This window comes from Sphaerisporangium sp. NPDC049003, assembly GCF_043197795.1.
Classification (GTDB): domain Bacteria; phylum Actinomycetota; class Actinomycetes; order Streptosporangiales; family Streptosporangiaceae; genus Sphaerisporangium.
On the sequence record NZ_JBICTU010000023.1, the window covers coordinates 114,631 to 171,216 of the forward strand.

General features: G+C 66.1%; 53 protein-coding genes, 1 tRNA gene and 1 pseudogene (2 of these 55 cut by a window edge). 20 read left to right on the plus strand and 35 right to left on the minus strand.

The features are described 5' to 3' along the window. The 3 genes from ACGFIV_RS24945 to ACGFIV_RS24955 all read left to right on the plus strand — a co-directional run. On the plus strand, positions 1–34 hold the final stretch of the coding sequence (locus tag ACGFIV_RS24945) for an LLM class F420-dependent oxidoreductase (RefSeq protein WP_358550313.1). It extends 986 nt beyond the left edge of the window; 34 of the gene's 1,020 nt are visible here — the last part of the coding sequence; the start codon falls outside the window, past its left edge; its stop codon occupies positions 32–34. 181 nt (positions 35–215) lie between these two features. Then, on the plus strand, positions 216–452 hold the full coding sequence (locus tag ACGFIV_RS24950) for a hypothetical protein (protein WP_358550312.1): 237 nt from the start codon (positions 216–218) through the stop codon (positions 450–452). A 109-nt stretch (positions 453–561) separates the two neighbouring features. Beyond that, a complete protein-coding gene (locus ACGFIV_RS24955; protein WP_358550311.1) occupies positions 562–966 on the plus strand; it encodes a YchJ family metal-binding protein in 405 nt (134 codons plus the stop codon). Between the two features lie 41 nt (positions 967–1,007). Here ACGFIV_RS24955 and ACGFIV_RS24960 read toward each other — a convergent pair whose 3' ends face one another. The 4 genes from ACGFIV_RS24960 to ACGFIV_RS24975 form a co-directional block, all read right to left on the minus strand. Further along, complete coding sequence (locus ACGFIV_RS24960; protein WP_358550310.1) at positions 1,008–1,997, minus strand: ABC transporter substrate-binding protein; 990 nt, start codon at positions 1,995–1,997, stop codon at positions 1,008–1,010. Positions 1,998–2,223: 226 nt separating this feature from the next. Then, a complete protein-coding gene (locus ACGFIV_RS24965; RefSeq protein ID WP_392837934.1) occupies positions 2,224–3,258 on the minus strand; it encodes an ABC transporter substrate-binding protein in 1,035 nt (344 codons plus the stop codon). Next, on the minus strand, positions 3,200–3,391 hold the full coding sequence (locus ACGFIV_RS24970) for a putative leader peptide (RefSeq protein WP_358551979.1): 192 nt from the start codon (positions 3,389–3,391) through the stop codon (positions 3,200–3,202). The genes ACGFIV_RS24965 and ACGFIV_RS24970 overlap by 59 nt, the downstream gene beginning before the upstream one ends. Positions 3,392–3,483: 92 nt before the next feature. Then, positions 3,484–3,606 (minus strand): hypothetical protein, encoded by a 123-nt coding sequence (locus ACGFIV_RS24975; protein WP_392837937.1) that lies wholly within the window; start codon positions 3,604–3,606, stop codon positions 3,484–3,486. Between ACGFIV_RS24975 and ACGFIV_RS24980 the strand changes: the two genes are divergently transcribed. From ACGFIV_RS24980 to ACGFIV_RS24990, 3 genes are all read left to right on the plus strand, one after another. Continuing rightward, positions 3,587–4,516 carry an MvdC/MvdD family ATP grasp protein gene (locus ACGFIV_RS24980; RefSeq protein WP_358551981.1) on the plus strand — a complete coding sequence of 310 codons (930 nt, stop codon included), beginning with the start codon at positions 3,587–3,589 and terminating at the stop codon, positions 4,514–4,516. The genes ACGFIV_RS24975 and ACGFIV_RS24980 overlap by 20 nt on opposite strands. A 71-nt stretch (positions 4,517–4,587) precedes the next feature. Then, on the plus strand, positions 4,588–5,232 hold the full coding sequence (locus ACGFIV_RS24985; protein WP_358551983.1) for a response regulator transcription factor: 645 nt from the start codon (positions 4,588–4,590) through the stop codon (positions 5,230–5,232). A gap of 260 nt (positions 5,233–5,492) precedes the next feature. After that, positions 5,493–6,170 carry a DUF4328 domain-containing protein gene (locus ACGFIV_RS24990; protein WP_392837940.1) on the plus strand — a complete coding sequence of 226 codons (678 nt, stop codon included), beginning with the start codon at positions 5,493–5,495 and terminating at the stop codon, positions 6,168–6,170. Here ACGFIV_RS24990 and ACGFIV_RS24995 read toward each other — a convergent pair. After that, a complete protein-coding gene (locus ACGFIV_RS24995) occupies positions 6,064–9,756 on the minus strand; it encodes a DNA polymerase III subunit alpha (protein WP_358552046.1) in 3,693 nt (1,230 codons plus the stop codon). The genes ACGFIV_RS24990 and ACGFIV_RS24995 overlap by 107 nt on opposite strands. Continuing rightward, positions 9,756–10,022, minus strand: a complete 267-nt coding sequence (locus ACGFIV_RS25000; RefSeq protein WP_358551986.1) for a DUF6504 family protein — start codon at positions 10,020–10,022, stop codon at positions 9,756–9,758. The genes ACGFIV_RS24995 and ACGFIV_RS25000 overlap by 1 nt, the downstream gene beginning before the upstream one ends. Positions 10,023–10,313: 291 nt before the next feature. Between ACGFIV_RS25000 and ACGFIV_RS25005 the strand changes: the two genes are divergently transcribed. The 5 genes from ACGFIV_RS25005 (at position 10,314) to ACGFIV_RS25025 (ending at position 16,271) form a co-directional block, all read left to right on the plus strand. Next, positions 10,314–11,477 carry an extracellular solute-binding protein gene (locus ACGFIV_RS25005; RefSeq protein ID WP_358551988.1) on the plus strand — a complete coding sequence of 388 codons (1,164 nt, stop codon included), beginning with the start codon at positions 10,314–10,316 and terminating at the stop codon, positions 11,475–11,477. An 11-nt stretch (positions 11,478–11,488) separates the two neighbouring features. Further along, on the plus strand, positions 11,489–12,382 hold the full coding sequence (locus tag ACGFIV_RS25010; protein WP_392837943.1) for an ABC transporter permease: 894 nt from the start codon (positions 11,489–11,491) through the stop codon (positions 12,380–12,382). 28 nt (positions 12,383–12,410) lie between these two features. Then, positions 12,411–13,280: an ABC transporter permease subunit gene (locus ACGFIV_RS25015; RefSeq protein ID WP_358551992.1), complete on the plus strand. Its 870-nt coding sequence runs from the start codon at positions 12,411–12,413 to the stop codon at positions 13,278–13,280. Then, positions 13,277–14,392: an ABC transporter ATP-binding protein gene (locus ACGFIV_RS25020; RefSeq protein ID WP_392837945.1), complete on the plus strand. Its 1,116-nt coding sequence runs from the start codon at positions 13,277–13,279 to the stop codon at positions 14,390–14,392. Before ACGFIV_RS25015 ends, ACGFIV_RS25020 begins: the two co-directional genes overlap by 4 nt. Positions 14,393–14,462: 70 nt before the next feature. Beyond that, a complete protein-coding gene (locus ACGFIV_RS25025; protein WP_358551996.1) occupies positions 14,463–16,271 on the plus strand; it encodes a protein kinase in 1,809 nt (602 codons plus the stop codon). A 44-nt stretch (positions 16,272–16,315) separates the two neighbouring features. On the opposite strand, the gene ACGFIV_RS25030 is transcribed toward ACGFIV_RS25025, so the two are convergent. From ACGFIV_RS25030 to ACGFIV_RS25055, 6 genes are all read right to left on the minus strand, one after another. Then, positions 16,316–17,638, minus strand: coding sequence for an MFS transporter (locus ACGFIV_RS25030; protein WP_358551998.1), 1,323 nt, complete (start codon positions 17,636–17,638; stop codon positions 16,316–16,318). A 350-nt stretch (positions 17,639–17,988) separates the two neighbouring features. After that, entirely contained in the window at positions 17,989–18,723 is a 735-nt protein-coding gene (locus tag ACGFIV_RS25035) for a Mut7-C RNAse domain-containing protein (protein ID WP_392837948.1), read from the minus strand. 81 nt (positions 18,724–18,804) lie between these two features. Beyond that, positions 18,805–19,095 (minus strand): hypothetical protein, encoded by a 291-nt coding sequence (locus ACGFIV_RS25040; RefSeq protein WP_358552002.1) that lies wholly within the window; start codon positions 19,093–19,095, stop codon positions 18,805–18,807. A 172-nt stretch (positions 19,096–19,267) separates the two neighbouring features. Next, positions 19,268–20,110, minus strand: coding sequence for a hypothetical protein (locus ACGFIV_RS25045; RefSeq protein ID WP_392837949.1), 843 nt, complete (start codon positions 20,108–20,110; stop codon positions 19,268–19,270). 286 nt (positions 20,111–20,396) lie between these two features. Beyond that, on the minus strand, positions 20,397–20,621 hold the full coding sequence (locus ACGFIV_RS25050; RefSeq protein ID WP_358552006.1) for a DUF397 domain-containing protein: 225 nt from the start codon (positions 20,619–20,621) through the stop codon (positions 20,397–20,399). After that, positions 20,618–21,502: a helix-turn-helix transcriptional regulator gene (locus ACGFIV_RS25055; RefSeq protein ID WP_358552010.1), complete on the minus strand. Its 885-nt coding sequence runs from the start codon at positions 21,500–21,502 to the stop codon at positions 20,618–20,620. Before ACGFIV_RS25055 ends, ACGFIV_RS25050 begins: the two co-directional genes overlap by 4 nt. A gap of 290 nt (positions 21,503–21,792) precedes the next feature. Here ACGFIV_RS25055 and ACGFIV_RS25060 point away from each other — a divergent pair, with 290 nt between their 5' ends. Next, the gene (locus tag ACGFIV_RS25060) at positions 21,793–22,221 is read left to right on the plus strand and encodes an ATP-binding protein (protein WP_392837950.1); all 429 of its coding nucleotides are present in this window, start codon (positions 21,793–21,795) and stop codon (positions 22,219–22,221) included. A 168-nt stretch (positions 22,222–22,389) separates the two neighbouring features. Here the strand turns inward: ACGFIV_RS25060 and ACGFIV_RS25065 are convergent, their stop codons facing one another. Continuing rightward, positions 22,390–24,864 carry a GH1 family beta-glucosidase gene (locus ACGFIV_RS25065; RefSeq protein ID WP_358552014.1) on the minus strand — a complete coding sequence of 825 codons (2,475 nt, stop codon included), beginning with the start codon at positions 24,862–24,864 and terminating at the stop codon, positions 22,390–22,392. A 223-nt stretch (positions 24,865–25,087) separates the two neighbouring features. Between ACGFIV_RS25065 and ACGFIV_RS25070 the strand changes: the two genes are divergently transcribed. Further along, positions 25,088–26,050 (plus strand): quinone oxidoreductase, encoded by a 963-nt coding sequence (locus ACGFIV_RS25070; protein WP_358552018.1) that lies wholly within the window; start codon positions 25,088–25,090, stop codon positions 26,048–26,050. Between the two features lie 218 nt (positions 26,051–26,268). Here ACGFIV_RS25070 and ACGFIV_RS25075 read toward each other — a convergent pair whose 3' ends face one another. The 8 genes from ACGFIV_RS25075 to ACGFIV_RS25110 all read right to left on the minus strand — a co-directional run bounded on the left by ACGFIV_RS25075 (position 26,269) and on the right by ACGFIV_RS25110 (position 34,159). Next, positions 26,269–27,039: an SHOCT domain-containing protein gene (locus tag ACGFIV_RS25075; RefSeq protein ID WP_392837951.1), complete on the minus strand. Its 771-nt coding sequence runs from the start codon at positions 27,037–27,039 to the stop codon at positions 26,269–26,271. A 149-nt stretch (positions 27,040–27,188) separates the two neighbouring features. Further along, a complete protein-coding gene (locus ACGFIV_RS25080) occupies positions 27,189–28,259 on the minus strand; it encodes a helix-turn-helix domain-containing protein (protein WP_358552022.1) in 1,071 nt (356 codons plus the stop codon). Continuing rightward, a complete protein-coding gene (locus ACGFIV_RS25085; RefSeq protein ID WP_358552024.1) occupies positions 28,259–29,059 on the minus strand; it encodes an ABC transporter permease subunit in 801 nt (266 codons plus the stop codon). Before ACGFIV_RS25085 ends, ACGFIV_RS25080 begins: the two co-directional genes overlap by 1 nt. After that, entirely contained in the window at positions 29,040–29,945 is a 906-nt protein-coding gene (locus tag ACGFIV_RS25090; RefSeq protein WP_392837952.1) for an ABC transporter ATP-binding protein, read from the minus strand. Before ACGFIV_RS25090 ends, ACGFIV_RS25085 begins: the two co-directional genes overlap by 20 nt. 131 nt (positions 29,946–30,076) lie before the next feature. Next, positions 30,077–30,460 carry a thiol-disulfide oxidoreductase DCC family protein gene (locus ACGFIV_RS25095; protein ID WP_392837953.1) on the minus strand — a complete coding sequence of 128 codons (384 nt, stop codon included), beginning with the start codon at positions 30,458–30,460 and terminating at the stop codon, positions 30,077–30,079. Positions 30,461–30,503: 43 nt separating this feature from the next. Next, complete coding sequence (locus ACGFIV_RS25100) at positions 30,504–32,087, minus strand: cobyric acid synthase (RefSeq protein ID WP_392837954.1); 1,584 nt, start codon at positions 32,085–32,087, stop codon at positions 30,504–30,506. 272 nt (positions 32,088–32,359) lie between these two features. Continuing rightward, the gene (locus ACGFIV_RS25105; RefSeq protein ID WP_392837980.1) at positions 32,360–33,352 is read right to left on the minus strand and encodes a cobalamin biosynthesis protein; all 993 of its coding nucleotides are present in this window, start codon (positions 33,350–33,352) and stop codon (positions 32,360–32,362) included. Positions 33,353–33,451: 99 nt separating this feature from the next. Further along, entirely contained in the window at positions 33,452–34,159 is a 708-nt protein-coding gene (locus ACGFIV_RS25110; RefSeq protein WP_392837955.1) for a phosphotransferase, read from the minus strand. A 498-nt stretch (positions 34,160–34,657) separates the two neighbouring features. Here ACGFIV_RS25110 and ACGFIV_RS25115 point away from each other — a divergent pair, with 498 nt between their 5' ends. The 3 genes from ACGFIV_RS25115 to ACGFIV_RS25125 all read left to right on the plus strand — a co-directional run bounded on the left by ACGFIV_RS25115 (position 34,658) and on the right by ACGFIV_RS25125 (position 36,583). Further along, positions 34,658–35,641, plus strand: a complete 984-nt coding sequence (locus tag ACGFIV_RS25115) for a Gfo/Idh/MocA family oxidoreductase (RefSeq protein WP_358552034.1) — start codon at positions 34,658–34,660, stop codon at positions 35,639–35,641. Positions 35,642–35,691: 50 nt separating this feature from the next. After that, entirely contained in the window at positions 35,692–36,435 is a 744-nt protein-coding gene (locus ACGFIV_RS25120) for a ZIP family metal transporter (RefSeq protein WP_358552036.1), read from the plus strand. Positions 36,436–36,509: 74 nt separating this feature from the next. Further along, positions 36,510–36,583 (plus strand) — tRNA-Arg (locus ACGFIV_RS25125). Positions 36,584–36,790: 207 nt separating this feature from the next. On the opposite strand, the gene ACGFIV_RS25130 is transcribed toward ACGFIV_RS25125, so the two are convergent. The 5 genes and pseudogenes from ACGFIV_RS25130 to ACGFIV_RS25150 all read right to left on the minus strand — a co-directional run. Continuing rightward, complete coding sequence (locus ACGFIV_RS25130) at positions 36,791–36,979, minus strand: hypothetical protein (protein ID WP_392837956.1); 189 nt, start codon at positions 36,977–36,979, stop codon at positions 36,791–36,793. Positions 36,980–37,002: 23 nt separating this feature from the next. Further along, positions 37,003–38,151: a site-specific integrase gene (locus ACGFIV_RS25135; protein ID WP_392837957.1), complete on the minus strand. Its 1,149-nt coding sequence runs from the start codon at positions 38,149–38,151 to the stop codon at positions 37,003–37,005. Beyond that, positions 38,148–38,360 carry a helix-turn-helix transcriptional regulator gene (locus ACGFIV_RS25140; RefSeq protein ID WP_392837958.1) on the minus strand — a complete coding sequence of 71 codons (213 nt, stop codon included), beginning with the start codon at positions 38,358–38,360 and terminating at the stop codon, positions 38,148–38,150. The genes ACGFIV_RS25135 and ACGFIV_RS25140 overlap by 4 nt, the downstream gene beginning before the upstream one ends. Beyond that, on the minus strand, positions 38,357–38,998 hold the full coding sequence (locus ACGFIV_RS25145; RefSeq protein WP_392837981.1) for a replication initiator: 642 nt from the start codon (positions 38,996–38,998) through the stop codon (positions 38,357–38,359). The genes ACGFIV_RS25140 and ACGFIV_RS25145 overlap by 4 nt, the downstream gene beginning before the upstream one ends. A 24-nt stretch (positions 38,999–39,022) precedes the next feature. After that, positions 39,023–39,232: pseudogene (locus ACGFIV_RS25150) on the minus strand (transposase family protein); the annotation flags it as partial. Between the two features lie 282 nt (positions 39,233–39,514). Here ACGFIV_RS25150 and ACGFIV_RS25155 point away from each other — a divergent pair. Genes ACGFIV_RS25155 through ACGFIV_RS25165 form a run of 3 tightly spaced genes read left to right on the plus strand, consistent with a single transcriptional unit; the run spans position 39,515 to position 43,583 of the window. Beyond that, positions 39,515–41,410 (plus strand): DEAD/DEAH box helicase family protein, encoded by a 1,896-nt coding sequence (locus tag ACGFIV_RS25155; RefSeq protein WP_392837959.1) that lies wholly within the window; start codon positions 39,515–39,517, stop codon positions 41,408–41,410. 5 nt (positions 41,411–41,415) lie between these two features. Continuing rightward, positions 41,416–41,628: a CxC ATPase DNA modification system associated small protein gene (locus tag ACGFIV_RS25160; RefSeq protein ID WP_392837960.1), complete on the plus strand. Its 213-nt coding sequence runs from the start codon at positions 41,416–41,418 to the stop codon at positions 41,626–41,628. After that, the gene (locus ACGFIV_RS25165) at positions 41,625–43,583 is read left to right on the plus strand and encodes a hypothetical protein (protein ID WP_392837961.1); all 1,959 of its coding nucleotides are present in this window, start codon (positions 41,625–41,627) and stop codon (positions 43,581–43,583) included. Before ACGFIV_RS25160 ends, ACGFIV_RS25165 begins: the two co-directional genes overlap by 4 nt. Before the next feature lie 464 nt (positions 43,584–44,047). On the opposite strand, the gene dndE is transcribed toward ACGFIV_RS25165, so the two are convergent. Genes dndE through dndB form a run of 4 tightly spaced genes read right to left on the minus strand, consistent with a single transcriptional unit; the run spans position 44,048 to position 49,067 of the window. Next, positions 44,048–44,449 carry a DNA sulfur modification protein DndE gene (gene dndE / locus ACGFIV_RS25170; protein WP_392837962.1) on the minus strand — a complete coding sequence of 134 codons (402 nt, stop codon included), beginning with the start codon at positions 44,447–44,449 and terminating at the stop codon, positions 44,048–44,050. Next, entirely contained in the window at positions 44,439–46,427 is a 1,989-nt protein-coding gene (dndD, locus tag ACGFIV_RS25175; RefSeq protein ID WP_392837963.1) for a DNA sulfur modification protein DndD, read from the minus strand. Before dndD ends, dndE begins: the two co-directional genes overlap by 11 nt. Beyond that, positions 46,414–47,937, minus strand: coding sequence for a DNA phosphorothioation system sulfurtransferase DndC (gene dndC / locus ACGFIV_RS25180; RefSeq protein WP_392837964.1), 1,524 nt, complete (start codon positions 47,935–47,937; stop codon positions 46,414–46,416). Before dndC ends, dndD begins: the two co-directional genes overlap by 14 nt. After that, complete coding sequence (gene dndB / locus ACGFIV_RS25185; protein WP_392837965.1) at positions 47,934–49,067, minus strand: DNA sulfur modification protein DndB; 1,134 nt, start codon at positions 49,065–49,067, stop codon at positions 47,934–47,936. The genes dndC and dndB overlap by 4 nt, the downstream gene beginning before the upstream one ends. 83 nt (positions 49,068–49,150) lie before the next feature. Between dndB and dndA the strand changes: the two genes are divergently transcribed. Then, positions 49,151–50,299: a cysteine desulfurase DndA gene (dndA, locus tag ACGFIV_RS25190; RefSeq protein WP_392837966.1), complete on the plus strand. Its 1,149-nt coding sequence runs from the start codon at positions 49,151–49,153 to the stop codon at positions 50,297–50,299. On the opposite strand, the gene ACGFIV_RS25195 is transcribed toward dndA, so the two are convergent. The 5 genes from ACGFIV_RS25195 to ACGFIV_RS25215 all read right to left on the minus strand — a co-directional run. Then, positions 50,286–51,725 carry a DNA phosphorothioation-associated putative methyltransferase gene (locus ACGFIV_RS25195; protein ID WP_392837967.1) on the minus strand — a complete coding sequence of 480 codons (1,440 nt, stop codon included), beginning with the start codon at positions 51,723–51,725 and terminating at the stop codon, positions 50,286–50,288. The genes dndA and ACGFIV_RS25195 overlap by 14 nt on opposite strands. A 10-nt stretch (positions 51,726–51,735) precedes the next feature. After that, complete coding sequence (locus tag ACGFIV_RS25200; RefSeq protein ID WP_392837968.1) at positions 51,736–53,508, minus strand: hypothetical protein; 1,773 nt, start codon at positions 53,506–53,508, stop codon at positions 51,736–51,738. 2,384 nt (positions 53,509–55,892) lie between these two features. Next, positions 55,893–56,024, minus strand: a complete 132-nt coding sequence (locus ACGFIV_RS25205) for a hypothetical protein (protein ID WP_392837969.1) — start codon at positions 56,022–56,024, stop codon at positions 55,893–55,895. Between the two features lie 124 nt (positions 56,025–56,148). Next, positions 56,149–56,340: a DUF397 domain-containing protein gene (locus ACGFIV_RS25210; protein WP_392837970.1), complete on the minus strand. Its 192-nt coding sequence runs from the start codon at positions 56,338–56,340 to the stop codon at positions 56,149–56,151. 22 nt (positions 56,341–56,362) lie between these two features. After that, positions 56,363–56,586 carry the final stretch of a helix-turn-helix domain-containing protein gene (locus ACGFIV_RS25215; protein WP_392837971.1) on the minus strand. The gene runs 631 nt beyond the window's last position, so only the last 224 of its 855 coding nucleotides appear in the window; its start codon lies off the right edge, out of view; the stop codon is at positions 56,363–56,365.

A 56,586-nucleotide genomic window follows, 5' to 3' on the forward strand; every position in this document is an offset into this window, starting at 1 on the left:
CCTCCGCGCGATCCGCGACCTCGTCCTCGGCTGACCACCCCCGGCGTGCTGAACGTTTCAGACCCGTGGCCCCCTTCCGCGGGACCGCCCCAGGTCAGTGCCCTCGGGCACGGGGGGCGGCGGGCGTGGTCTGTCTCCTGGCGGGGCGGCGATGCGACGCTTCCTGGTGCTGCCCGGTCCGTAGCGGTTCCGGATGTCATCCCGCAGGAGGATTCATGCACAAGGTACGAACCCTGCTCCTCACGGTCGCCCTGGCCGGTGGCCTGGCGATTTCCCTGGGGGCCGCGCCGGCGCAGGCCGCCACCCTCCGGAACGTCTACTACGAAGCGTCCGACTGTTACCGATACGGCACCTACGGCGTCCAGAACGGTCTGTGGACCTCGTACACGTGCACCTACGTCAGCAACGGGTCCAGCACGTGGCCGTACGGCTTCTGGTTCCTCTACGCGTGACCTCTCCTCCCGCTGCCCGGCCGGAAGCTCCTTCGGGCGACCAGGGAGCGCCTCCTGGCCGGGCATCAGCACGACGGTCCGGGCCTGGGCCGGCGGCACAATGGTAGGCATGCCCCATCGCGAACCCGCCACCTGCCCCTGCGGCCTTCCCTCCTCTTACCAGGACTGCTGCGGCCGATTCCATCGTGGCGAGGCCACCGCGTCCACGGCGGAACAGCTCATGCGTTCCCGGTTCAGCGCGTTCGGCGTCGGGGACAAGGCGTACCTGCTGCGCACGTGGCATCCGTCCGACCGGCCGACCCGCGTCGGCTTCGAGAAGGGCCTGCGCTGGGTTCGCCTGGAGATCCTGGACTCCACCGGGGGCAGCCCCTTCCACACCGAAGGGACGGTCCGCTTCCGCGCCCACTACGTCGACCGCGGACGCCCGGGCCACATGGAGGAGAACAGCCACTTCACCCGACTCGACGGCCACTGGGTCTACACGGGTGCCACGGAGCCGCCGCGCTCGACGTGAGCGTTCGCCGGGCGTGGACGAGGCGCTTCGGGCGGGGGCCGTCAGACCGCTGCCCTGAGGTGTGGCCTGGCGGCCCCGAGCCTGTGGGGCTCGGGCCTGGTGGGTTCCTTCTTGCGCGGCTCGGGCGTCGTCAGGGCGGTGGAGACCACGGACTCCAGGTCGGGGGCGGCCGCGGCGGAGATGTCGATCGGGCGGCGGAGGAAGCCGGCCGCGTACAGGATGCCGGCGGCCTCCTGTTGCTCGGCGAGGAACTCCGCGCCCGCGGGCTCCAGCCGCCAGGGCAGGCGGGCGAGGGCGATCTCCCAGGCATCGACTGAGCCGCCGACCGCCTCCACCATGAGGTGGGCCGCCTCCCTCGGATTGGCCCTCGCCCAGTCGTCGGCCTGCTGGAGCGCCCTGACCAGGGCGGCGACCGCGTCCGGGCGGGTCTCGGCGAAGTCGCGCCGAGTGAAGAACACCGACCGGTTCGAGATCACCCCCGCCGTGCCCGCGAGGGTCACGGTCTTCCCGGATGCCTCCGCCTTCACCAGGTCGGCCCCCTGGGCGACCCATGCGGCGATCTCACCCGCGCGCAGCCACCGTACGGCCTCACGCCCGACCGCGCGGGGTTCGATGTCCTGGTACGAAAGGCCGGCCTCGGCGAGCAGCTTGGCCAGGAAGTGGGTCTGCCAGGAACCGACGCCGAAGGCGACGGGCCTGCCGGCGAGATCGGCGACCGACCGGATGGGAGCCGCACGAGGCGGCGCGCCTTCCGGGCCGGGCGCGGCGACCAGGAGCGCTCCGTGGCCGGGGCGGGGGGCGGAGGCGGCCGCGTAGACGACGGGGAGCCCGGCGGCCTGGGCGGCGAGGGGCGGGGTCGATCCGGTGCCGCCGAAGTCGATCGCGCCCTCGGCCAGCAGCTCGCCGGTCCGCGTGCCGTCCGCGTAGAAGTACAGCTCCAGGGGCTCTTCGAAGGTGTCGAGGACATGATCGAGGCGCGAGAGGAAGAACAGGGACGGATTGCCGTTGTGCACGCCTATTCGAATGGTCACAGGTGAACCCCCAAGTCTCGTATCAGGATGGACACCGGGAGGGAGGGCTGCCAACCCCTTAACGCCCTCCCTCTCCGGTGCCTCCGGATACGGCGGCCATCCTGTTGAGCGCGCCCCGCTCTTCGCCGTATCCCGCTCGTGATCCCCGGAAGGTTCCCGCGGCCTGTTCCCGGTACGTCCGCCGGCACGTCCGCACGGTGAGTTCCCGGTACGTCCGCCGACGCGTTCATGCGGTCTGTTCCTGGTAGGTCCGCCGGCGGGCGTGGGCGCTCGCGAGCGGGGTGTGGTCGGCCCAGGAGCCCACGTCCACGGCGGACTCAAGGAAGCCGTGCGTCCACAGGAAACGCTCCTGCTCGGCGAGCAGGCCGAGCCGCTCGGCGGACAGGTCGATCGTGAGGTCGGGCAGGCGGTGGGCGCCCGGCGGCCGGGCGGCGTCCCCGGACAGGGTCAGGGCCTGGTCGGGATAGGCGCTCGCCCACTCGGCGGCGTCCAGCAGGACCCGCAGGAACCGCGCGACGACGTCCGGACGTACGTCCAGCAGCAACTGGTCGACGGTGATCGGCCTGACCGTGCCGTCGTTGATCCTCACCCGCTGGTCCGGGTGGCCGTCGAGGTCGATCGCGACGTGCAGGCCGTACCGCGCGGCGGCCTCCACGGCCGCGGCGCCCTTGACGTACACGGCGTCGATGTCGCCCCTGGCGAGCGCTTCGAGCTCCGGCTCCCACTGCCGGGAGCCGGCCCCGGGAAGCCCGGCAGGGGTGGATGCCCGCCGCGGGCCGCCGAGCACGGCGGGGACGGAGGTCCGCCGGCCGGGGACGGGTGTGACCGGGACGTCGACCAGGTGGACGTCGTTGAGGGTGAGCCCGCCCGCCCAGAGGGCCCCCTGGAACCCCCGCAGGGCCGTCGCGCGGCGGACGTCGACCGGAACGCCCTTGCTCAGAGGCAGGCCGAGCCGCCGTCCCCGCAGGTCCTCCGGGTCCTGGATGGTCACGTACGGCCGCGTGATGACGGCCTGGCGTTCTTCGACCCAGGTCAGGCCGATGAGGCGGGTCGAGGCACCGCGTGAGCGCGCCCACAGCGCCGGTACGTTGCCGTCGTCGCGGAGCAGCGTCCTGAGCGTGCGCTCGTGGCGATGCCCCTCCGAGACGAGGTGGCGTACGGCGATGCCCTCGGGGGTGAACTCGTCGTCGAGCCAGCCGAGATCAGCGGCGATCCCGGTGGCGGTGGGTCCTGGGCGGCGGTGGTACCACAGCTCCTGCACTGGCTTCTCCTGTCGTGGTCGATCGGCCGATGGGTGTCTCGGCCCGACAGAGGGCCCCGGTGACCCTGCACAGATCGACGTGTCGGCGGGAAGTCAGAAAGGCGGCGCGGTCCACCTGCCCTACGGTAGACACTCGGCCGACACTTTGCAACTATCCCTACTGGTTTTATCTGGAATACCTTTCCAAGCCATCCACAAGTCAGTGGTTCCGCCGACAAGCTGCGATCAAGTGATCACCGTCATCGTGGAAACGTCCAGGGGTTCGGAGACGCCGTGGTGGCGGGCGAGGGGGGTCTGCCATGACCACGCACGAGTGGAGACCAGCATCATGAGCAGCACGGTGCTCATCCTCACCGAGGATGGCGACACCCAGGCGCGGCACGTCGCCCGCGCGCTGGCCGGGCGAGGAGCCGACACGCTGGTCCTCGACCCCGGGTGGTTCCCCGGCGCCGCCCGGCTCTCCGTCGCGCTGGACCCGTCCGGGTCGGCCCGGCGGATGCTCCTCACCGACGAGCGGCGCGTCGACCTCGACCGCCTCACGTCGGTGTGGTTCCGGTGCCCGGGGCCGCCGCTGGGCGATCCGGCCGACGACGGCCCCGTACAGCAGAACGGGCTCGCCTCCGACGTGTGGGACACGCTCGACTGCCTGGCCGTGCCGGCGTCGCGCGCGGTGATCCAGCGCGCCCAGCGCAAGCTCTACCAGCTCTCGGCCGCGGGCCGGCTGGGCTTCGAGCTGCCCTCCACGCTGATCAGCACCGACCACGACGAGCTGCTGGACTTCTACCTCGCCCACCAGGGGCAGATCGTCACCCGGGTGCTCAACCGGCCGTGGGCCATCACCGAGCGGGCCCCGCAGGAGCAGGTCCCGACGCTCACCGACCCCAAGGGCACCGGGCCGTTCCCCATGGTCGCGCAGGCACAGGTGCTGCGCAGGCTCGCGTTGCGGGTGATCGTCATCGGCTCCCGGGTGTTCGCCGCCGAGATCCACTCGCCGAAGAGCGTACGGCGACTGCGCCCGCACACCCTGCCCGACGACGTGGGGTTGCGCTGCCTGAACCTCATGCAGGCCCTCGGCCTGTCCTTCGGGACCATCGACCTGACCCTGACCCCCGAGGGCCGTTACGTCTTCCTGGAGGTGAACCCCGGAGGCGGCTTCGTGCTGATCGAGGAGATCACCGGCATGCCCGTCACCGAGGCCATCTGCGACCTGTTACTCACCGCCTCATCACAGGAACAGGCGCCACCGGTCCAGGCATAGGCCCTCCCGGCCATCGGCCGGACGGGACGAATCGGGCGGCGAGCCTCGCGCTTGCTGGCAGAATCGGTCGGGTGAGGGTACTCGTGGCGGACGACCAGGAGCTCGTACGGACCGGATTCCAGATGATCCTCGATGCTCAGCCGGACATCGAGGTGGTCGCGGCCGTCGCCGACGGGGCCGCGGCGGTCGAGCAGGCCCGCCGCCTCCGGCCCGACGTCTGCCTGCTGGACATCCGGATGCCCCGGCTCGACGGCCTGGAGGTCACGAGGATCCTGGCCGGTCCCGGCGTGCCCGACCCCATACGCGTGGTGATCGTCACGACCTTCGACCTCGACGAGTACGTCTACGGGGCGCTGCGGGCGGGGGCCTGCGGGTTCCTGCTCAAGGACAGCGGGCCCGCGTTGCTGATCGAGGCGGTCCGCGCCGCCGCCAACGGTGACGCGCTGGTCTCGCCGTCGGTCACGGTGCGGCTGCTCGCGCAGCTCGCGAGGCCCGTGGCCGTCCCGGCGAGGGCACCGAGGGAGACGCTGACCGAGCGCGAGCTGGACGTCGTGCGCCTGGTCGCGCGGGGCCGCACCAACCAGGAGGTCGGCGGGGAGCTGTTCGTCTCCCTCTCCACGGTGAAGACGCACCTCGGCAGCATCCAGATGAAGCTCGGCGCCCGCAACCGCGTCGAGATCGCGGCATGGGCCTGGGAGTCAGGCATCGTCCGCTGAGCCGCCGTGGCGGGGTCCGATGAGCGCCTCGGCGGGGCTCGCGCCGTAGGGCGGACGGGTGCGCTACGCGCATACGTCGATCAAGCTTTCCCGCGCGCTCCCCGTGCGCGGATAAACCTCAGATCATCTCGTGGATATCCAGGATCTTCCCCCTCGCCTCGCCGATTAGCGGAGAGGTCTCCTGGATAGGACAGAGGCAGGCGTCGCGCTACGTCCCAAACGAAATACGACCTATCAGCGCATGCCGGGGGGAGACAATCATGCGCTATGCCCGATCCGCAGTGAGCAGGTCGGCGATCGGCGTCTACCTGGCGCTCGCCGCCCAGATCGCCACCCTCACCTGCCTGGTGGTCTTCGAGGAGGCCCGGGGCAAGCTGCTCGCGCGGCAGGTCGCGGTACTGGGCAGCAATCCCCACGCGCCGGGCGCCGATGCCGTCGTCGGCGCGGTGACGTGGTTCGCCGTGCTCATACTCCTGGTCGTCTGCGCGACGGTCGCCGCCGGCTTCTCGTACTTCGCATGGCTCCGCCAGGCGGGGGCGACCCCGCGCATGATCGCCATCGCGTGGTTCGTGCCCGTGCTCAACCTCGCGGCTCCGGCGCTCCTCGTCCACGCCCTCCGCGAGGACGCGGGCCTGCGCGAGGGCCGCCGCCGGGCCTGGCTAGCCCTGATCGCCGCCTGGTGGGCGTGCTGGCTGGCCATGGTGTTCCTCATCCTGATACGGCTGCCGGTCACGCACTCGCCGCAGGGCAAGGACCTGACCGGGCTCGGCCCGTCGGAACTGGCGGTCGCGGTGCTCGCCGCCCTGCTGTGCGCGGCCACCGTCAGGGAGGTCACCGAGGCGAGGATGAGCTCCCGCCCTTCGGGGATCGCGCCCCGCCTGAAGCTGCTCCCCGCGCTGCGGTCGCTTCCCCGGCACACGTATCCGGCCGGGGACTGACCTCCTTCGCCTCCCCTGACGGAGGGGCCTTCTCCCTGGGGGTGACGTCCATAGTGTCCCGCCGGGGGGTGAACGCCATCGGGCCCGAGCTGCCCGGGCTGGCGTGCCAGAGCTTGCGCGGCGGGATCCGCAGGCCGGGCGGGGCGCCGTTGTCGGCGTAGGGGGAAAGCCGGTAGCCGTTGCCGTACTCGATGGGACGCCCGCCGACGCCCCCCGTCCCCTCGCGGACGACGCCCAGCATGGCCCACACCTTGTCCATGCCTCCGGTGCGCCAGGCCTCGTCCACCTCGACGAGGTTCCAGCAGTCCAGGGCGCGCAGGGACACCGCCCGCGCGCCGACCCGCCGTACGACCCCCTTGGCGACCATCAGCCACGACCCGAAGATCGTGGCGGCGCAGTGCCCCTGCACCGACTCGAAGAAGGTCAGGTCGATCGGGCCGGTCGAGTCGTCCAGCGTGGTGAAGACGACCCGTTGCCCCGAGCGCACCGCCGGGGTCTGCGTGGCGACCTTCACCCCCGCGACCAGGATCTCCGCGCCGTTGCGCATCTTGAGCAGCTCGTTGGACCTGACGACGCCGATCGCGTCGAGCAGTTCCTCGTGGAACCGGATCACGTGGCGGCTGACGTCCATGCCGAGGATCTCCAGCTCGGCCTCCACGGCCTCCGCCTCGGTCATCTCCGGGAGCTCGCCCGGCTCGATGCGCTCGGTGAACCCCATCGGGATCTGTACGACCGGAGCCGCCTCCCCCGGACGCGGCCCGCCGTACCGCGAGCGGGAGCCGGCTCGGGCCCTCTTCCCCGACGTCACGCCGGTGGAGGACGCCCGGTCCAAGGCTCCGACCTGGGCGAGCAGGTCACGCCGGGTCAGCTCCCCCGGACGCCAGCGCGGGCCACCGGGGTGCAGCCCGTACAGCGCGTCGACGCCGCCGACCTGGATGATGCGCTCGGCGACCGGCCTGGACGGGCGGGCGCGTTCCCAGAAGTCGGCCAGCGAGGTGTACGGCCGGCCCGCGACCATGCGCTCCACCTCGGCCTCGCTGATCCCCTTGACCGACGAGAACGGCACCCGCAGGCCGTACCCCTCGGGCTCCGTGCGCCGTTCGACGAGCCAGGTCCTGCCGGAGTGGCCGACGTCCAGCGGCAGGACCTCCACCCCGCACTGGCGGGCCTCGTCGAGGATCACCCGGTTGGGGTACATGCCGGGCTCGTGCGTGAGCACCCCGGCGAAGAACGCGGCCGCGTGGTGCCGTTTCAGCCAGGACGACTGGTAGGTGGGCAGCGCGAACGCCGCCGCGTGCGCCTTGCAGAACCCGAAAGAGCCGAACGCGTCGAGCACCTTCCACGCCCGGTCGGTCGTCTCCCTGTCGAACTCGGGGAGCACCTCGCCCTCCCACCACGCGAGAACCCGTTCACGGCCCTCGGGGGTGCTGAGGTCGCGGCGGATCCTCTCGGCCTCCGACAGGCCGCAGCCGGTCATGATGTCGACGATCTTCAGAACCTGCTCGTGGAAGACGACGACGCCGTGGGTCTCCAGCAGCGACGCCCTGAGCTTCGGGTGGGGGTAGTGCGGCTCGCGCCAGCCGTGCCTGGCCTCAAGGTAGGGGGTGACCATGTCGGAGTTGACCGGGCCCGGCCGGAACAGCGAGATGTCCACGATCAGGTCGTGCATCGTGCGGGGCTCCAGCTTGGCCACCAGCTCCCTCTGGCCGGGCGACTCGATCTGGAAGCAGCCGAGCGTGCGGCCGGTGCAGATCATGTCGTACGTCGCCTGGTCGTCGTGCGGGACGCCCCTGTCGAGGTCGACGTCCTGGCCGTCCACCCGCTTGATCTCGCTGAGCGCGTACGCCATCGCCGACTGCATCCGCACGCCGAGCACGTCGAGCTTGAGCAGCCCGGCCTCCTCCACGTCGTCCTTGTCGAACTGGCTCATCGGGAACTCCAGCAGGCTGCGCTCGACGGGGGTGCGGTCACGCAGCCCGGAGTTGCCGACGAGCACGCCGCACGGGTGCAGGGCGATGTGCCGGGGCAGCCCGTCGAGCTTCTCCGCGAGCCGGAACATCGTCGAAAGCGCCCGGTCGTTGAGGCCGCTGTCGCGCAGCTCGGGCAGGTCGGACAGGGCGGAGCGGATCTGCCTGGCCCTGATGTGCGGGAACGCCTTGGCGATGACGTCGGTCTCGTGCGGCGGCAGCCCCATGGCCGCCCCGACGTCGCGGATGGCGCTGCGCGCCCGGTAGGTCTCCATCATGGACACGCAGGCCACCCGGCTCTCGCCGTACCGTTCGAGGATCGCCCGGTAGCAGTCGAGCCGCCGCGCCGACTCCACGTCCACGTCGATGTCGGGCAGCCCCTTGCGGCCTTCGGACAGGAAGCGCTCCATGAGCAGGCCGTGGTCGAGCGGGTTCACCTCGCCGATGCGGATGAGGTAGTTGACGAGGCTGCCCGCCCCCGATCCCCTGATCGCGCAGCGCACGCCCATCTCGCGGATCATGTCCGTGATGCCAGATACGACAATGAAATATCCGGACAACTGCTTCTTCTCGATGATGTGCAGCTCGGTGTCCAGGCGCTCCCTCGCCTCGCCGGACCGCTCCAGGCCGCGGTCCGCGAGCCCGTCCTCACACAGGTGCCGCAGCAGCGGGACGGGGTCCCTGCCGACCTCCGGCAGGTGGAGCCGTTCCTGCCCGCCGCGCAGCGCGAGGACCTCCAGGGGTTCGAGCACGCATAGCTCCGCGACCTCCCTCGTACGGGCGAACAGCTCGCGCGCGCGGTCACGGTCGCCCTCGCAGATCCGCGAGGCCACCTGCCACATCTCCTTGCCGCTCTTGAGGTAGGCGTGCGAGGCGGAGTGCTCCAGGTGCCTCGGGTGCAGGGGTACGAGCTTGCGCGCGGCGTCGAGCACGTCGCCGACCCGGTAGTCCCCCGGGTCGAGATGGCGCACGGCGTTGGTCAGCACGGCGGGCACGCCGGCCGACTCGGCCAGCGCGAGCATGCGCAGTGCGGCGTTCGCCTCCCGGTAGCCGTACTGGTCGACGACCTCGACCACCACGCCGGGAACCGCCGCCCGCCACGCGAGGAGCAGCGCGCGGGCCTGCTCGTCTCGGCGCGCGGCCAGCGCCCGGCCGACGTCGGACCTCGGGCCCAGCATGACCAGCAGCCCGCTCGCGTGCTGGGCGACCAGGTCACGGGTCACCCGGGGCTCGCCCCGCTCCCCCGCGTAGTGGGCGGCGGTCGTGAGCCGGCACAGGTGCGCCCACCCGCCGGCCCGCGCCAGCACGGTGACGCGGACCTCGCCCCCGTCACCCCGGCCGGAACCGTCGCTCCGACCGGAACCGGAGCCGGAGTCCCGGCCGGAACCGGAGGAGGAGCCGGGGCCGGGGCTTCGGAGTGCCAGGTCGACGCCGACGACGGGCCTGACGCCGGCGTCGGCGCACGCCTGGACGTGCTTCACCGCGCCGTACATGCCGTCGCGGTCGGTCAGCGCGAGGATGTCCATCTCGTGCTCGGCCGCCCGCCGGACCAGCTCTTTGGGGAACGCCGATCCGTACCGCAGGGAATAGGCGGAGGCGACGTGCAGGTGGGGGAACATCAGTCCCACGCCCGCAGCAACAGCCAGCCGCCGCTCGCGGTGTCGAACCGCAGCTCGTAGGAGCCGACCTCCTTGGACGGGCTCGCCTCGACCCGCCAGAACCGGCGTTCGCCCGGATCGTTCTCCGAGACCTTCCACCACTCGCGGGAGGTCACCCAGTGGTCGAGGACCCGGTGGACGACGTAGAGCCGGTCGCGCCACACGAAGCGGGCGGGCTCGTCGTCGCGGGTCCACACCTCGATGGGGTCCCCATAGATTCTGCTCAAGGCGCTTCTTCTCCCTGGGCCTCTCGAACGTGTCGGCACCCGGGGGAAGACGGGCGGTGCTACATCGAACATATGTTCTCACGGCCCGGAGGGCAAATCACCACAGCCCACACGCGCCGTATGGGACCACTGGGACGGATGAGGCGTCCAGGCAAGATCTTGGTGAACCACCGCAGGTCAGTTACTTCATCTTTTGTTCACATAACTACACCGGAACGCAGCGAAGTAGATGCGAGTTGTTGTCCCAGCTCATTTATGTTTTCCCCACACCTCCGATAGTGGGAGCAAAGCGTGCATTCACCCCGAACGCGTATCGTCGGCCTCGCGGCCGTGCTTACCGTTGCTACTTCCCTGGGCGCGGCGTGTGGTGCCGCACCGACGACCAGCTCCGAGACCGGTGCTTCCAGCGGGGGCGTCGCCGCCAAGACCGCGACCTCCGCCGCCGACCTCGGCGGCCTCGACAAGCTCGTCGAGGCGGCCAAGAAGGAAGGCCAGCTCAACGTCATCGCCCTTCCCCCGGATTGGGCGAACTACGGCGAGATCATCCAGGCGTTCACCACCAAGTACGGCATCAAGGTCAACAGCGAGAACCCCGACGGTTCCAGCTCCGACGAGATCAACGCCGTCAAGACCCGCAAGGGCCAGGACCGCGCTCCGGACGTGCTCGACCTCGGCACCGCCTTCGCGCTCAGCGGCTCGTCCGAGGGCCTGTTCGCCCCGTACAAGGTCCAGACCTGGGACAAGATCCCCGAGGGTCAGAAGGACGCGAACGGCACCTGGTACAACGACTACGGCGGCTACGTCTCCATCGGGTGCGACGCCAAGCGCATCAAGGAGTGCCCGCAGACCTTCGCCGACCTGCTGAAGCCCGAGTACAAGGGCAAGGTCGCGCTGAACGGCAACCCGACCAAGGCGGGCTCCGCCTTCGCCGGGGTGTTCGCCGCCTCGCTGGCGAACGGCGGCTCCTTCGACGACATCCAGCCCGGCCTGGACTTCTTCAAGAAGCTCAAGGGCGCAGGCAACTTCAACCCGGTCGAGTCGACCCCCGCGACCGTGCAGAACGGCGAGACGCCGATCAGCATCGACTGGGACTACCTCAACGCGGGGTACACCGAGCAGTTCGCCTCCAAGGGCGTCGACTGGAAGGTCACGGTGCCCTCCGACGGCAAGTACGCGCAGTACTACGCCCAGGCGATCAACAAGGACGCCCCCCACCCGGCCGCCGCGCGGCTGTGGCAGGAGTTCCTCTACAGCCCCGAGGGCCAGAACCTCTACCTGAAGGGGTACGCCCGCGCCGTGCTGCTGCCCGCCATGCAGACCGACGGCACGGCCGACGCGGCCCTGGTCGACAAGCTCCCCAAGGTCGACGGCACGCCCGAGTTCGCCAGCGACGCCCAGGTCACCAAGGCCAAGGAAGTCCTGGCCACCGGCTGGGGCGCCGCGGTCTCCGGCTGACCTCCACTCACATGGCCGAAACTCACGCGACGGCTCCCGCGGAGCTTCCCCGGGCCAACCCGGTCCGGGGAGGCGGGAGCCGTACCCGCTCCAAGGGCTGGACCGCGGCGCTCCCCCTGCTGCTGTTCGTGGGCCTCGCCTTCGGAATCCCGGCGGTCGCCCTGCTCGGCGGAGCGTTCACCTCAGGCGGCTCGCCCAGCACCGCGAACCTCACCGCGTCCCTCCAGGGCGCCTATCTCACCGCGCTGCTCGGCAGCGTGAAGCTGTCCGCGCTCGTCGCGGTGGCGGGCGCCGTCCTCGGCACCTTCCTCGCCCAGGCCGTGGTCACCTCGCGCTTCGGCGCGCTGCGTGAGGCCGTGCTGACGGCCTCCGGAGTGCTCGCCAACTTCGGCGGCGTCCCGCTGGCCTTCGCCTGGATCGCCACGCTCGGCAACTCCGGCGTGCTGACCACCCGTCTCGGCCTCGGCGACCACGGCTGGAGCCTCTACAGCTTCTGGGGCCTCGCCCTGGTGTACCTCTACTTCTCGGTGCCGCTGATGGTCCTGGTCGTCGTACCCGCCCTCGACGGGCTGCGCCCGCAGTGGCGCGAGGCCGCCCAGAACAACGGCGCGAGCGCCTGGCAGTTCTGGCGGTACGTCGGCATTCCGGTGCTCACCCCCAGCCTGCTCGGCGGGGTGGTGCTGCTGTTCGGCGGCGCCTTCGCGGCGTACGCGACCGCCGCCGCCATGGTCGGCACGGTCGTCCCGCTGGTCACCCTGCAGATCGCCGACGCGCTGACCGGCAACGTCCTGATCGGTCACGAGAACGTCGCTCTGGCGCTCAGCTTCGACATGATCGTGGTGGCCGGCCTCGTCATGGCGGTCTATCTGCCCCTCCAGCGCAGGAGCGCCCGATGGCTGCGCTGACCCGGATGGCCCAGGACAGGAGCGCACGATGGCCGCGCTGACGCCCACGGTGCTCCCCGACGTCGGCACGCCCGCAACCCCCGCAGGGCGTCCCCGGCGCGTACGCGTCTGGCGCGGCGTGGTGCTGGTGCTGGCCGCGCTGTACTTCGTGACGCCGCTGCTGGCGTCGTTCGTCTTCACCGTCAACGACCCCACCAAGGGCTTCACGCTCGACGCCTACCTGGAGATCTTCTCCGCCGAGGGCTTCGTCCAGAGCCTGCTGCTCTCGCTGGGGCTGGCCGTCGCGACGATCGCGGTCGTGCTGGCCCTCACGCTCCCGGCGATGCTGGCCGTACGGCTCAGCGCGCCGAGGCTGCGTCCGGTGATGGAGGTGATCTGCACCCTGCCGCTGGTGGTCCCGCCGATCACGTTCGTGGCCGGCATCAGCACGGTGCTGCGCTGGGGGCCCGACTACCTCGCGACCACGCCGTTCTACCAGACGATCATCGCCATCCAGAACCCGTCGTTCCCCGTGGTCCTGGTCATCGCCGACGTCGTGCTCGCGCTGCCGTTCGTCTACCGGGCGCTCGACGCAGGGCTGGGCGCGATGGACGTCCGCACGCTGGTGGAGGCCGCGAGGAACTGCGGCGCCTCCTGGCCGCACGTGATGTTCCGCGTGATCATCCCCAACCTCAAGGCGGGTCTGGCCAGCGCGTCGTTCCTGACCCTCGCGCTCGTGCTCGGGGAGTACACCGTCGCGCGACTGCTCGGCTTCCAGCCGTTCTCCGTGTGGATCGTCACGATCTCCGGGGCGAACGCCGCCATGTCGGTCGCCGTGTCCATCTTCAGCCTGCTGCTCACCTGGCTGTTGCTGCTTGTCCTTTCCACCGCCGGCACCAGGCAAAGGAGTGGTTCGTGAACGGGGCTCGGGTGGAGTTCCGGGGGCTTCGCCGTACCTTCGGCACCGCCGTCGCCCTCGACGGCCTTGACCTGACCGTCGAGCCGGGCGAGATGATCGCCCTGCTGGGCCCGTCGGGCTGCGGCAAGACGACGGCGCTGCGCTGCGTCGCGGGCTTCGAGACCCCCGACGAGGGAGCCGTGCTGGTCGACGGCGAGGACATCACGCGCGTACCGGCCAACCGCCGCGACGCGGGGATGGTCTTCCAGTCCTACAGCCTCTTCCCCAACCTGAACGCCCGCGACAACGTGGCCTTCGGGCTCCGGGTGCGCAAGGCCCCCACGGCCAGGCGGCACGCCCGTGCCGCCGAACTGCTCGAACTGGTCGGCCTGCCGTCCCACGGCGACCGCTACCCGCACCAGCTCTCCGGCGGGCAGCAGCAGCGGGTCGCGCTGGCCCGCGCGCTGGCGCTGGAGCCGCGCGTGCTGCTGCTCGACGAGCCGCTGTCCGCGCTCGACGCCAAGGTCCGGGTGTCGCTGCGCGAGGAGATCCGGCGGCTGCAGCTGTCGCTGGGCATCACCACGATCTTCGTGACCCACGACCAGGAGGAGGCGCTCTCGATCGCCGACCACGTCGCGGTGCTCAAGGACGGAAGGCTGGAGCAGTCCGGGTCCCCCGCCGACATCTACGACCGGCCGGAGACGCCGTTCGTGGCCGAGTTCGTCGGGACCATGAACCACCTGCCCGGCCGGCTCGGCGAGGACGAGGTCGAGGTCATCGGGCAGCGCCTGCCCGTACACGGCCGGCGGCCGGACGCAGCCGACGTCGACGTGCTCGTCCGCCCCGAGACCGTGCTGGTCACCCCGGCGGAGGACGGGGAGGCGCTGGTCGTCACCTCGTCGTTCCGGGGCGCGTCCGTACGGCTGCGCCTGCGTCTCGGCGACGGGACGGAGATCCTCGCGGACCTGCCGGGACACGACGCCGCGCGGCTCGCGCCCGGCGGCCGTGCCACGGTGCGGCTCGTGGAGCGGCCGGTCCTCGTCGCCGCGCGGACGGCGGCACCCGCCTCGTCTTCGGCTTCGAGCTCGTCTTCAGGCCCGGATTCGGCGGCCGTCCTGCCTGCGGCCGGGTAACGGGATCTCGCGAGCGTCGATCTCGATAGGGTGGCGGTCGCATATAGGTGCATAGCGGTAAGGCAACGTGGTGAACAACTTAAGTCCGAGTGAACCCTCTCAAATCGGCCACTACCGGCTCATCGGCCAGTTGGGCCAGGGTGGGATGGGCACGGTCTATCTCGGCCAGGACCACACCGGGCAGAGGGTCGCCATCAAGGTGATCAACGCGGAGTACAGCCGCCACGAGCAGTTCCGTGTCCGCTTCCGCCGCGAGGCCGAGTCCGCCCGCCGGGTCCGACGCTTCTGCACGGCGGCCGTCCTCGACGCCGACCTCGACGGCGAGCAGTTGTACGTCGTCACCGAGTACGTCGAGGGACCCAACCTGCACGAGGCCATCCAGGCGTCGGGGCCGCTGCGCGGCTCCAGCCTGGACGCGCTGGCCGTCGGCGTCGCCACCGCGCTGACCGCCATCCACAGCGCGGGCATCGTCCACCGCGACCTCAAACCGTCCAACGTGCTGCTCTCCCCGGTCGGCCCCCGGGTCATCGACTTCGGGATCGCCCGGGCGATGGACACGCTCAGCGGGATCACCGGCACCGGCGAGCTCATGGGGACCCCCCGGTACATGGCTCCCGAGGTGCTCCGCGGCGACCCCTCCTCACCCGCGTGCGACGTGTTCTCCTGGGGCTGCCTGGTGGCCTTCGCGGCCAGCGGACGCGCTCCGTTCGGCGGGGAGTCGCTCCCCTCGATCGTCTACCAGGTGCTCAACACCGAGCCCTCCCTGGAGGGGATGGAGCCCACGCTCCGCGCCCTGGTGGCGGCGACGCTGGACAAGGAACCCCTGCGCAGGCCCACGGCCCAGCAGATCCTCGACCACATGGTCGGCCGTACGACCCCGGAGCGCGCCGAGCACTCGGTGATCCAGGCGTGGCAGGGATCCCCGACCCTCCAGGGGCAGGCGCCGGCCATGCACGTACAGGCTCCCTACCAGGGACAGGCTCCCACCTACCAGGGCCCGCCGCCGACCGTCCCCGGACAGGCCCCGACGTACCAGGGGCAGGCGCCGGCCGCCGCCGTGCAGGACCCGGCGGCGTACCAGAGGCCCGCCGATCCCGCGGCTCGCCGCAAGCGGCTCATCGGGCTCGGCGTGGCGGGAGTGGTCCTGGTCGCCGCGGCCGGGCTCGGCCTGCGCGCGCTGCTTGCGCCGTCCGGTCCGCCGACGGACCTGAGCTCCCTCTACAGGGACGACTTCAACGAGAGCGGCACCGGCTGGGGCGGCAGCGAGTACACCGGCAAGCAGTACGGCATGTACGGATACGCGCCCGGCGGGTTCTACGCCGTCGACGTGAACGACGCAGGCGCGGAGAGGATAGAGAAGGCCCCCATCCCCTTCGTCCCCAAGCAACCGGCCACCCCGAATCCCTCCGCGACCCCGACCCCGACCACGCCCGAGCACCTGCTCCTGACCGTGACGACGACCATGAGGGACTTCAAGGGCACCGGGGAGTACGGGCTGTACTGCCGGGCCGACGAGGAGTCCAGGCAGAGCCGGTACGAGTTCCTGCTCACCCAGGACGGCGAGGCACGTATCCGGCGCGTCACGAAGGGCACGGGCGGCAACCTCACCGCGCCCGCGGCGGCCGACGTCGTGAAGGGCGCTCCGGCCTACCTCCAGGCCGAGTGCGCCGCGACCACCGAGGGCGTGCGGCTCAGGATGTGGGTCGACGGCCGGTTGGTACAGTCGTACGTGGACAACTCGGGAAGGCCGGCGAGTCTCCCCAACGGGGACGTCGGTTTCCTGGCACGGGTGCCGGAGAAGTCCGGAGCCTCCCTCAAGATGTCCTTCGACGACTTCACGGTCGAGGGTCCCGCCGACAGCGCCCCCAGGTCGAGTTGACGAACGTCCAGAACTCCCTGAACGTCCAGAACGCCGTCTGACGTCTACGACACCGTCGGAACGCGGTTGAGCTCGGCGGCGTACGCGATCTCCTCTCTGATGACCTCGCGCCCCGGCCACCTGGTGACGGCGACCGCCATGATGACCAGGCCGCACAGGGACCACGTCCCGATCACGATCGCCACCGGGAACCTCTCCGCGAACGCCCCCGCCACGAGCACCGCTCCCGCGTGCGTGAGCTGGATGCCTCCCTGCATGATGCCGAAAGCCCGTGCCCGATAGGCGTTCGGGAGCATCTGGACGAACAGCCCGTTCAGCGGCACGAGCACCGTGTTGACCGCGCACGCCGCCAGCAGCACCAGGAGAAGCACCACCCCGAACGGCGGCACGACCAGGACCGGCACGAGCAGCAGCGGACCCGCCACCAGGAGCGGCTTGAGAAGCTTGAGCCGCCGTTCCGGGCCCGTCACCCTCGTCACGCACGCTCCGATGACGGCCCCGATGGGGAGCGCCGCCATCAGCAGACCGGTGATCTCCGAGCCGCCCCCGAACTCGGGCGCCCAGGCCGCCGCGAGGCCCTCCGGGACGATCAGGATCGCCACCACGCTGAACACCACGAGGGCGGTCGGTCTCATCACCCGGTGCCCGAAGACCAGGCGCAGGCCGTCGCCGGTCTCCCTCAGCAGCGACCGCCGGTCGACCTCCGTCACGGGAAGCGGCCTCGGCCGTACGCCACGCCAGAGCAGCAGTGTCGAGGCGCCGAACGTGGCGGCGTTGACCAGCAGCGCGCTGTGCCCGTCGATGGCGGTCACCACGCCGCCCACCGCGTACCCGGCCACCTGCGCGGCCTGACCCGCCATGTTCTGGAACGAGAGACCGACCACGTACCTGTCCCCGGTCAGCAACTGCGCCACCATCGCCGAGCGGGCCGCCTGGAACGGCGGCGTGAGAAGCGAGGCTCCGAGCAGCAGCAGGAGCAGGGCAGGAAGCGGCATGCCGGGAACGGCCATCGTCCCCAGGATCAGCATCCGGGCCACGTCACAGATGATCATGACCCGCCGGTACGGATAGCGCTCGGCGAGCGCGGCGAGCACCGGCCCCCCGGCCACCCAGGGAAGATAGCTGATCGCGAAACCGATGGCGGACAGCAGCACGGAACCGGTGTCGCGGAAGACCAGGAAGGTCACCGCCACCTTGGCGAAGTAGTCGCCGACCCACGAAAGGACCGCCGCGCCGAACAGCGCGCGATACTCGGCGACCCCGAACACCTCCCGGAACGTCGCCGGCCGATCGACCCCTGGGGCATCGCGGATGACCCTGTGCGCGGGCGCGGCCTGACTCTGGACCTCTATCAGCTTCTCGCTCACCGGCGCTCAGTCCTTATGCATCCAAGGTCGCAGGTGGCGTGGTCCGGCGTGGGAGCCCGTGTCACGCCTGCTTGACGGGCGTAGCCACGGATAACGTCAGGCCGATTTCTCCCATTTCGACATGTGAGGCTACAAACAGTCATGATTCCAGAACGTCACGAAATCCGAACCTTTTCACCGGCCAATAGGGGTTCCCCCAACCGAGGGCGTATGGTCCCATGCCTCCGGCATTCAGTGCCGCTATCGCCACTATCACCGCATGGCCGCAATCGCCGCATGCCCGGAAGTAGGATGCCGCGCACCGCAGGCGGGTGGTGCCACGCTCCACCCAAGGCCAGGCTCGCGCGGTGCTACTCCCCCTCAGCCGGCGGTGCGACCGGATACGCGGCGGCGACGATACGCTCCGCCTCCTCGACGACCGCTTCCAGCCGGGCCCCATGCGCGCCATGCCAGTACACGCGATCACACGCGAGGCATCGCGCGAACCTGTCGTAGCTACGGCGGGTGCCCGGCCTCAGACGTCCCTCCACCTCGCTCTTCTCCACCGGGGCTACCGGGCCGTTGCACGCCGGGCACCTGGTCCAGGGCGCGAGCGATGGCGCGAAACGCTCCAGCACGTCGGCGAACTGCTCCTGCGGCCGCGCACCCCGGACGTACGCGCCCATCCAGAGGCTCCTCCGGCGCAGCAGGCCACGGTCCTGCGTGAGCAGCACCCGCCGCTCGTCGTTGGCCCGGACGATCAGCGCGTCGTCATCGAGATCGCTCTCATACGCGGTGTCGACCCCTACGAGCCGAAGCCGCCGCGCGAGCGTCCCCAGGTGCACGTCGAGCAGGAATCGCTGAAAGGGAACAGCCTGCGGCCTCCGCACCCCGAGGACGCTCACCACGTCGCCCGCCTCCGGCCGGTACGACGGCGTAACCTCCCGCCCGCCGACGACCAGACGCCCCACCTCCGTCAACGGCACCCCGAGCGACTCCACCACATGCCCCAGCGAGGACGTCCCGTCGTAGCGCACCCACACCACATCGCCCCGAAGCCGCGCCGCCAAAAACCCCCGCGACTCCCCCTCAACCCGCAATCCCAACTCCCCCACATCCCCAGCATGCCAGGCCGGCCGCTACCACCTGTGAGCCCCGGCTACGCCCCGACCGCAAACTCCGGGTCGTCAGAAGAAGAGGTCCTCGATCACCACGGCGGTGGCGGCGCGCTGGATCCAGGCATCAAGCTGCGCCAGATCCTTGTGGGCGAGGATGCGGCTCCGCGTTTCATCCGAAATCAGGACCCCTCGACCAGACAGGACGATGCAGAGCGCTTCCGCCTTTCCCTCGACCCTGCCCTCCGCCTTTCCCGCGGCGACGTATTTCTTCGCGAAGTCGCTCTGGTACTCGTAGGTTCCCGCATCCACCAATACCTCCATATGCATCCCAGCCACCTCGGGCGGCGTCGTCAGCGGCAAATCGGGTAGAGCGAGCCCGCTGTGCGCATGAACTCCGGATGGGAGTCGCCGCAGGTGCCTGAGCGGGGTCGACGCCGTTCCTCACGCCATCAAGGAAGCAGTCCCACTCGAAGGCGGTGCAACGGATGACCTGAGCATCAGGCTTGCAAGTGGGACGTACGTCCACAGGTCGTCAGGAGAAGAGATCCTCGATCGCCACGGCGGTGGCGGCGCGCTGGATCCAGGCATCGAGCTGTGTCGGGTCCGTACAGGCCACAATGCGACTTCGCGTTTCGGCCGAAATCGGGATCCCTCGACCAGACAGAATTATGAAGATCGCCTCAGCCTTTCCCTCGGCGACATATTTCTTCGCGAAGTCGCTCTGGTACTCGTAGGTTCCCACGGCCATCAATACCTCCATATGCTTCCGAGCCACCTCGGGGAGCGCCATCAGCACAAAATCAGCGTACAGCCGAGCCCGCTGGACATCGACGACCGCCAGGGCGGCCAACAGCGCCTCCAAGACCGGCTGAGCTTCGATACCACCGCCGTGGGCCACCGCCGACAGCACTGCGAGCTCGGGCGCGTCGACCGCCTCAGCGGGATCGGTCACTACCGGAACCGCCCCCGGGCCGACGACCATCGGAGCGAGTCTCCAACCCGGATGGCCCATCTCGATCGGCATCGCGCACCATTTCGCGATACTGGCGTCGGTACACACGACCAGCAGAACTGTCGGACAGCGCATCCGCGCCCGCACCGACGCCAGATACACCGGCCAGCTCCACCGCTTGCTCTTGTCCCTGCCCCGCTGCACCTCCACCACGACCGCGAGCACCGGATCACTGTCCGAGAACACCACCACCGCGTCCGCCTGATACTCCACCGGTGGGCACTCGGTCAGATCCCCGGACTCGACCCTGGCCTCGCGGTAGCCCGGCACCGGCATGCCCAGGGCCTCGACCAGCAATTCAGCAGCCAATTCCGGACGATTTTTGAAAAGCAGGATCAATGCTTCATGTTCTTGCGATGGCATGGCGGGGACGTTACTACAGAGATAAAGGGCGAGCAAAAGAGTGTCAGCATCACCCCTTAACTAACTCGAACACCCGAAAGGCATATTTTCCATTAAAAATCCCACTTAACTGCGCTATCAAGACATCCGTAGAGGTTAGATTGGGCCGTTGGCCGCTGCGTAGTGGGATGACGGGGGGTAGAACGAGATTCGACGGAAGCCGGGGGTCTATTCACCCACCCGTCACCCACTTGATCGGGGAACCCACTTGATGCCCACCCAAAACCCGCGCGCGCACCGGCACTTGTCAGTCGCCCACAGCGCCAGGGCGGTCGAACTCCCCGCTCTTCACGCCATCGAGGAAGCAGTCCCACTCGAAGGCGGTGTATCGAATGACTTCGGCATCCGGCTTGCGGCTGTGACGTACGGCAACCCCACCATCGGCCAGGTGCGCGATCTCCACACACCCGTTGCCCGACGTGCTGGCCCGAGCCTTGAACCAATGAAGCTCGCCGGATTCCGGTGCACTCATGATCGTATCTCCTCGGCGGCAGTCCGGATGAGGTGTAGGGACTCGCGTGGATCGAGGGCTATCGCTTGGAGGCGGCCGAACATCATCCTGAACCGTGAGATCTGATCCGGTCGCTGCATGTACAAGTTTCCGCCCATAGAGTCCACATACGCTACGGATTTGTCCGCTGGATCTCGGGGCTCGATCAGCGTGAACATGCCATGTTGCGGACCATAAGCCCCCTTACTGAGCGGAATGACCTGCACAGACACATTGGGCAGCGTCTCGCAGACCTCCATCACACGACGCAACTGCGACCCCATAGCCACAACGCCACCGACCGGCCGCCTCAATGCCGCCTCGTCCATGACCGTGATCAGCTCAAGTCTGGGATCCGTGACCAGCACCTTCTGGCGCTGCATGCGTAGCTGAACCAGCCGCTCTATCGTCTCCGGCGGATCTGTCGGCATCCACGCCTGAATCAGTGCACGGGCATACTCCTCTGTCTGAAGCAGCCCCTCAATGAGGGCCAAAGTGAACGTCAGCAAGCGCCCGGCGCCGGCCTCCATACCGACGTAGGTGGATAGGCCAGACGGCAGGACCGACTCATAGTCCGTCCACCAAGCCGCAGGGGCGGCCGCTTTGGCCTCACGGGCCATACGCATCAGCAGGTCACGCTGCGCGTGATCTCCGACCTTGTACAGGTCGAGCAGGCAACGGATGTCCTGGAGCCGGATAGCGCCCTTCCCGTTCTCCAACCTGCTCAGCTTCGAGACTGAAATATCGTGATCATCCGCCGCAAGCGCCTTGCTCGCCGCGTCAAGACTCAAGCCCATGCGGTCGCGCAACTCCCGCAACTCGGCGCCGAGTCTCATCCGCAGGATGGTCGGATTCTCCCCCATAGCGACTCCCTTCGGTTTGTCTGCTTGGGACATCCTCCAGAGCCAGGAGTCAGTCCCATGCCACATCACACCCGACCGCCTGGAACTCCAGCCCTCGCAATCCTTCCTGCTACCCCACTTTGATATTGCAGAATGACATGCCATAGGCACTAAGCGTCACTTGAGATGCACGTGAAGTAATCAGAGCGTCGATCACGAACCGATCGACGTACGTAGAGGAGCACCTGTGGATGCGCCGCACAGCACGCCACCTCCCCACCTGACTGGATCAAGCCACCGATACGGCGACCATGGCTGAGCGGGAGAGCACCCAACTCGACATCTCGGCACAGCCGGAAGCGGTACGCGAGGCACGGGATGCCGTACGCAAACCGACGGACGGTTGGGGTCCTGCCGACGTTATCGACGATCTGATCCTCTGTCTCAGCGAGGCGTTGACCAACGCCATCACCCATGCCGCGCATGGTAGGACGCTGGCCGTACATGTGTCGCAGACAGAGACGTTCATCCGGATCGAGGTGACGGACTGTGACAGGCACCCGCCGGTGTTCGCCATACCCGCCGAAGTGGTCCTAGCCGATAATCAGCTCCCAGAGCGCCTACTGGAAGAACACGGCCGTGGACTGTTCCTGATCGACGCGCTAAGCAGTCGATGGGGCATCGAGCCCCGTTCCCCCGGCAAAGTCGTCTGGTTTGAACAGGACATCGCTAGGCGGTGACGGATTCTCTGAAACCTGGTCGCCCCATGCCTCGCATACGGAGGCGGGGCAAACGATCATCGTCTTTCCAGGTGGAAAGGCATAAGCCAACGGAGCGTTGGGGAGTCGAGGGGCCGGTAGGCCCCTGGGAAGCGCTGTCCGAGCCGGAGGCGGGGACCATACGAGGATTCAGGTGGACTTTCGGATGATGAGTTCGGTGGGCAGGATCGTGGAGGAGACCGGGCCGCCGTCGATCTGGCGGAGGAGGAGGCGGACCGCCGCCAGGGCCTGGTCCTCTCGGAGGCTGCTGACCGTGGTGAGCGGGGGGATGGTGTAGGAGGCGGCCTCGATGTCGTCGAAGCCGACGACGGCCACGTCTTCGGGGACCTTGCGCCCGGTCTCATGCAACGCGCTCAACGCCCCGATCGCCATCAGGTCGTTGGCCGCGAAGACGGCGTCCAGCGCCGGGTCGTCCTGGAGCAGCTGGCGCATCGCGACCGCTCCCGACGCGCGGGTGAAGTCGCCGATGGCGACGATCGACCGGCGCCCGCTGTCGCGCAGGGTGTCCCGGTATCCCTCCAGCCGGGCCTGCGCCGCGACGCTGTCCAGCGGGCCGCAGATCATGGCGACGCGCCGCCGTCCCGTGCCGAGCAGGTGCGTCACCGCCGCGACGGCCCCGCCCGTGTCATCGCTGTCGATGTACGGCAGGGCCATGGGAACCGCGGGCCGGCCCAGCGACACGGTCGGGATGCCCGTACGGGCGAGCGCGCCGAGCAGCGGGTCGGCGCCGCGCGTCGAGACCACGACGACCCCGTCCACGTGCCCCGCCGCGACATACTGCTCCACCCGCAGCCGGCTTCGCGCGGAGCCGGCGAGCATGAGCGTGACCTGCTTGCCCTGCTCTTCCAGCGCGTGGACGGCCGTCCGTACGACCGAGGAGAACACCGGGTCGTCGCTCCCGCCTCCGGAACGGACGCCACCCACGATCCCGGGGCGGGGGTCTGTCAGGGAGGCGGGATGGGAGGGCGGGTGGGGTGAGTCGAGGACGACGAGGCCGATCGTGTCCGTGCGCTGGGTGACGAGGCTGCGGGCGGCCGAGTTGGGCACGTAGCCGAGCTCGTTGACGGCGTGCATGACGGTCTCGCGGAACTCGTCGCTGACCGTGGCCTGCCCGTTGATCACCCGCGAGACGGTCGACCTCGACACCCCCGCCCGGGCCGCGACCTCCTCAAGCGTGGGGCGCCGGGTGCGTTCCCTCCACACCCCGTTGCGCTGGATCACCTCGCGGTACCACCGCGCGCTGTCCTTGAGCAGGCGCCGCTGCGTCGTGAAGTCGACATGCACGATCCCGAACCGCTTGTTGTAGCCCTCGGCCCACTCGAAGTTGTCCATCAGCGACCAGACGAGGTACCCCCGCAGGTCCGCCCCGGCTTCGATGGCGGCGTGCGCGGCCCGCAGGTGGCCCTCCAGGAAGGCGGTGCGGTCGGCGTCGTACACGCGCTCGCCCGACACCACGTCGTCGAACGCGGCGCCGTTCTCGGTGACGAGCAGCCCGACCTCGGGGTAGTCACGCGCGAGCCGTACGAGGAGCTGGGAGAGGCCGGTCGGGACGATGGCCCAGCCCGTGGCGGTCGTCGGGGCGTACGCGCCGGTGAACTCGATGTCCTCGGTGCCGGGGTAGGCGGGGTTGGCCGGCTCGCCCGGCCCGGACCGTACGACGCAAGGGGTGTAGTAGTTGATCCCGAGCAGGTCGATCGGCTGGTTGATGGTCGCGAGGTCGCCGTCGTGGATGTGGTCGAGCCCGGCGACGCGGTCGACGATCGACAGCACCTTGCCGGGGTACTCTCCGCGCAGCGCGGGGTCGAGGAACTGCCGGTTGATGAGGCAGTCGACGCGGTCCACCGCCTCGGCGTCCTCCGCGGACAGCGCGAGCTCCGGGTCGTTCACCTGGGCGGGGGTGACCACCGGGACGAGGTTCAGCGTGAGGGCGATCTCCCGCGCGCCCGCGTCGCGCAGCGCCTGGGTGCCCAGCCCGTGGGCGAGGAGCAAGTGGTGCGCCGCGCGGAAGGCGTCCGCCGACGACGTACGTCCCGGAGCGTGTACGCCGATGCCGTATCCGAGGAAGGCCTGCACCCAGGGCTCGTTGATGGTCATCCACGTGCCGACCCGGTCCCCGAGGCGGTCGTACACGAGCCGCGTGAAGTCGGCGAACCGGTAGGCGGTGTCGCGGTCGGTCCAGCCGCCCGCCTCCTCCAGGGCCTGCGGAAGGTCCCAGTGGTAGAGCGTCACATACGGCGCGATGTCGGCCGCGAGCAGCTCGTCCACCAGCCGCTCGTAGAAGTCGAGACCCGCCGCGTTGGCGGGGCCGGAGCCGCCGGGCTGGACGCGCGGCCACGCCACCGAGAACCGGTAGACCTCCAGGCCGAGCTCCTTCATCATGCGCACGTCGCCGGGATACCGGTGGTAGTGATCGCAGGCGGTGTCGCCGGTGTGCCCCTCGAACACCGCGCCCGGGGTCCTGGCGAACGTGTCCCAGATCGACGGGCCCCTGCCGTCCTCGGCCGCGCCTCCCTCTATCTGGTAGGCGGCGGTGGCGGCTCCCCAGATGAAGCCGTCGGGAAAGGTCAGTGTCTGCCCTCGGTTCGCGATGGTCGTCGCAGTCATCCCTCGACAGCTCCCGTCTTTCTCCTGCTGGCCGAAACCCCTGTGGTGACCGGAACACGCCTGATCGGCGGATGCCCGCCCCCGACAATCCTGGCCCCACGGGCATGATCGCGCAAAGCCGGTTTGAGGGAGAACGCAAAGGTGGCCCGAAGGGAACAAGGCTTAGGGCCCCGGCGGTTGGGCACGAGCAACGCACCGTCTGCTCGCGAAGGAGTCCAGCGTCATGCATGCCATCGTCGTCTCCACCCCTGGTGGGTCTTCCGCGCTCGAATACAAGCAGGTGCCCGATCCGGTGCCGGGGCCCGATGACGTGCTGGTCGACGTGGCGGCGAGCGGCGTCAACTTCATCGACGTCTACCACCGCGAGGGGCGTTACCCGCTCCAGGCGCCGTTCGGCGTCGGGTCGGAGGGCGCGGGCACCGTGACCGCCGTCGGGGAGAACGTGACGGACATCGCGGCCGGGGACCGGGTGGGCTGGCAGGGGGTGCTGGGCAGCTACGCGGAGAAGGTGGTCGTCCCGGCTGCCAGGACGATCCCGCTTCCCGATGATCTGCCCTTCGAGCCGGCGGCGGCCGTGATCCTCCAAGGTCTCACCGCTCACTATCTCACCCACTCCACGTACGCCGTGAACACCGGTGACGACGTGCTCATCCACGCGGCGGCGGGCGGAATGGGGCTGCTCCTCACCCAGATGGTCAAGCTCCGCGGGGGCCGGGTGATCGGCACGGTCTCCACCGAGGAGAAGGCCAAGCCGGCCCGGGAGGCCGGGGCCGACGACGTGATCCCGTACGAGGATTTCGCCGAGGCCGCGCGCGAGCTGACCGGCGGCCAGGGCGTGCACGTCGTCTACGACGGCGTCGGCGCGGCCACCTTCGAGGGGAGCCTGGCCTCGTTGCGGCAGCGTGGCCTGCTGGCCCTGTACGGAGCGGCGAGCGGGCCGGTGCCGCCGTTCGATCCGCAGCGGCTGAACCAGGGCGGGTCGCTGTTCCTGACCAGGCCGACGCTCGCCCACTACGCCGTCACGCGCGAGGAGCTGCTCGGGCGGGCCGACGACGTGCTCGGCTGGGTCGCCAGCGGCGCCCTGAAGGTCCACATCTCCGGCAGGTATCCCCTTGCCGACGCGAGCAAGGCCCACGACGACCTCGAAGGCCGCCGTACGACCGGCAAGCTCCTGCTGATCCCCTGAGAAAGGTCCGGCTGATCCCCCGAGCACTCGCCGGATCAGCCGGACCGCCCGGATCAGCCGGGCGTCGCGAGATCGAAGAAGAGAACGCCCAGGTAGAGGCCCCCGGCGATCGCGATCAGGCTGAGCGCGATCGCCCAGGCGCGCAGCGCGGTCTCGTTCTTCATCGTGTTCCTTCCGAGTCGTTCATGGTGCTCCAGTCGAAAGGACGGGCTCGGGGGTCACCGGGAGCCGTTCAGAAGGCGGGCCTTGGCGGCGGCGTACTCGGCGTCGTCGAGCCGGCCGGTCTCGTGGAGGACGGAGAGCCGTTCGAGCTGGCCGACCAGGTCACCGGAACCGCCAGGGCCACCCACCACGGCGTCCTGTGGGGTCAGCTCGACGAAGCGCGACGCCGGGCGCGCCGGGGGTACGGGCGCGTCCGCCAGGGGTACGGGCGCGTCCGCCGGCCGGTCGCGGTGCCCGCGCCGGTCGTCATCGCCGGGCAGCACCACCGACGTCGTCCACCGCACGCTTCCCGCCGGAGGAGGCGCGGGCGCGGGCTTCGGCGACGGCCCCCAGAACAGCACGCGTAACGCGTCCCGGTTGAGCATGAAGAAGAGCGGCACGCCTCCCATGAACGCGAAGACCACGGCGCAGACCAGGAAGCCGGTCTCGACGCCGGGCCCTTCGAGCGAGGACGCGAGGAAGTTCCAGCCGAGGCTGAGGAACAGCGCGGGCCAGGCAAGCGGGATCAGGCGGGGACCCACCGGCAGGAGACTCGCGGCGTACAGCCCCACCGCGGCGAGCCCGCCGATGATGGACACCGGCATGATCCACCCGATCGCGTCCGGACACGGGGTGGCCACCACGTACGGCCCGCCGGAGGCACAGCTCCCTCCTACGCCCAGCAGAAGGCGGGAGCTCAGGAACAGCATGGTCAGGCAGCAGGTGACGCCGCCCAACCCCAGAACGGTCCCGATAGACCTGCGGACCAGGCGAAGGGGGGTGATCACGCTCCGTATGGTAGGTCACGCTCCCCATTCCAGAACAGAACTTACAAAGCCGGTAAACCACTGTCATCCCCTACGAACCACCGTGACCCGGGTGCGCCAGGCGGGACGACGTGAGCGGGACGACTGGGAACCGGTGTCCGGTGGGACCGCTAGGAACCCGTTTCCGGCGGCCAGCCGAGGAGGCGGGCGCCGAGGACGGCGGTCTCCAGTGTGAAGCGCTGGGTCGGGTCGTCGGGTGAGAAGCCGGTGAGCCGCCGGATGCGCTCCAGGCGGTAGGTGACGGCCCGGGTGCTGATGCCGAGCTTCCGGGCGGCGGCGGTCTGGTTGCCCTGGGCTCCGAACACCGCTTCCAGCGTCTCAAGCAGGGGCTCGGGACCGCCGCGCGCGTCCAGCAGCGGGTTCAGGACGGTCGCGACGAGGTCCTCGATCGCGTCCCGGTCGCGCAGCAGGACCGGGAAGACCAGCAGGTCGGCCGCCCGCAGAACCTGGGGCCGCAGGCCGAGCCGCTCCCCCAGGCCGATCGCGTCGCTCGCCTCGCGAAAGGACGTCACCACGCCTCCCGGTCCGCGATGCGGACGGCCGATGCCCACCCGCCAGCCGGCGTCGAGATTCCCGCGCACGTGGTGGGTGAACTCCCCGGTGGCCGCGGTCAGGGCGGCGGGCGCCACGCAGACCAGCAGGCCGTCACGGGCCGCGATCAGGACGTTGTGCGAGCCGAACCGGGCGATCAGCGCCTGCTCGATCCGGCGGATGAGCGGGTCGCCGTCCCCGACCGGCTTGACGTCCCTGGCCACGGCCACCACGTACGCCTCGGCCAGCCGGAGCCCGAAATGCTCCGCACGCTCGGCCAGCCGGTCGGCCCGTCCCTGCAACAGGTCGCCGATGAACTCCCGCCGGGCCTCGTCCTCCTCCCGGATGGCCCGGAGCTGTGCTTCCTCGTATCCGTCGAAGTACGCCGCCACGGCCCTGCGTACGGCTCCGAGGACGGGCGCGCCGGCGGGACGGGAGGTGAGCTCGCAGGCGAGCAGGCAGGCGTCGGTGAGCGAGCGCATGGGCACGCCACGCTCGGCGGCGGCCGTCCCGAGCGCGCGCAGCGCCTCGACGGCGTCACGGTCGGGTAAGCGTCCCGTGGACGAGGCGGCCGTGAGCACCGAGAGATACCCGCCGAGCAGGTCGGCGGGCACCCCGGTCGCCTCGCTCACATGAGCGAGAACGTCCATCACACTCCTACGTCACGCCGGTCGAAGGAGAGGACGGCGGTCAGGATCAGCACGGCCGTCCCGGCGAGCAGGACCAGGTAGTCGCCCACCGGCAAGCCGTTCACCAGCGGGTTTCCTCCACTGTAGTAGTGGAACGGCGAGAGCCGGTTCAGCCACTTCATCGCCTCGACGTCGGCGGCCAGCGCGTTGACCACGTACCCCGCCACCGCGTACGTGCCGGCGACCGCCATGGCGAGCGCCTTGCGGCCGGTGGCCGCGCCCACGGCGAGCGCGAGGGTCCCGAAGAACAGGACCAGCAGGTACAGGCCCGTGTGCGCCGCGACGATCCTGCCGAGGGGCACTCCGAGGTCCACCGCCGACCCGAGGAGGACGATCACCGCGAACGACGCGACCGCGACGCCGAGCAGGCCGATCGCCAGCGCGGCGAAGCGCTCCAGCACCAGCCGCCTGCGGGCCATCGGCAGCGTGAGGGTCAGCTCCAGCGTGCCCGCCTCCTCGGGTGCCGCGATGGCCTTGTTGCCGAGGATCACCGCGCACATGATGAAGAGCAGTGGTACGAACAGCTGGTAGACGACGGCCTGGAGGAATCCGGTGCCGCTGGCGATGTTCTCCAGGCCGCCCATCAGTTTCCGGACGCTGTCGGGGTACTTGGCGAGGGCCGCCTGGTCATAGAAGTCCGGATTTTTGTGCATCTGGGGGAAGAAGGACGTGTACAACCCCGCGAAGAGGCAGATGCCGACCGACCAGCCGATGAGCGCGCGGCGATAGTCGCGCAGGGTCTTACGCACCAACGTGGGCATGGTGCACGTCCTCGCTGTAGTAGGTGAGGAAGATCTCTTCCAGGTCCGGCTCGGCGCTGACCATGTGGACGACGGTGAACCGCGCCGCCGCCTTGATGAGCGCGTCGGGGCGGCCGTCGATCGTGCAGCTCACGCTCGCGCCCGTGACCTGGAGGTCGCGCACGCCCGGAAGATCCCGGAACGCCTCCTCGGGCACCGGGGCGTCGAAGTGGAACTCCACCCGGCGCACGGCCTTCTCGCGCAGCGCGGCGACGTCCTCCACGGCGACCAGCCTGCCGCCCCTGACGATGCCCACCCGGTCGGAGACGTGCTCGACCTCCGCGAGGACGTGGGACGACATGAGCACGGTGCGCCCCGCCGCACGTACCTCGCGCACCATCGCGAGGAACTCCTGCTGCACGAGCGGGTCGAGGCCGCTGGTCGGCTCGTCGAGGATCAGGAAGTCGGGTTCATGCATGAACGCCTGGATCAGGCCGACCTTCTGCTTGTTGCCCTTGGAGAGCTGCCCCATCCTGACCGACAGGTCGGCCTCCAGCCGCTCGGCCAGCACGTCGATGCTCCCCCTGGCCACGCCTCCCCTGACGCCCGCGAGGAAGTCCAGGTACTCTCGCGCCTTCTCCCGGCCTTCGAGGGCCAGCTCGCCGGGGAGGTAGCCGATCCTGCTGCGGACGGACGCGTCACGGGGGTCGGCGCCGAGGACGCGGACCTCGCCGCGCGTGGGACGGATCACGTCGAGGAGCAGGCGGATCGTCGTCGTCTTCCCGGCGCCGTTCGGGCCGAGGTACCCGAACACCTCGCCGGGATGGATCTCCAGGGTGAGATCCTCCAGCCCCCGGCGCTTACCGTAGAACTTGGTCAGCCCCTCGGTTTCCACCACTGCTGTCATGGCTCGCATCTTGGCCCTTAGCGCTGTCGCCCTGACAGCACCACACCCGGACAGTTCCACCCCCCTTCCTTTCCACATCCCGGCAACCGCATGGCCAAGAAAGCTCTACCGGGGTGGGGCAGGTCGGCGGGTCAGCGATCGACGGCGCAACTTCCTGTGCTGCCGGGGAGGCGGTGGCGGTTGCGGGCGATGACGCGGTAGACCACCTCGGCGGCCCAGCTCACCGGGGGGACGAGCAGGATCTGCCCCGCCGCGCGCCACCAGGCCACGGGCTGTACGGCGAGCAGCAGCGCGACGGCACGGGCGCCCGAGGCGCGAAGGCCGTTGGGACCGACCAGTTGCACGGACCGGGTCACCTCGTCGAGGGTCAGCCCGTGGCCGACCAGATCGAGATCTTGCCAGCGGCTCACCCGCGGCATCACGGGGAGATGTCTGAACCCGAACTCGACACAACGCTGGCAGAACCCGCAGTCGCCGTCATACACCAGCACGTGCCGATTCTCCCATACGGCCATCACGCTCCTCGGTTCGGTGAGGCAGCGTGGGCGGACCTGCGGACTATCCCTGAGGCAGCCCAGGCGAGCCCGCAGCTCCTCCTGGAGGTAGCCCAGGCAAGCCCGCGGCTCCTCCTGGAGGTAGTGAGGGCATGCCCGAGGGTGCGCCCTTCTCGATGAGCGTGAGCAGGGCGTCGGTGTCGACATGGTGCTCGATCAGGTCGCCGAGTGCGTCCAGGTGGCGTTCCCTGAGGGCCGCGAACGAGACGCCGGGCGCGGGAGCGAAGTCCCTGCCCGCCCTCGCGGCGACATCGGCGAGGAACGCACGACGGAAGTCGTCGTTCTCCAGCGCCCCGTGCCACGTCGTCCCCCACACCGCGCCTGCCCGGCAGCCGTCCAGGAACGGCTCGGGCCTCCGGCTTTCATCCTCGTCCGGAAACGGCTCCGTCTCCCCACCCTCTCCACCGTCGACCGTCACGATCCCGTGGTGGATCTCGTAGGCGGCGACGCGGCAGCCGTACGCCTCGCCGACCGGGCGGGAAAGGGTCTTGCCAGGGGCGAACTCGACGGTCGCGGGGAGCAGGCCGAGCCCGTCCACCAGCCCGGCGCCGGACTCCACGTCGTCGCGGATCGAGCGCGCGAGCATCTGGTAACCGCCGCAGATGCCGAGAATGGGGCCCCGCCGGTCGAGCAGCGCGGACGCCAGGCCCGTACGGCGGAGCCATTCGAGGTCGGAGACCGTGGCGCGTGACCCCGGCAGGATGACCAGGTCGGCCTCACGGAGCTCGGCGACGTCACCCGGAGAGGCGACGAACCGGATCGTCACCCCCGGCTCCGCCGCGAGGGCGTCCACGTCGGTGAAGTTGGAGATCCTCGGGTACCGCACCACCGCCACCCGCAGGCTCCCGGACGTGCCCGGCGGCGAAGCGTGCGTCGGCCTGTTGTCCAGGGCCAGGGAGTCCTCCAGATCCATCCAGAGCCCGTCGAGCCAGGGCAGCACCCCGTACACGGGGCGCCCGGTCAGATCCCTCAGCATGTCGAGCCCGGGTTCGAGCAACTCCGGGGCCCCTCGGAACTTGTTGATCAGAAAGCCGCTGATGAGCGCCTGATCTCCCGCGTCGAGGAGGGCCAGCGTGCCGTAAAGGGAGGCGAAGACACCGCCCCTGTCGATGTCCCCGACGACGATCACCGGGATGTCGGCGGCACGGGCCAACCCCATGTTGGCGATGTCCCCCCTGCGGAGGTTGATCTCCGTGGGGCTGCCCGCGCCCTCGCACACGACCACGTCGTACGTCGATCGGAGCCGGTTGAGCGACTCCAGGGCCACCTTTCTGAGGTGGTCCTTGTACGCGCCGTACTCCATCGCGTCCACGTCGGCGATCGGCCTGCCGAGCACCACGACCTGGCTACGACGGTCACTGCCGGGCTTGAGCAGGATCGGGTTCATGTCGGCGACGGGCTCCAGGCCGGCCGCCTGCGCCTGCGCGACCTGCGCCCGTCCGATCTCGGCTCCGTCGGCGGTCACGTACGAGTTGAGCGACATGTTCTGCGCCTTGAACGGCGCCACCCTCACCCCCTGGCGGGCCAGCCACCGGCAGATGCCCGCCGTGACGACGCTCTTACCCGCGTCCGAAGTCGTCCCCGCCACCAGAAGCGTCCCTTTAAGCACCCCCCAAAGATGCCAGACCCACCCGAATCCACACCCCCGCACCCAGGAGAGCTGGAGTCGCGCCACCAGAGATCGCGTTCCTCCGGAGGGGAACCGGAGACCTCGCTCCTCCGCCGGGACCGGACGTCCGTTCCTTCGGCCGGGCCGGACGTCCCGTTCCTTCGGCCAGGACCGGACGTCCCGTTCCTTCGGCCAGGACCGGACATCTCGCTCATTCGGCCAGGACCGGCGGAGGGCCGGCGGGTATGCGGTCACCGCCGGCGACGCCACCCCCGCAGCATCCGCGCGGAGGCGATCGCGAGTACGGCCGAGGACAGGTTCACAGCGCGCGCGAGCCGTACGGACCTGGAGATGTCGCCGACGGCGGGACGGGGGCCGTCGCCGAGCTCGGGGCGGTGCTCCACCCGGCCGCCGTAGTCGTTGCGGCCCCCCAGCTGGACCCCGAGCGCCCCCGCGAACGCCGCCTCGCACCGCCCGGAGTTGGGGCTGGGATGCCGGTGGCCGTCCCTGCGCAGTACGGCCGCCGCCGCACGAGGTGATCCACCGACCAGCGGAGCCAGCACGCAGGCCAGCACCCCAGTGACCCGGGCCGGGACGTAGTTCGCCACGTCGTCCAGGCGGGCGGCGGCCCAGCCGAACCGCTCGTACCGCTCGGAGCGGTGACCGATCATCGCGTCCAGCGTGTTGACCGCCCGGTAGGCCAGCAGGCCGGGCACGCCCGCCACCGCACCCCAGGCCAGCGGGGCGACCACGGCGTCGGAGGTGTTCTCGGCGATCGACTCCACCGTCGCGCGGGCCAACTCGGCCTCGGACAGACCGGAGGGATCGCGCCCGCACAGGTGGGGCAGCCTCGCCCGCGCGGCGGCGAGATCACCCGATTCGAGGGCTCTCGCCATATACGCCCCTTCGCGGGCCAGGGTCGTACCGCCGAGCACCGCCCAGGTGGCCACGGCGGTGACGGCCACGCGAGCGGACGGCCTTCGCCGGGTCACCCTCTCGGCCGCCACCCCGAGGACCGCCGCCGACCCGACGCACAGCGCCACGTGCGCCGCGCCCTTCGCACGCGCCGGCCCGTACAGGCGGCGCTCCAGTGCGCCGGCGGCGCGGCCGAACAGCGCGACGGGGTGGGCCCGGTTCTGCGGATCGGCGAGAACCGCGTCCAGCGCGACTCCTGCCAGCAGCCCAACAGCCCGGCCATTCCAGCTCCTGCCCGGCTTCCATGGCTTGGCGGACGTCCGGACGATGGCTCCGGTACCTGTCTTCGACTTCCCTGTGCGTGTGATCGTTCGAACTTTCTTCACGAAATGAGTGCTGGTTCAAGCTCTGGGAGATCGTCTCGCGTTCTAGTGCAGATAGGCGTCCAGCTCGTCCCAGTGGGCGTCGAGCCAGGCGGAGGCCCGCCGGATGCGCTCGCCCGCGCCGCCTTCCCACATGCGCGCCCAGCCCCCGCCGTTCGTCAGGGCCCGCGATCGCATGGCGACGTACGAGCGGTCGAACCGGAGCCGGCTCAGCTCCAGAAGCCGGCGCCGGTCGCGCGCCGCGAACCCGTACGCGTCGCAGAACAGCCTCAGCCGCGCGCCGACATCGAGATCACGTTGCCGCGGATCGCGATCGATCGGGTCGGCGATGGGCGCCCAGTGCCGTAAGGCGGTCACGGCGTCGAACAGCCGGGTCGTCGGGCGGGCCATGTCGAAGTCGATAAGCGCCCAAGGCCTTTTCCCGCGAAATATCACGTTCTCGGGGGTGATATCGCAATGACCGATCAGCTCGGGTGCGGCGTCGTCGGCGGAGCCGCCCTCCCACCGGGCATCCGGCGGAGGCGCGAAGCTCCGGACGGCGTCATGGAACCGCCGTACCAGCACCGCGAGGTCGACTAGGGCCTCATCACCGACCGCGTACGCAGGAAGGGGACGGGTCGCCGCACGGCCGGGCACATAGGAGAGGATCTGCCGCCCCTGGTCATCGATACCGAGCACCCGTGGCGCCCCCTCGAACCCAACCGCCTCAAGGTGGCCGAGCAGAGCGTGCACGGCAGGACTGGACGCGCTCATCGGACGTCGCACAGTGTCGCCCACCCGGACGACACCCTCCGTCACATCACCGCCAATCAGGGTGATCTCCGGAGAAGCCGTACCGACCAACATGCCCCAAAATCCTAGCCCCACCTCCCTGACCACGACACCCTTCCCCCACCCCTCCCGGGTACCCCTACCACCCGCCCCCTCACCTCCGCCGCACAACCCCACCCCGCCCACCACGACGACCACCTGCCCCCACCCGCACAGCCCACCTTGAAACACCCAGCCCCACCCGCACAGCCCACCGTGAAACCACCCAGCCCCACCCGGACGGCCACCCACCCCGAGGGACCACCCGGCTTCGCCCGCACGGCCCACCCACCGCGCTCCGTGTGGTGCGCATCAGGCGCCGCGACGGCGAGTAGAGGTACGGCGATGCCGGCGCCGCCGTACGTCGGGCAACCGGTGAACGTTCGTGGTCACCGCACCACGAATCCGGGAGTCCGACGCTCTATCTGGCATGATGCGATCATGCGAATCGGGACTCTCGGCGCGGCCCGGATCACCCCCAGCGCGCTCGTCAAGCCGGCCCGGTCCGTCGACACCGTAGAAGTGGTGGCCGTCGCCGCCCGTGACCGCTCCCGCGCCGAAGCCTTCGCCGCCAAGCACGGTATCCCCGCCGTCCACGACTCCTACGAGGCTCTGGTCACCGACCCGTCCATCGACGCGATCTACAACCCGCTGCCGAACGCGCTGCACGCCGAGTGGACGCTGCGCGCCCTCGAAGCCGGCAAGCACGTCCTCTGCGAGAAGCCCTTCACCTCCAACGCCGAGGAGGCCAGGGCCGTCGCGGACGCGGCCGAGAAGTCCGGCCTGGTGGTCATGGAGGCGTTCCACTACCGCTACCACCCGCTGATGGAACGGGCGCTGGAGATCGTCCGTACCGAGCTCGGCGAGATCAGGCACGTCGAGACCTGGATGTGCTTCCCGCTCCCCCGCTTCTCCGACATCCGGTACTCGCTGAAGCTCGGCGGCGGGGCGCTCATGGACGCGGGCTGCTACGCGGTCCACTGCCTGCGTACTCTCGGCCCAGGCGAACCGTCCGTCGTCTCGGCGTCGGCCCTGCTCCAGTCCCCCGGAGTCGACCGGGCCATGGCCGCCGATCTCCGCTTCCCCACGGGCGCCACGGGTCGGGTCCACGCCTCGATGTGGTCCGGCCAGGTACTCAAGATCGCCGCCCGCGTCCAGGGCGCACGTGGCACGCTGGGCATCACCAACTACGTCGCCCCGCAGTTCTTCCACCGCGTCACCGTGACCGTGGACGGGCTACGGCGGCGCGAGCGCGTACCGGGCGAAACCACCTACACCTACCAGCTCCGCGCCTTCGCGGCAGCCGTCCAGAACGGCACCGCTCCCCTCACTCCACCCCAGGACTCGATCGCCAACATGACGGTGATCGACGCCATCTACCGCAAGGCCGGCCTCCCCCTCCGAGGAACCCCCTCCCCGGCCTGATCTTGCGTGTTGCCCGGCTCATTACCGTCTTGGGTGTCTACGGTGGCCTCATGCCGATCGTGCTGGCCTTCGCCGCCTTCGTCACGACCCTCCTGGGCGGCGTCGTGGCCCAGCGCGTCCAGGACAGGCGGCACATGGTCCTCGGCGCGGCGGCCGGTGTGATGCTCGGGGTGGTGGCCTTCGATCTCGTTCCCGAGGGTCTCGCACTCGGGCCGTACCGGCTGCTGGGCGTGCCGCTACCGATGCTCACGCTCGCACTCGGCTTCCTCACGATCCACGTCGTAGAACGATCTCTGGCCGTCCACGAGGTACACGAAGGTCACTACGCCAGCCACAGCCACCGGCACGCCGCCGTCGGCCTCGGCGCCGGGTCAGCACTCGTCGTCCACAGCCTGATCGACGGCACCGCCATCGGCGCCGCGTTCCAGACAGGCAGCGAGCTGGGCCTCGTGGTGGCCATCGCCGTGATCGCGCACGACTTCACCGACGGCTTCAACACCTTCACCCTCACGACCCTTTACGGCAACGCCCGGCGGCGGGCCGTGATCCTGGTGTTCCTGGACGCCGTGGCGCCCATCGTCGGCGCCTCGCTGACCTTCCTGATCCACATCCCCGAACCGGTGCTGGCCGCCTACCTGGGCTTCTTCGGCGGCTTCCTGCTCTACCTGGCCACCGCTGACATCCTCCCCGAAGCCCACACCACCGACCACCCGACCCGGGCCACCCTCCTGGCGACCATCGGCGGCACCCTGTTCATGTGGCTGGTCATCGGCCTCACCGCCCACCGGCCATAGACTCCATGATGAACATCCACGCCGAGCGGCCACGGTGCACGGACGCTCCCCAGATCATGCACAATTATCCGAGAGCACCCTTAGCTCAGCTGGATAGAGCACCGGACTTCTAATCCGACGGTCGCAGGTTCGAATCCTGCAGGGTGCGCTGCAGAGACCAGGTCATCTAGCCGCTGACCTGGTCTTTTACGTTGATCGACCCCTGACGCCACCCGCAGCCAGATGCCACCAAAAGCAGCCCTCAGCGGGTGCTCACGGGATATACGCGGGATGAAACCAGGGACGTTTTCCCAGCTCAGAGGCCCAAAAACGAAGGGCCACGGGATGACCGTGACCCTCCGATGGTAGATCGTCTTCACGCCGTCAGCGCCTCGGCTATGCGCTGGTTCGCGATCTCGCGCTGCCCGTCGACGCACTTGGCATAGACCCTGAGCAGCACATCCACGCTGTGGCCTGCCCGTTCGGCGACGTCCGGCGCCGGGACGCCGGAGTTGAGCCATAGCGAAACGGCCGCGTGCCTCAGGTCATACGGCCTGCCGGCCATCGGCGAGGCGACCTGATCAGGAGTCAGCGCGTACGTCCGTGCCTCCTTCCAGACCTTGGCGTACGCCGTCTTGGAAAAGACGCCGCCGGTCGCGGTCCGAACAGCCGTCCATCGGCCGCGGTGCCATGCCGCTCGATGTGCTCGCGGAGGATCACCACCAGCTCGGGCGGGATCGGCACGTCCCGTATGGCCTTGCGCCGACGCTGCTTGAGCCCCCGAACGTCGTGCGTCTTGCCCGAGTCCGAGAACCGCCGCCCGCTCTCCGGCCGTGTCTCCTCCAAGGTCAGCAGACCCCAGCCAGTTGCCGGAAGATGACAGTCCTTCTCCCGTAGCCCCGCCGCCTCTGCAGGCCGAAGACCGGCGAAGTACATGCAGGCGAACATCCCCGCCAGCATCCCCCCGCGTGACCGGCCCACGTACGTCACCGCGACGAGCAGCTCCCGAGCCTGCGCCGGGTTGACCACCACCCGCCGATCGACCTCCCCCGAGATCTTGGCGGGCTTCCAGTTCACCCGGTCCAGCGGATTTGCGGAAAGCTCCCCGAGCTCGACGGCGTACTCCAGCGCGTGATGGAACACCGCTCGCTTGCGCCGGAAGGTGGAGTCCGCCGCCCGCGTCCCGTCGAGGGTTACCGACAGCGCCTCCAACACGGCCCGCACGGCCTTGGCCTCCTCCAGTTCCACGATGGGCACCGAAGCCGCGGTGAGCCAGCGCAGCGCCACGGCCTGATCAGCGTCGAGACTCCCCCGCCGGCCATCGGGCAGGAAGACATGCCCGCGAAGAACCGACCGCGAGACCCGGGGATCGGGCTTACCTGGCCGCTCCCGCAGGAGAGCCAGCGTGACGCCGGTCATCGTGTCCGTCATGCCCTCCCGCGACTTCGCCGCCGAGTGCGGCCACTTGGCCAGCACGTACGCCTGAGCGAACTGCAGCCAGGTACGCGCGACCTTGGCCTTGACCAACGACAGGGGCAGGCCGCTCTCCACGTCGAAGGCCTCGCCAGCCTTGGCCGCCTGCCGCAGGTCCGACAGGAAGCTCTCGGCCAGAGCCTTGGTGCGGAGAGTCTTGGACTTCTCCCGGCCGCCCACCTTCCAGCGCACCTCGTACGACACCGTCTTGCTGGACTTGTTGCGGCGGACGTCCCAGAACTTCACGTCATAGCTGGTATTCACGCGGCCCTGCCGTTCCGGGGGTCGGTCTCCCGTAGCGACTCAAGCCAGGCGTCGAAGTCGCTGCGGTAGACACGGATCTCCCCGTTGGGCAGCTTGAAGCCCACGGGCGCCTTACCGATCTCCCGCCAGCGGTAGAAGGTGCGAAGCGAGATCCCGCCCAGCTCGGCGAGGATGTCGGGAACGCTCATCAATTCATCACGCTTCCTCATGCCGCGCTCCCCTCAGTTGCCGAAAGCTCGTGACCATCCGCCTGCGCCCGGAGTTGGTTCATGTGGTTGCGCCACCGCTGACGCTCATGGACCGACCGCAGAAGCCGCAGGGCCAGCGGAGGCACGTTGGCGTCTCCGTGCGGAACGGGGCGCCAGCTGTAGCGGTGCGGGTCGACCGGCTCGTCTGCGACGCCGAGGGCTTCCAGGACCCAGGTACGCCGGTCCTGCTTGTGCTCGGCCAACGTCTTGTTCGACCACTTCCGCGACGCCAGGACCCGTCGGCCCGCGTAGCCGAGGTGCTCGGGCTTGTGCCCCTTGCCCCGGCACCGTCCGGGAGCCATGCCCGCCCTGGCGCTCTTGGGCTGCACGCCGTAGCGCAACCAGTTGGGGCAGGTCGGCGAGCAGGGCTCGAACCGCAGCGCATCGGCCAGGCGTTCAGCGTGGAGGCGCTGAGCCTGGTTCTCCGAGTCGAGAGTGTCGCCGATGCTCTTCGTGAGGTACTTGGACAGGTAGCGGATGCACTGGTCGGCGTCCTTGCTCCCGGCCAGTACGCCCTGCACGTCAATCTGGGTGCCGAAGCGAACCACGTGCAGGGGGTTCCGCCTCCTCGTCCGCATCGAGCTGGTCAAGCGCCTCATCCCACGTGGGCAGGACCTCCCCGGTCCCCAGATCCGCGCGGCGGTCAGATCGTGCACCGAGCCCGGCAATGATCCCGAGGTCAACAGCGGTGTGCCATCCGGAGCGGCGATGACCTGGACGTTCATGCCGTGTTTCTTGTGCTTGCCGGAATAGTACGGGCGGTCGGCGGCGACCCGCTCGATCGGGATCAGCGTGCCGTCCAGCACGACGAAGGCGTATCCGGCGCGCTCGGCCGTTCCGCGGTGATCTGCAAGGACGCTTACTGCGGGGATAGTGATGACACTGCTCCACCTTCAGCAAGAGCGGCTCCAACCACTCTCACGGGTCGTCTGACACCGTCCACCAAACCCATCGCCCTTTCCACGCTAAACCAACGACCAGCGGCCTGGACGGCTACGATCGCATACCGTTAGCGCACTCTAAGGGTACTTGTCTAGATTGCCGACGAACCAGCGTATGTCGCTAAGATAGGCGAACTTCAGCGACTAACGTTCTGGGCTGGCCGGAGGTACAGGATGGGTCTCCGAGAGATCGGCTATCAGGACGACTATCGGTCGGGCGTCGAAGACCTACTGATGGACTTCTTTAGGCCCTCCCTACGGTGTGCCAGGCAATACTGGCGAGCAGTCGGTTACTTCTCCAGCTCCTCATTGGAGTCTCTGGGGGCGCCACTTGGAGACTTCGTCCTCAACAACGGCATGATCAGACTGATCACCTCCGTCGAACTAAGTCAGGTCGACCTGGAAGCAATAAAGGAGGGATCCTCCAAGCTCGACGTATGTGCGGAGCGCTTGGAATGGATCATTGAGAGGGAATTCTCAGACGGCATTGGCGAAGGAACCACTCGGCTTATTCGCCTCCTACAGTTGGACCGCCTCGAGATCAAGATCGCTACCCCAAAGATCGGAAGTGGGATCTATCACGAGAAAATCGGGATCTTCCTAGATGGTGATGACTTCGTAGCGTTTACGGGCTCCTCAAACGAGAGCCGAAACGCTTTTGAGCATAATCGAGAGTGCATCGATGTCTACCCATCATGGAGGAGCTCCAGGCGGGCACACCGAAAACTAGACCACTTCAAGAACGTGTGGGAAGGGTCGGACCCAGGGGTAGATGTTTTCACCCTGCCAATGGCTATCAAAAATCGACTCGTACGTTTGCGTACAGCGCAAGGCTCAACGGTTAACGCGCGCGTACAAGAACAAGATAAATGGCGGCATCAACACGAAGCGATGACTGCATTTCTTGCTGCCGAACGCGGGATCCTCGATATGGCAACCGGAACCGGAAAGACCCGAACTGCATTCGGCATCCTAGAGCACCTGTTCAGCAATAACGTGGTAGACACTGCAGTAATCACCATGGATGGGACAGATCTCCTTAACCAGTGGTGGAAGCAGTTGATCCAGCATCGTAACGCCTTTCGCCCGGGGCTACGGCTGCTTCGCGACTATGACGAGCATAAGGATCTAGAAGAATTCGTCCTTAATCCCAGCAACTCCGTTTTCCTAGTCTCACGGCAGCCCGGCCCGCGACGAGCGCCATTAGCCGCGGCATTGCGCCGGCTCAACCGGGAAATGGCTACGAGGACCATCCTCGTTCATGATGAAGTCCATAGACTGGGTAGCGCAGGAAACATAGCCGCTCTATCGGAACTCTCAGAACGTGCCAGATTTCGGCTGGGGCTTAGCGCAACACCCGAACGAGATTATGATGCCGAAGGTAACGAGTTCATTGAACACCACATTGGCCCAACCATATTCACGTTCGAGCTCGACGATGCCATCAGGCGGGGAATTCTAGCCCCTTTCGACTACTTTCCGATTCCTTACGACATGGATGAGAGGGATCGTGAAAGAATTCGAAAGGTCTACGCCAAGCAGGCTGCTCGTGCACGAGAAGGTAAGCCGATGACGAAAGCGGAGGTTTGGATAGATCTCTCCAAGGTCCACAAAACCTCACTCGCAAAGCTACCTCCGTTCCACCAGTACATCAAACAGAACGCCGAATTACTCGATCGGTGCATCATCTTCGTAGAGACCCGCGAGTATGGCGAAGAGGTCCTTGAAATCGTACATTCCCTCCGCCCCGACTTCCATACGTACTTCTCAGGCGAGCAAGAAAAAACCCTAAAGAAATTCGCGCGTGGAGATCTAAACTGCCTTATAACGTGTCATCGCCTGTCCGAAGGAATTGATATTCAGTCTCTCAACTCCGTCATACTCTTCTCATCGGCACGAGCCCGTCTAGAAACAGTTCAACGCATAGGCCGTTGCTTGAGGACAGACCCTAATAATCCTCGAAAGATTGCGAACATAGTGGATTTCGTGCGCAACCCAACAGAGGACCAGAACTCCAACGCCGACGCTGAAAGATGTTCCTGGCTAACCGATTTGTCAAGGATCCGGTGATTTGCATGTCACTTGATAGGCGTATAAAGGAAGCAATTCGTGAGGCGGTCGAAGAGGAACATCAGCCGGAAAGCGTGAGTGCTCTCCTCATCTCGTGGATGGAGGAGGTCGCTAGCGGACGCGAAGATATTCAGGATGATAACCAAGCAGTAGGTCGGCTAGAGCTGATTTACGATCAAGTCAGCCTTGATGACGACGGAACGGAGCGCGCTGTATGACAGCAACGCTGGAACTCCTTGGCTGGAGAGCACAGGGCCTCAGATGTCCTGATCACGAAATAGACTGTCGCGACGAGCATGGTGATGTCTATTCAGTATCCCTGGTGCAGATGCCTAATGGAACTGGTAAGACCACCACACTTACCCTTCTGCGGGCAGCTCTCTCAGGGTCGCTCGATGCGATCATGTCACAACTTACAGACTTCCAGAAAAGAGAAACACAGAGCGATTACGGAGCGTTCGAGGTCCGTCTGCGACTCAACGGACGGTTAGTTACTATCATCCTTAGGTTCGACTTTGAGAACAGAACCATCGGCTACTGGACGACGCAAGGCCCAGGCCAGATGGAAGGGTTTGAGCCACCGGCTGAATTCCGCAGGTTCCTTAACAGTAACTTCGTGAAGTTTTTCGTTTTCGACGGGGAGCTGGCCCAAGAGCTGCTCGATCCTGCTCAGGTCAAGGCAGAAGAGGTCATAGAGACCCTCTTCCAAATTAATTCGCTTCACAATATCAGGGAGAGGGTCTCCGAATACTGGGAGCGACAGACCCGAACAGCAAGTGCAACCGATACGAAGGCGCTGAGCCGCAGAAGGAACAAGGTAACCAAGGAGCGCGAGCGGCTCGCGTTTGTTAGGCAGGAAAGAGATAAGACCCAGAATCTCCTCCAGTCCAATCGGCTATCTCTCGAGGCAAAACAGCAGGCCTATAACCAACAGATACAGCAGGAGGCTGAGCGTGGGGCCCATGTGTCTGCGGCAACTGCGAGGGTCGATGCTCTAAAACACCAGGTCCGTGATTCTTCGCAGACTGTCCTTGAAAGGATGCGCGATCCTCACGCGCTGTCGTCGCACTTCGCGCAGTCGATGGCAGACCTAAAAACTGCCCTCGACAGGGTGAAACTGCCCGAAAGTGCCGCTCGTGAATTCTTCGAGGAACTTGCTCAAGAAGCCGAGTGCATTTGTGGCCGCCACATCGACGATGTGACGCGTACGGTGATCCTGGAGCGAGCTGGCCATTATTTGGGATCTGACGATATGGCATTCCTCAATTCCATGAAGACAGCGATTCAGGATTCTCTTTCTAGTTCAGATGAGGAGGCGCTACTGTCTGTACTCGATGAACTCGATCGATTCTCGTCCGAGTATCGGCAGGCAAGAAACGAACTTGAGGCGCTCCTAAGTGATGCAGAGGAATCCGATCCGGCCGTAAAAGAAGCTAGCCTAGAAATCGAAGAGTCAAGCAAGCGAATCTCTCGGCTTGAGGACATGCTACAACAGTTCTCGGACAAGAACGAGAGCTTGGGAACCGATGAAACGTGGGGAATTGAGGTATTGGAAAAGAGGGTTAAAACATCCGAACGGCTGCTTGCAGAGATTTCCGATACCATAGACCTAAAGCGTCGTCGGGATATCCTTAACCGAATCTTGCTGCGCGCACACGAAAAAGCAAGATCTGGGATTATGGCTGAAATCTGCTCTCAGGCGAATGAGCGGATCACGGAACTCATGCCCCATAACAGGTTGACAATTGAGCGAGTCGACAAGTGCCTTGTGCTGAAGGGGCAGTCGGGCGGTAGCGTCGGAGAGAACCTCTCGGTCGCGTACGCGTTCCTAGCGACACTCTTCAATCGATCCGAACACGCGTTGCCCTTCATCGTTGACAGCCCTGCCGGTGCGATCGATTTGGCCGTACGCCCGCGCGTTGGGGAGCTCATACCGCGGTTGACACGTCAATTTATCGCTTTCACCATCTCTTCCGAAAGAGAAAAGTTCGTCTCGAGCCTAGAGGCTGCTGCAACACGAAGAGTGCAATATACCACGCTCTATCGTCGCAGGGAGGCCGCAACAAGCTATGCCGAAAGCGGCAATCACCCGGATGCTATTCTTACGGGCGATGGAATAATGGTATTTGGGCGAGAGTTCTTCAACTCCTTTCAGATGGAGGAGGATGAATAATATGCAACCATTTCGAATCCGTACTGACGCTCGGGAGTGGTTCAAGGACCTACGCCAAAAGGACGGCGGCCTTAGGATCGACTTTGACTCCTATTACTTTTGTTTCGTTGCCGGCGTTGCCGCAAAAGCGCACAAAGATGACGTGCCACAAGCCCAAACGGCTGAATTGGTCGAGTATTTTCCTGGAGAATTCAAAACGAGAGGGCGCCTATTGGTAGCCCTTTTCTTGTCAAGCGAACTTAAGCGCCTAGGTGTGCGGATGGACGACAAGAGGCTTGTACACACGGCTGTCTCGCGCTTGGTCGACCCAGAGAGCGCAAATCACCTAACCGACGAGGGAGTCAGCAAGTTTAATGGTTACGCCCATGGCGGTTTTGACGTCCTTCAGGGTGATTGGTTTGACGATAGGCCGAGGACCCTAGAAGCGTTCGTCCGCACATACAAGCGCCGACTGGATGAGACACTTACACAGGCAAGCTATTAGAAGTACGCTCAATCGCATATCGGATAAGGCTAGCGACCGAACTCAACTCTCTTTGCGCAGCGAGGTAGCCAATTCCCCGATGAACGTGGATGCTAAGAGTATGCGCGAGCTGTTCATCGGTCGTCGGGAGGTTGTCCCACTGACACCGCTGAACAAGAAGGGCACGGTAAAGCTCGCTGTACTGACCCGCGAATGTCCTCCAGCTCATTTCAATGTTGGAATCCATCACGAGGTCTTGGACTAGTGGCACTGTTCGGTCTGCTAGGGACACGGTTAGGCCCCATCTGCAGAGGATATTCCAGTTTTTGATGCCGGTAACGCGCTTGAGCTTGATGAGCTGGTCCTTCGCTGGCTGGGATAGCCGGATAGTGTCAAGCGACATAACGAGTCTTCCCCCATCCGTAGCCAAGCTCGATCGAAGTCGTAAAGGTGGTGTCGTTGTAAACCAGGGTGTATGTCCGAGCTATCGACGGCATAAGCCTCTTCAGCAATTCGTCGTCGATCTCTTCGTCAGTGGAGAGCAATAGCACCTGGTGGCTGGCCTGAGGGAAATAGCGCTCCACGAGGTTCTGTCGGTGCCGACTGTCCAAGCGACCTAGAGGAGTGTCAATTACGCTGGGCAGGCGGTTTCCTGCTACTCGTGCTAAGCCCCAAAGAAGCGATACCGCCAGGAGTTGTCGTTCGCCAGCGCTGAGACGGGCGGGGTCAAGCTCGTCCCCGTCCGCACCGACCAGGGTTAGGGTGAACTTAGCGGTATCGATACGGAGATCCTTAACCAGTCCTTCCTTGCGCATCAGCCGGTTGAGGCTGTCGAGCACTGCGACTTCTAGCCGGCTAATGTGACGCTGTAGGAGGAGCTGACCGAACTTTTCAAGGCTGTTGCGTGTGCGGTCGGCGTAGGAGACGACCCGGGCACGATGTTCAACCTCGGCGAGGCCCTTTGCGCGCCGAGCATAAGCACGGTCCCGCGCTACAATGAGCTGCTCATGCTCCCGGACAGAAGCCGCATGAGCTTCCTCCATGCCCCTGAGCTCCCGCTCAAGATCACTCACGCGGTGACGGACCTTAGCCTGCCGAGCAATCACCTCGGCGATGGCGTCCTCAGCTGGGACACCCGCAAGCTGGCGGTCAAGGGCATCGAGCTGTTCCCGAAGATTCGCGGATTCGGCGAGCAGCTCTTGGGCCTGGCGTTCTTCGACCTCCAGCACTTGATCGAGAGAGCTAAGCTGCTTTATGCCCGTCGCAGACATGTGGAGCACCGGGCGCACATCAGCTTTGGCTGCCCGGTGGGCTCGGTCTTCATCAAGGAACTGGACGATCTTCTCCAATTCTCCCGATGGAATGCCGGCGCCGAGAAGACGAAGAATCTCTTTGTCACGCTCCCGGAGAGCATCGACAAGACGTTCTGCGCGGCCAGCTTCCTCTTCTCGCTCGACCTGCCTTCGCAACTCGGCGAGCTGCGACTTCAATAGCAACAGGGGCAACGGTCCGGCAGCCACCGCGTTGGCTAGGGTGTCTTTGATGGACACCAACCGCTTTTCTGCCTGATCCTTCTGTGCCTCCAGCTCCGCACGTCGTCGGAAGAGATCCCCTCCTGCCTTGGCGAAGGTAGCCTCGACGGCCTTCAGTTCTTTTTTCTCATGCAGGAGCCCTGCCTTGGCGGCTGCCACTCGCTGCAGGGCGTCGGCCCGGGTGACCTCGTTCTCCTCCAACTGTGCTTCGATCTTGGCGATGAGCTCCAGCGCGTCTTTGTCTTCCTGTGTCACCCTCTGGCGCCGCTGGAGGGCCAGCAGGTCGGTTCGGAGCTGCTCCACTGTGCTCAGGCCAAGCAGGGACTGGATCGCTGATTCAATGACCGGCGCAGCACGGTCAGGGTCGGCAAGCGACTCGATCTTCTCTCCGTCAAAGAAGAAGAGCGAGGCCACCTCAAGCGGCAAGAGATCTTCGACGTAGTCAGCCCAGGTTTCGCTGATCGCCTTGTCTAGCTCCCCATTAACGAAGACCGAGAGCGTCTCCCGAACGCTCTTGCCGCTGACCTTCCAGTAGCGCTCGACTCGGTAATGCCGCTGTTGGCCCTCCGCTGTGGTGGAGAACCACAGTTTTACGCCCGCCTGTCTGGGAGTGGCTTGCCGGTTCACGCTGTCGCGTAGGAACGAGTCGTATGACCGGTTGCCGCGTCCGCTGCATCGTGCACGCGAGCCGTACAGAGCAAGCTGGATGGCGTCCAGCAGCGTGGTTTTGCCACACCCGTTAAGACCGCCGATCAAAATGATCGGCCGCCCGGCTTTGGGGGCTAGGGAGACAGGGTTCTTGCCCTTGTAGGCGCCGAAGTTCTCCAGGGTTATCTCATGCAGGAGCATCGGTGCTCACTTCGTCCAGTTCGATAAGGGCGGGCGCGGTCTTGTTCTTCTGGTTACGCAGGGCCATGTCTACGGCGTCGTCCTTGTCCGCGTAGTAGCCCTTCTTGATCGTGCTCTCCAAGGCATCAAAGAGCCCCGAGCGGCGGGTCATGGTGCGGAACTTGCGCTCTACCGCCAGCAGTTCACGCATCGTATTGAAGTGGAGCTCGTCATCTCCGCAGATCTCCCGCAGCAACTCCACCTCGTCTGCAGCCACCGTCAAGTGCTGGTCCAGTGGACCGCCCGGGAAGTCCTCGCCTGCCTCTTGCTTGTAGATACGCGGCAAAGAATCTTCAATTTCGTGCTTTTCAAACACCCAGATTCGACGGATCTCGTGCAGCTCGTCCATGGTGATGAGCTGAATGCCGCGGACATAGTCCGGTGCATTGTTACGAATCCAGGTCTGAGCGTTCAGGAGTTTGGTGAGCCAATCCTCGCGCGCCTTCTGCGTATAGGGTCCGGGCACGTTCCGATCGTGGAATAGCTGGATGCTCCCGTTCATCTTCCGGAAATCACGCAGATGGCTGTCATCGGGGACGTCCAGTTCGTCCCGCAGCTCGAGGAGCGGGAGCATCCACTCCTTCTCCTCATCGTTTTGAATCATCGCCGACATGGATTTGTCCTTGTCGACGAGCGTACAGGTCCAGCACCCGAATCGGCTGTCACCGCAGGATGGAGTGGTGTTGTCGACCACCAGCGGGCACTCGCCGTCGCTGGAAGCACCCTGATACATGGTCAGCAGGTCCTTGTTGGGGTGCCCCCAAGGATTGGGCTGCTGCATGAGGAAGGTCCATACCTCGTCATTGCTCCAGTCCTCGACCGGACTGTAGACGAGCGAGTTGGGCAGGTTGCCATTGGGCGAAAGTCTGTCCCGGACACGACGCTTCTCGTGGCGTTCCATCACCCGGGCACGAGCCTGGCTCTCCGCCTTCCGAATGCCGAGTACTAGAATGGCCTCGCCGTGGTCGTGTACGACACCGCGGATGAAGGAGTTAGATGGGCGGATCTTCAGCCGCTCCGTGCACCAGCGGAACTTCGGACGCGGCGCCGGGTATCCCTTGCCGATTAGTCCAACCCAGAATGTGTCCTTCACCTCAGGCGTGAGCCTGTTTGGTTGGATTGGCAGTTGCTGCTCCTGGGCAGCCTTGCGCATCGTCTCCAGCGACTGGGTGACCCATGCCGCCACGACCGGGTTCTCGACTAGAGTATCGGTGCTAATCACATAGACGGGCTTGATGCGCTGTTGAGGCTCCAGCCCTTGGAGCGCGGTCCATACAAGCTGGAGGACTGCCGTGGAGTCCTTGCCACCGCTATAGCCCACGACCCACGGAACCTGGTCGGCCGTGTAGAGTTCGCGGATCTCGGTGGTCAGCTCATTTATTACAGCAGCCAGCCCACCACGGCCCTCGAAGGGTGTGGCTCGGCGGGTAGGGGTGTTCAGCATGACGACACTGCGCGTCGGCGTGCTCATCGCTCTCCTCGCTGGTAGGCGTCCTCAGCCTGTTGCTCCTCGGCACTCAATTCGAGTCCAAGCTGCTGCCGTAGATGGTTCACTGTGAGTACAACATTTTGGTGGTTCTTAGAAACCCGGCCACCGATGATCGCGCGACCTTCCCACTCAGGGTTGGTCCGTGACCAGTCAACGTTGCGAATCGGTGCAAGCCGGGGCTTCCACTCCTCCGGGTCAATGGATTCGCGCAGAAGGGTGTTCCCAAGCAGCCCGAGCGCGTGGAGGGCGATCCCATGGGTGTGGAGGTACTGCTTGCGCACCTCAGCTGCGGCCAAAGTCCGATTCCGAACCTCTCGCCAGTCCGGGATGAGCTCGTCTATCGCCTCCCAGAAGGCTCCGGAGACGTCTTGTGCCCCTTCGGTGCTATTAAGATCTATGCCTTGCAGCAGGGCGCTGGTTGCCGAATACAGTGCGCTCAACGTGAAGAGCCGGCGGGACCTGGCCGACAGCGTGCTGCTCTCCATCTCAACGAAGCCCCTGAACACTGGGGATCTTAGCGCGAGGAGCCGGGTGATCTGCGAGAGCTCGTCTCGGTGGTCGTAGAGAACTCCAATGGACCTGGCCGGTCGTACGGCATGCCGGTTCAGATCCGCGAACATCTGCTGGCTGCGCGCGAGCCCGGCATCCTGAAAGAAGACGACGGCGATAGTCTCATCGCCCAGTGCCGGGTTCTCCTTCAATGCAGCTTCGATGGCTGCACGGCGGTGCTGGCCATCGTTGATGAGGAAGCGTGAGGCCATCGGTATGTGGAGTCGCCCAACCCGCATCCCCGGGCCCTGGTCAGAAACACCGACGAAGCGCATCGCCCCGTCGACTGAGGCAGTTAGCGCCGAGAAGACGTAATCGTCAGGGTTGTCCAAGATGTACCGGGCTAGACCGGGAACGCGCCCCTTGTTCAGGACTCGTTGGGCGCGGACTTCGGGCGCCAGCTCGTCCTCGTCGAACAAGAAGATCTTCGGGATGAGGCGCAGCGGACACATCGATACGTAGTATTCACGCCCTGCCTGCACGCCGCGAATCCCTGGGAAGATGTACTCGAACCCTGCGGTTGTCGTGTCAGCACCCTGTTGGGGCAGTCCCTGTGTTCCCACCGGCAACACGGTACCGTAAGTACGTCACGTTTTTAACGTACGCACGTGACCTAGACGGACGAAGTAGGAGCTGGTGAGGACTCGTGGTCGCCTACCTGGATGCCGCCGCTACGACGAGAGTGCTGCCCGAGGTCGCAGAGGTGGTCCTATACTGGATGACCGAAGACTTCGGCAACGCTGGCTCCCGCACCCATGAGTACGGCACGCGTGCCAAGAAGGCGGTTGCCCGCGCCCGCGAGAGCATCGCCGCAAACCTCTCCGCACGCCCAGACGAGCTGATCTTCACCAGTGGTGCTACCGAGAGCAACAACATCGCTATCCTGGGTCTAGCTCCATACGGCGCCGAGCACGGACGACGTCACCTCATCAGCACCGCCATCGAGCACAAGGCTGTCCTAGAGCCGCTGGAGCACTTGCAGTCTCAAGGATTCGAGGTCGACCTGATCGAGCCGGGACCATCCGGGCGGGTGAGTATGGAATCTGTACTGGAACGCCTTCGACCCGACACGCTCCTGGTCTCGGTGATGCAGGTGAACAACGAGACCGGTGTTATCCAGCCTGTTGGCGAGTTGGCTGAACACCTGCGAGCAACGCCTACCTATTTCCATGTCGACGCTGCTCAAGGCTTCAGCAAGTTGCCAGACGATCTCCTTACTCCCATCGATCTCATTAGCTTCAGCGGACACAAGATCGGGGCGCCTAAAGGAGTGGGCGGTCTGCTGATCCGGCGGAGGGGCAGGAATTCTGTTCCGCTAACGCCGTTGATGTTTGGGGGTGGGCAGGAGCGCAAGCTTCGCCCCGGCACACTTCCGGTTCCGCTCATTATGGGGATGGCCAAGGCACTCGAGGTATTCGAGGCCGACCGTGCCAGGTGGCTGGAGGCAGCCGCAGATTTCCGGACACGGCTCCTGGCAGGGCTAGAGAAAACTCGATTCCATCTACACGGTGACCAGGAGCATGTGGTGCCTCACATCCTCAATCTGTCCTTTGAGGGTGTCGACACGGAGGCCCTGATCCTGCAGCTGAAGAGCTATGCTGCCGTTGCCACAGGTTCGGCTTGCACGAGCGCCTCCTACACACCAAGCCATGTCCTGGCTGCTATGGGGCTCCCGATGGAGCAGGCCAGCAACGGTCTTCGGCTTTCATGGTTTCCCAAACAGGTCGAGAACCTTGATGTGGTCGAGTTTGCCGACATGATCGCGCAGTACCAGGCCGGCATCATTTCCGCATGACGAGCCGGTGACCACGGAGCTCCCGTCCACAGCGGACAAGCTCTGCCTCCCACCCCTCTTCAGTACCAATAATGTGCGGATTGGTGTAGAGGCCAGCGCGAAGCTCGCTATTTGTAAGGCGATGATATTTAGGCACGTCTGGATCGCTGGGGTGCAGGAACTCGTGCTTGCGGTGCAACAGCGGCCTATTGACCGTCTCTTCATAGGACATGAACGAGGTCTTCAACGTGGCCAGGTCAACCATGTAGGAGGACCTCAGCCGAGGGTGCGGGTCGCTATCGAACTCCGGATAGTCCAGCCAGCTCACACCTCGGCCCTGGTGACGAAGCTTCACCACCGTCCAATCCTGAGGGCGACCGGCCGCGATGGAAGCGCAGTGCTCATAGAGCCGTAGTACGACGGGCATGTGGTCGATCGTACGGCGGTGGACGTAGAGGGCTGTCGGAGTGAGCTTGCCGACCTTCGAACCGTTCATCGCGCCGCGGACGTAAGAGTCGTCACGGAGCTTGAGGAGCAGCCGGTCCGAGCGCTGGCAGGCTGCCTTGTAGGAGCTAAAGAATGTGCGCACGTCAAGCTGGACTGAAAGCGGCAAGCATCCGAAGGGACCACGACCGTTGAACAGCTCAACGCCAAGGAAGAGCAGGGTTGTGAGGGTTGAGCGCCTGGCGCCTTCTGCGACCTTTGCGGCGTCGGCGGATGCGCGGACGACCCGCTGCACTTCTGCGGTCGTCAGGTGGGAGAGCAGTTTCACCATTTCCGCCGGCATCTCTTCTAGTCGGGGTCCGCGTCCGCGTTGTTCGGTGTAGTCCACCACCGACGCCATCGCCGAAGCCGCGTCATCGGAGGCGAGCCAGGTCGCCGCAGGAGCGATGCGGCGAGCCAGGTATGCCAGCCGTGCTTCGTCGCGCTTGAACGCGTAGATCACGCCGGGCATGGCCGAGACACACCGGACACCCGTGACCTCCTCGACGTAGCTCTTCAGCTCACTCGCGGTGAACAGGTGCTGAAATGTTCGGCGGCTGGTGAGCACTCCATCGCCGAGATCGTCGCCTGTGACCTTGGACCTCTCCCACGTGAGCCTAGTAGAGACGACCAAGGTCTCACCCGCCAACTCCCACGCCTTTAGAAGTGTATGGCGGCGTTCTGCCGGATCCTCGATGATGTTAAGGACGTAGGTCAGGAGCACCACGTCAGCCGACTCGAGGCGCCCTTCGGGATAGAAGTGTGGATCCCAACCAGACGCCTTAGTAGCGAGGCTCTGGAGCGCACGAACGTCATCACCTCGCCCGCACCCGTAGTCGAGAACAGAACACTGAGGCGAGATCTGCTGATCCATCACCGCCTGACGAGCGGGAACCGACAACCCTGAGCGCCCAATCGCAGTCAAGCGTCGGTTGCTCAGCCATTGTTCACCGGTCGGCCCCACCAGCCGAAACTTAGTCGTCGAGGAGGTCTCCCGCCAGCAATTCATCGAGATTGGCGGGCACATCCTCAGGCGTGGAGGGAGCATCCTCGGCTTCGGCATCGTCACCGTTCACAGGTACATCGACGACTTCCGCCCCCGCCTTCCAAGCATCGTACCGCTCGGCCTGAAAGCCGAACCAAGCGATGAGTGCGCTCTGAAGAGTCTGGTCGGCATGCTTGTCAGCCTGCTGCTTCCGTTTGGCGTCGCTGAGTGAGGGGTTGCTGCTCTTCAGCACTTTTTCGTGCTGCTTCACCAGCAATCCATGGTAGAGAGACCGGGCTGCACTGAGTGTCTCTTCGAAAGCGCCACGGTCCTCGATCCAGTCGGTGATGAAGGTCCATGCAACGGGCGTTGCAAGGATCTCTAGCCAGAAGTACCGGAAGTAGACCGCTTGCGGAGTGTCCATGGAAGCGATTGCATTAAGGGGGTGGCTTACCCCACGCTTGGCGAAGACCCGCCGTCTATCGTGCGCCTTTCCCTGCCATTCTTCCTGCGTGAAGTAGGCATTCCAGGCACTTGCGAGGGCCTGCGCGAAGGCTGGTATATCACGCAGGTCGCGGCCCTTAACGTGGAGCTTCCAAAGGCTGCCCAGCGTCAGCATCATACCGAGTTGGCACGCATGCGTATTCATCATCGCATACACTTCTACGCTGCGTCGTACGGCATCGCCGCTCTCTGAACCGAACAGCTCTCTGGCACGTTGCTTCTCGAAGGATTCCTGTTTGTCCTGGAGGTAATCCCAAGCCTTCACGATGTCGGGCTTGGTCCGATGAGGGCTCATACCAGGAAGGCTAGACTCGTGTTTGAAGTGTTCGCTGCTGTCGCGAAGAGTCCAGTAAACTCCTACACCTCCGAACAAGGCGTCGTTAGCGAGTCGTGCTAGGACGTCTCCAGGCGCCCACTGTTCTTTAATCTGCGTAAGAGCTTCCGAGTGTGCACGGTAGTGGTCCACGTGGGAGAGGAGCGTCAAGATGGCGTCACCCCATGACTGCTTGAACTGCTCCGTAATTTCCTCGACTCTGCCAAGAGGGAACTTCGTGTTCTCGATCTCTTTTGCGAGATAGGTGAAGTCGCCATCCTTCACAGGTGCTGGGAAAAGGCTTGCCATGGCAAGCTGGCCACGCATAAAGGCGTCACGCTCCGTATCGCTTTCACGACCACCGAATGTCAGGTCAACTTTCTGGAGATACTTCGGCGGCCCGAAAACGCAGCGCTCTACCGCCATCTGAAGGAGATGGATATTGGTCATTGCAGACCAGCGAGCGGACTGTGTTGTCTTCGTCTCCGGGTTGTCGTATTCAACCGCATAAAGAGGCATGAATCTGCTGTTCGATTTACTCCTGAGCTCATTCAAAAGACTACGGGTCAGAACCTTCTGAAGTTCACCGTCGGAGAGAAGTATGAGGCGAGATTCACTCGGCTTCCGCGCCTCTTTGTTCACATCCACAAAGAGCTTCCGGGCGACGCCGTGAGGATCATTCTGTGAACCGGTGTGGTCCGGAAACCAACACACGGTAACTGGAACTTCGATGTGCGATAGGTCCAGAGTTCCACTATTTCGCTGTTCCCAGAGTTCAACCTCGCGCTGCACAGGGACCTCGTAGAAGGACTTGAAGCGTTCCCCCCCGCTCTGATCCCATGTCTTCGACAGGGTACGTTCGATCGCCAGTAAGGCCATCGCCCGGTGCTGACCATCGATGACGACAAGCCGCGCATGCGCCTCGTTCCAGTGCAACTCGCCCACCGGAACAGAGTGAAGCTTTCCCTCGGGACTCGCAAGGCGACGAACTCGCATTGCCTCGCCTGCCGTCGTCTGAATCCAGTGGCCGTCGCTGTCGGCAACAGTCTCCTGGCCTCCTAGCGGGGGAAGTACGTGGGGGCGCTTGTTTTTGAAAGGTAGAAGCACGGCTACGATTGGAGGGAAGAACGCAGGCCCAGTCGCTCGCGGGCGGAGGAGGTAGGGGATCAAATTTGTCGCAACCCGGTGGTCGTCGAGGTCACGCTGGAGTAGCTGGTTGAAGTCCAGATCCTCCGTGCCCATCACCTCACGTACAGGCGCGAGACTCTTGGTTAGAAGGCGCTCAGGATCTGAAGTTTCATCACCCAAACGTGCCTTTGTCATGATGTACTCGACTCGCCCAGCAGGCGTAGCAAAGGTGCCCCAAGTACCACGCACAAAGTCCTGAAACCGTGGTCCGCCGCCCGACCCGAACATCGCCATGCCTACCGCCTTCCCAGGGTGGGTGCAAAGAGTCTATGCAGATACCACTCCGCTGAGCGTATGATATCTCGAATATCATCCGCACTCGCATCAGTTTGGATGAGTTTCCTCAGGTCGAGGACCCAAACCTCGAGGTCCTCCATGGAGACCTGCCGTGCGGCGGCTCGATGGCCGAACGATTTGGCCTGTATGATGGCTCGCTGCCGGTCATCAGGTCTATTTCGGAGATAGTCGCTAATGCGAGTAAAATCACTCTTATGCCTAGATAGGCGTTTCTTCAGGTCTACGGCAATGCCGATATATAGCGGCGTTGCAAAAATTGGTATCGCTTGCCTTAATATGCGGGCCAAAGCTTCTCTTTCAACCCTTGAATGAGCAACTCGAAATAGACTGGCCCTGGCGCTATCTTCCGTGTGCGCCGCAATTGTCGATTCCTCTTGCGCCTGAGCAGTGCCGGGTTGGATAAAGTCTTCAAGCGCACCTAAGGGATAATCCACCCGGATTCTCCCCCTCCATCGGGAATCATAATCGGAAGTGCCCTGTAGATCTATAGCTGGCGGTTCATACACCAATGCGTATCGCTGCAGCGAGTCTATGAACGCGGCAGCCGCCCCCTCCTCATCACTCGCCTTATCTGAGTTAGGGATCGAGACTTGGGGACGGACGTACCATGCATAGAGACCGGGACTTTCCGGTGCCGAATCAACATCGAACATAGAGAGGTGCATGCTGGGCGCTTCGATCTGGCCCGAGCTCATCAAGTGCGACCTTTCTCCTAGCTGGCTACTACTGGATACTGATTGGGCGCCTCTAGCCGCGATATCTCCAAGCACAACAGGAGCTGGTCCACCGATGAAGGTCTACGATTCACGAAACCTCCCAGTCCGCTTCGCCCGAAATAGAATCCGGTATTCCAGCCGGCTGAAGAGCTGGATATGCACCTGCAGAGCTGGGGACAATATAGACCACGAGTTATGACCTCCTGAGGGATATAGCAGTTTACGCCACAACCGTTACGGCCAGGTGAGCTAGGACGGTTTGATTGGTCTCCCAGCCGCCAGGACACCTGACCGGCACGTTGAGTTGGACTCTTATGGTCGGGAGATGGTTGTCAAGCAGCGGTAGAAGTTTGGCGCGGCCGAAGACGATGGACGATGCAGGGGTTTCGCTGCCGGGAGGTGAGCACGTCAGCCGTCGGCCTGCAGATCCAACCACTCAGTCGCGTTGCGGCTGACCACAGTGGGGAGGGCACTCAGTTGGCAACATCGAGTGGAGCCTCAGCATCCGCTCCTCCATCTACCGCGCTCACCAGCACGTTGGCTCAGATCGCCTGCCGGACACGATGGATGATTTCTGCGAGTCCGCTCGACGCCAGGACGGCTATGACCCCTGGCCAGTCGGCGAGCCAAAACCGGTCCACGATGCGGCTGGTCCATTGCTGAGCAGGACGGCGCCGGTCAGCTCGGAGATTGGACAGCTTCCGGTGATCGCCTCGTCTGCCGCCCAAGGGTTGTCCTTGACCACCCAGAAGCCGCCCGGCCGGTTCGGGTTGGCGTGCAAGTCTCAGAGGACTCGGTGGTACTCGTCGCTAAGGCGGCCTCGAGCGTGGGCTGGTACGACCGGCCGATGATCACCTCCCGGGGATCTGAGACGACGAGCGGCGCACCGTCTGCTCTGTCGAGCACCAGGAACGAGTCACCGAGCACCAGGTGCGCGATGAGGCTGTCGGAACAGGCGCAGGATAGCCACGGTCGCCGACGGACTGATGGGGTCGGCGACGTCGCAGGTGTCGCGGTGGTCGTCTGTCACCTGCTCGATGGCCTCGGCGAGCAGCGCCGAAAGGCTGCGGTCCCGCATGAGCGGCAAGGGGCTGAGGAGGCTGCCTCCAAGACGGCGGGCGTACCAGGTCACGCCGTGTGGCAGATCGATTCGGTGCCGGAGATGCCGGCGCCGTCGATCAGCACCGCTACCGTCGGTACGGCGCCGGTGAAGTCCTCGTTCGCACGGCCAGTCAGCGCCGCAGCGCTCGTCATCGTCACCCGCAAGTTCGGTGGCGTCAGAGGAAGAAGGGGATCAAATAGGTTTCCGGGCTATGCTGGAACTGGACAGATACAGCAAGGCCCCTCGGCGAGCGTTATGCGCCGGGGGCCTTGTCGTTGCCGGTTACTGGACTTCGCCGGCCTTGATGCCGCCGATGAATGCGGCCCAGCCGTCCTGGGTGAAGCCCAGAGCGGGGCCAAGGTTCTTGCTGTCGCGCACGGCTACACCGGCCGCCAACCACGCCACTTCGACGCAGTTGTTGCTGGTGCCCTGGCTGCGCGTGCTCTTGCGCCATTGGGCGCCGGACAGATCCATGGTCGATAGATCCATTGATGCCTCACAGCTTGTCGATCAAATCGGACAGATACGCGATCGACGCGTCCACGCTTAGCGCTGAAGCGCATACGTGCTGAAACAACAGGTTATAGCTTTTGAGTTGCTCCGCCTCCTCCAGGTAGAGACCGTCTGTCGGGGTCTCGATGTAGACCACGCTGCGGTCCATGGCATGCGGGAAATCCAGGATCACGAAAGGGCCGCCCAGCCCGGCATGAGGACCGGCGG

Bases quoted from the DNA above. Each gene is read 5' to 3' on its own strand.
- ACGFIV_RS24950 (WP_358550312.1), top strand. From the start codon at position 216: ATGCACAAGGTACGAACCCTGCTCCTCACGGTCGCCCTGGCCGGTGGC.
- ACGFIV_RS24955 (WP_358550311.1), top strand. From the start codon at position 562: ATGCCCCATCGCGAACCCGCCACCTGCCCCTGCGGCCTTCCCTCCTCT.
- ACGFIV_RS24980 (WP_358551981.1), top strand. From the start codon at position 3,587: ATGAGCAGCACGGTGCTCATCCTCACCGAGGATGGCGACACCCAGGCG.
- ACGFIV_RS24975 (WP_392837937.1), bottom strand. From the start codon at position 3,606: ATGAGCACCGTGCTGCTCATGATGCTGGTCTCCACTCGTGCGTGGTCA.
- ACGFIV_RS24990 (WP_392837940.1), top strand. From the start codon at position 5,493: ATGCGCTATGCCCGATCCGCAGTGAGCAGGTCGGCGATCGGCGTCTAC.
- ACGFIV_RS24995 (WP_358552046.1), bottom strand. From the start codon at position 9,756: ATGTTCCCCCACCTGCACGTCGCCTCCGCCTATTCCCTGCGGTACGGA.
- ACGFIV_RS25010 (WP_392837943.1), top strand. From the start codon at position 11,489: ATGGCCGAAACTCACGCGACGGCTCCCGCGGAGCTTCCCCGGGCCAAC.
- ACGFIV_RS25015 (WP_358551992.1), top strand. From the start codon at position 12,411: ATGGCCGCGCTGACGCCCACGGTGCTCCCCGACGTCGGCACGCCCGCA.
- ACGFIV_RS25045 (WP_392837949.1), bottom strand. From the start codon at position 20,110: ATGCCATCGCAAGAACATGAAGCATTGATCCTGCTTTTCAAAAATCGT.
- ACGFIV_RS25050 (WP_358552006.1), bottom strand. From the start codon at position 20,621: ATGAGTGCACCGGAATCCGGCGAGCTTCATTGGTTCAAGGCTCGGGCC.
- ACGFIV_RS25055 (WP_358552010.1), bottom strand. From the start codon at position 21,502: ATGGGGGAGAATCCGACCATCCTGCGGATGAGACTCGGCGCCGAGTTG.
- ACGFIV_RS25060 (WP_392837950.1), top strand. From the start codon at position 21,793: ATGGCTGAGCGGGAGAGCACCCAACTCGACATCTCGGCACAGCCGGAA.
- ACGFIV_RS25065 (WP_358552014.1), bottom strand. From the start codon at position 24,864: ATGACTGCGACGACCATCGCGAACCGAGGGCAGACACTGACCTTTCCC.
- ACGFIV_RS25070 (WP_358552018.1), top strand. From the start codon at position 25,088: ATGCATGCCATCGTCGTCTCCACCCCTGGTGGGTCTTCCGCGCTCGAA.
- ACGFIV_RS25080 (WP_358552022.1), bottom strand. From the start codon at position 28,259: ATGGACGTTCTCGCTCATGTGAGCGAGGCGACCGGGGTGCCCGCCGAC.
- ACGFIV_RS25085 (WP_358552024.1), bottom strand. From the start codon at position 29,059: ATGCCCACGTTGGTGCGTAAGACCCTGCGCGACTATCGCCGCGCGCTC.
- ACGFIV_RS25090 (WP_392837952.1), bottom strand. From the start codon at position 29,945: ATGACAGCAGTGGTGGAAACCGAGGGGCTGACCAAGTTCTACGGTAAG.
- ACGFIV_RS25095 (WP_392837953.1), bottom strand. From the start codon at position 30,460: ATGGCCGTATGGGAGAATCGGCACGTGCTGGTGTATGACGGCGACTGC.
- ACGFIV_RS25110 (WP_392837955.1), bottom strand. From the start codon at position 34,159: ATGAGCGCGTCCAGTCCTGCCGTGCACGCTCTGCTCGGCCACCTTGAG.
- ACGFIV_RS25115 (WP_358552034.1), top strand. From the start codon at position 34,658: ATGCGAATCGGGACTCTCGGCGCGGCCCGGATCACCCCCAGCGCGCTC.
- ACGFIV_RS25120 (WP_358552036.1), top strand. From the start codon at position 35,692: ATGCCGATCGTGCTGGCCTTCGCCGCCTTCGTCACGACCCTCCTGGGC.
- ACGFIV_RS25130 (WP_392837956.1), bottom strand. From the start codon at position 36,979: ATGGCCGGCAGGCCGTATGACCTGAGGCACGCGGCCGTTTCGCTATGG.
- ACGFIV_RS25140 (WP_392837958.1), bottom strand. From the start codon at position 38,360: ATGAGGAAGCGTGATGAATTGATGAGCGTTCCCGACATCCTCGCCGAG.
- ACGFIV_RS25145 (WP_392837981.1), bottom strand. From the start codon at position 38,998: ATGAGGCGCTTGACCAGCTCGATGCGGACGAGGAGGCGGAACCCCCTG.
- ACGFIV_RS25155 (WP_392837959.1), top strand. From the start codon at position 39,515: ATGGGTCTCCGAGAGATCGGCTATCAGGACGACTATCGGTCGGGCGTC.
- ACGFIV_RS25160 (WP_392837960.1), top strand. From the start codon at position 41,416: ATGTCACTTGATAGGCGTATAAAGGAAGCAATTCGTGAGGCGGTCGAA.
- ACGFIV_RS25165 (WP_392837961.1), top strand. From the start codon at position 41,625: ATGACAGCAACGCTGGAACTCCTTGGCTGGAGAGCACAGGGCCTCAGA.
- dndE (WP_392837962.1), bottom strand. From the start codon at position 44,449: ATGTCGCTTGACACTATCCGGCTATCCCAGCCAGCGAAGGACCAGCTC.
- dndD (WP_392837963.1), bottom strand. From the start codon at position 46,427: ATGCTCCTGCATGAGATAACCCTGGAGAACTTCGGCGCCTACAAGGGC.
- dndC (WP_392837964.1), bottom strand. From the start codon at position 47,937: ATGAGCACGCCGACGCGCAGTGTCGTCATGCTGAACACCCCTACCCGC.
- ACGFIV_RS25210 (WP_392837970.1), bottom strand. From the start codon at position 56,340: ATGGATCTGTCCGGCGCCCAATGGCGCAAGAGCACGCGCAGCCAGGGC.